The organism is Paenibacillus sp. CCS19 (assembly GCF_033239625.1).
Taxonomy (GTDB): Bacteria; Bacillota; Bacilli; order Paenibacillales; family Paenibacillaceae; genus Paenibacillus_T.
Window position 1 is genome coordinate 1 of record NZ_BTCK01000005.1, and the last position, 57,671, is coordinate 57,671.

Below are 57,671 nucleotides of genomic sequence, written 5' to 3' on the forward strand. Positions count from 1 at the left end.
GGTGTGCGAGCCATAAGGTGCAGAAATGCACCATATGAGGGCGGTCGGCGCCGGTGTGCGAGCAATAAGGTGCAGAAATGCACCATATGGAGCGATCGACGCCGGTGTGCGGGCCATAAGGTGCAGAAATGCACCATATGGAACGGTCGACTACGGTGCGCGAGCAGCGCCCGCGTCCGACAAACGGCCTCATAGGTGCATAACTGCACCTACCGCAGCGCCCGCGTCCGACATACGGCCTCATAGGTGCATAACTGCACCTACCGCAGCGCCCGCGTCCGAAAAACGGCCTCATAGGTGCATAACTGCACCTACCGCAGCGTCCGCTTCCGACAAACGGCCTCATAGGTGTATAACTGCACCTACCGCAGCGCCCGCGTCCGACAAACGGCCTCATAGGTGCATAACTGCACCTACCGCAGCGCCCGTGTCCGACAAGCGTCCCCCGTAGGTGCAGATACGCACCCTGCCTCGCGCGCAAGCTTACCGCAGCGTCGCGGTTCCGCCGTCGGTGAGACGCTGGACGGCCGCGTCCAGCATGGACAGCTCGGTTAACGCGCCGATGGCGTCCTGCCGCTGCTCTGTCGCGCGGAGGAACGATAGAATCGCCTCGCGCCTTCTACCGTTCAAGAGAAGGGCGGTACCTTGCAGCAGCTCATAGTCTGCACGGTCTCTAGCAGACAGCGACGAGCTCTGCCCGAACCATTGGTACGCCCGACGCACGCATCCGGACTGCAGCAGCGAGTCGATCAGCAGGCGCCTGGCTGAAGCTGCTGTACGGTCAGCCTGCATCGACATAAGCTGCTGATCCCTCTCAATGTGCTTTTCCTCCGTCCTCTCGCCAACGCGTCCACCTGCACCGTCCTCAGTCTGCCTACCGTCGAATGCTGATGCTTCACCGCCCGGTACAGCTTCTTCCGACTCTTCTAGCAGCTTCTCCAGCCTCACAGCCGCTTCCCGATAATCATCATTCAGCCGAAGCAGCATAACAGCGACGAGTGCATCTTCGCCCAATGAGAGTCTTCGGCGCAGTTCCTCTGCGTTGGCGCGCTCTGCTGAAGTTGAAGCGGTCGCTTCATACGCCTGAACGGCTGCCTCAAGCTTGCCCTGTGAGGCGAGCAGGGAGGAGCGAAAACGATAGATGGCGATGAGCGCACTTTCTTCGCCTTGCAGCACGGCGTGCTCGAATGCATGGAGCAGTTCGCGTTCAGCCTGCACTGCATCGCCGAGCAAATATAGATAGACCGAGCGGTAGAACATGAGCGTGGAATTCGTACCCGTTGCTGACAGTCGTTCACGGTATGCGGCTTCGCGACGTTGTCGCTGCAACCGGCACAGCGGCAGCGGATCCGTGCCATCCGCCGCCCACAGGCCGGCCTGGGAGGCGAACCAATCCGATGTCTCATCAGCGCCATCCCACACGAACACATTGTCGCGGCGGAAGGACAGATCCAAATAATAGGGCTCGGACAGTGTCATCACGAAGGAGGCTTCACCAGCCAAACGCCCCCGCCAGCTCGCTTCCAACTGATCCTCTCCGGCTGAGCCAACCGTCCATGCGCCAAGCAATCGAGGACGCAAAGGTAGTACCGTTACCGCCCAGCACGGATGAAGCACGAGCGCCGTTGTTTGGCTCCAGTCGATGTGCTGCAGCTCGTCGGTTGATAGGGCTGTTACTTGGGACGGGGCGCCTGCAAGCGAGCGCTGCGGGTTGTTCGTAACCCAGCGGATCGGGTGTTTGGCAGCAATCGAAGACAGATGTGCGGCGAATGGAGTGCTGCTCCAAGGCGCATCGGGGAAAACGACCACGCAAGGTCGTTCCGATGTTGTCGTTATTGGTTTCACGGCTGGCGCCTCCCTGACCTAGATAGATGCATTGTATGGGCGAATGCCAGGGATGGTGCGAACTGCGTCATCCGAATTGAAATGGGTATTGCTGACAACAATACAGCTATCGAGAACAGATGAGCAGGAAGAGCGAGGTGAAACAGCATGAGTAAGGAGCAGCGTCAAATTAGTAAATCGGACAAAGATATCGAATCAAGCGGAACGAAAGAACGGTTCACGCGATCGGGGTTTATTTTGGCGGCAATCGGCAGTTCGGTCGGGCTCGGCAACATGTGGAAGTTTCCGTACATAACGGGTCTATACGGCGGGGCAGCATTCTTCCTGCTGTTTACGATCTGTCTGCTGCTAATCGGTCTGCCGGTTCTTATTGCGGAGATGACGATCGGACGCGGTGGACGTGGAAGTCCAGCAACTTCACTCATTCGACTCAGCGGTCAGCGGATATGGGGTAGCTTTGGTGTGCTGTCGATTGCAGGCGCCTTCTTCATCATGTCCTTCTATGCGGTTGTTGCCGGTTGGACGCTGCATTACGCGGTTATTTCATTCGGCGGCGCCATTCGGGAGGGGGTTGATGTAGAGGCGACCTTCAACCATTTCATAGGCGGTTTTCTCCCGGTCCTATGGCAGTTTGTCGTTATGCTTGTGACCGGATGGATCGTCATTCGAGGCGCTTCAGGTATCGAAAAATTCAATAAGGTGCTCATTCCGGCGCTCGTTCTTATCCTGCTCTTCCTAATGGTGCGGGTGCTGATGCTGCCTGGGGCAGGGGCGGGCGTCGAGTTTTTCCTGCGGCCAGACTTCAGCAAGCTCTCCAATGAATCGGTGCTTGTTGCACTCGGTCACGCCTTCTTCTCGCTGTCGCTCGGGATGGGCACGATGATGACATACGGCGCGTACGTCGATCGTGAGCAATCGCTTGGCGCAGCGACGCTTGCGGTTGGCGGCGGCGATTTGTTATATGCGCTGTTGGCGGGGCTGATTATTTTTCCCACGACATTCGCGTATGGCATCGAGCCTGGACAAGGCCCGGGGCTTGCATTCGTGGCGCTGCCCGCTGCATTCTCGGCCATGCCGCTGGGTTGGCTGTTCGGGGGACTGTTCTTCATCCTCCTGGCCATCGCTGCGCTCACGTCTTGTGTTTCGCTGCTCGAGGTTCCGATCGCTTTTGCGATTGACCGTTGGGGCTGGGGGAGGAACAAAGCGACGGTCATTACGTCAGCGCTCTGTTTTCTCGTAGGCGTTCCTTCTGCAATCTCGGTAGGCGGCGCTGTGAACGGGCTTCATTGGGGGCCTCGTTCCTTCTTCGATTGGACCGATTTTATCGCGTCCAACATCATTCTCCCGCTAGGCGGGCTAGTAGTGACGATCTTTGTCGGCTATGTGTGGAAAAATGTTGCCCAGCAAGCCGGCCTGACGGCAGGCTGGTTCATGCTATGGCTGTTCATCCTCCGCTTCGTAGCGCCGATTTTGATCCTGCTGGTGTTCCTCCATTCGTCAGGGCTGCTATCGTTCGGATAACAAGGTGAAGACTGCCTGCACAGAATGGTTTAATGCGCACCCATGCAAGCTGACACCGACTGAAATCGGATCAGCTTGTTTTAAATTTAGGCAAGTTTTAAGATAGGGCATCCTTCGCCTTATGGCTGGTCGCATGGAAGCGATGGTATAATTAGTCATATTCGAACGGGCGAAGGGGCTGAGTGCGGATGGGCAGAGAACGGGACAACGATAACGGGAGCAGAAGCCGAATACCGGAGGCGGGGAGGCAGCAAACTTCGACTGGGAACGGCACCGGATCGGCTGCGCCATCTCCTGGCGCGGCGCCCGTCAGCAATCGTGCGATGGTGCAATATTTACAGTCGGTGTCTTCCCCCAATGCAAGCGGGGACGTCGGCGCGGAAGGATTGACTGCTGAGCAGGAGCTCACCGGAGGCTCCTATCACACGTCGACCGTTACGCCATACGGCCCCCCTTCCCATGCGAAGGGCTATTTGGGGGAGGTAGAGGCAACCCACATTCTAGGGCGCAAATACGGGATGGAAAACGTCATTCTCGCACCTAAAGGCGCGGTCAATCAGGGTGGAATCGATATGGTCGTGTACGATGCGGCTCGCGACAAAGTGTTGTTCGTCGACAATAAAGCGATGAAATCGGCTTATATTCATAATGCAACGGCGCTTACGGACAATTTGGCTCAAAATACAGTGAAAGCACGCGCGCAGATCGACGCCTTGACCTCCATCGATCCTGTGCTGAAGGACAAGGTGCTGTCGGCAATCGACCAGAAACGAATCGAGTTGACGGTGACGACGTCATACGGCAACGGGGCCATACTTGGCCCGAAGCTCAAGAATGCGGGAGCCGTGCTTGAGAAGCTGGCGCTCGACCCGCTTCCGGCGTCGGCGGCATCGAGCGCAGTAGTCTCATCGGCTGCTTCTGCAGGGACGGAAAGCTCGCCTGCTCCTATAACTGCTTCGGAAACACAACAGCAGCGCATGGGTGGTCCCGATTCCGAGGCGCCGGATCGCACTGCGAGCAGACGGCGGACGACCAATGCAACAACAGCCGCTCCTGAGGTATCAACGGAGGAGCCAGGAAACATGCGGAGAAAAGCATCCGCAGCAGCAGGGGAATCAGCACTCTACGACCGGCCATTCGGTAATACGAGCACGATCATCCAAGGGGCGGCGTTGGACCTGGCGTTAGGCGTTGCGCAGAACCTTTTTAACGACTGGTACAAAGGGTATATGAAGAGGCAGCTGGCGAATATGAAGATGCCTACGCTGGATCGGCGGCTGGCTTCCGGATACTTGACCGATCCGAAAACGTCGGAGTCGATGAACGTGCTTCAGCTGTTTCGCAAAGAGCTTCCGGCGTTCGGTAAGCAGCTTCAGGAGCAGCATCTGGACATCGTCTCAAGCCAGTACATGGAGACGATTCGTGCGCTGGGATCGTACTCGAAGTCGGAGGATCGGGTGTTTTCGCTCGAGGAGGCTGCGGCCCGGCTTGATGACCATGAGACAAAGCTGCGCACCGTTCGAAATAATCTAGAAGCTGCGCTGGAGTACGAGGAATCCGCGCTTGCTGCCGCTCGAGGTGCAGAGGAGCTTGTGCCATACATTAATGCTTCGCAAGGACATATGGTCACGTATCAGCTGTACACCCCTGACGATGTGCTTAAAATGATGTCCAATCTGCGCCTCTATGCCAGGACGATTCGAGAGGGCTTCGCCAATGTCCATGCGCTGCTTGCGATCATCGAGCCGCTGCTGGAGGAGTCGTACAACGTTAGTCATCAGGTGAATCAGCTCTATTGGAAAGAGGCGCTTGGCAGCGCCAAAGCGAAGTCTCGTTAAAATGAAACAGCCCGCTTCCCTTATCAAGGGATAGCGGGCTGTTTCACTTATGCATGTCGAATGCGAGCGGTTAGATCGCTTCCGGCTGCTTCTTGCTGCCTGAGAACTGGCTCTCGTACAGGTCGGCGTAGAAGCCGCGCTGCGCAAGCAGCTCCTCGTGCGAGCCTTGTTCGATGACGGCGCCTTGGTTCATCACGAGGATGCGGTCCGCATCGCGAATCGTCGAGAGACGGTGCGCGATGACGAAGCTTGTGCGGCCCTCCATCAGCGCGTTCATCGCCTGCTGGATGTGAACCTCGGTCCGTGTATCGACGCTGCTCGTCGCTTCGTCGAGAATGAGAATTTGCGGATCTGCAAGCACGGCGCGAGCGATGGTGAGCAGCTGCTTTTGACCCTGCGACAGGTTGGACGCTTCTTCGTTCAGAATGGTGTCGTAGCCGTCTGGCAGCGTACGGATGAAGTGATCCGCATAGGCAGCCCTTGCCGCGAGCACGACATCTTCTTCCGTTGCTCCGATACGACCGTACGCGATATTGTCGCGGATCGTACCGTTGAACAGCCAAGTGTCCTGGAGCACCATGCCGAACTTGCTGCGCAGCTCTCCGCGAGGCATGTCGACGATGTTCTTCCCGTCAATCGTGATCTGCCCGTCGTTCAGCTCGTAGAAGCGCATGAGCAGGTTGATCAGCGTTGTTTTGCCGGCGCCTGTCGGTCCGACAATAGCGATCGTCTGTCCTTGCTTCACGTCGATGCTTAGGTCGGTCATGAGCGGCTCATCTTCCTTGTAGCCGAACTTCACATGCTGGAAATTCACTTCTCCTGCAGCGGCTTTGTTCAACGCAACAGCTTTACTTGGAGAAGTTGCAGCTGCATCCGGCACTTCCTCTTCCTCATCCAGCAGCTCGAATACGCGCTCCGCGGAAGCGATCGTCGATTGAATGATGTTCGCGATTTGCGCGGTCTGCGTAATCGGCATCGTGAATTGGCGCGAGTAGGAGATGAACGCCTGCACGTCGCCGACTGTAATGCGCTGATGAAGAACGAAGAGACCGCCGGCGACGCTGACGAGTACGTAACCGATGTTGCCGATGAAGCCCATGAGCGGCATGATGTTGCCCGAGATAAACTGCGCGCGCCAGCCGGACTGGTACAACCGCTCATTCACTTCGTTGAACTTGCCTACCGCCGTCTCTTCACGTCCGAACGCCTTGACGATCGTATGGCCCGTGAACATTTCTTCAACGTGGCCGTTCAGCTCGCCAAGCGCTTTCTGCTGGCCGATGAAGTGCGCCTGCGACTTCGATGCGATCATTTTAATAACAACGAAACTGAGCGGCAGTGTAATGACCGTAATGAGCGTGAGCAGCGGACTGATCGTCAGCATCATGACGACAACGCCGATGAGCGTGACGATAGCGGTGATGAACTGCGTTAAGCTCTGTTGGAGCGTGCCGCTGATGTTGTCGACGTCATTGACCGCGCGGCTGAGAATCTCGCCATGCGTCCGTCCATCGAAAAATTTAAGCGGCAGCTTCGCCAGCTTCTTATTCACATCTTCGCGTATCCCGAAGACGGTACGTTGCGCGACGCCGGCCATTACGTATTGCTGGATATAGCTGAAGACCGCACTGATGACGTACAACACCGCCAGTGTAATGAGAATGCGCCCAATCGCGTCATAGTCGATGGTGGCATTCGGATCGCCGTTGATACGGCCCATCAAACCTTCGAACAGCTTGGTTGTTGCTTTACCCATAATTTTCGGTCCCAGAATGGAGAAGACCGTACTGAGTACTGCGGTGATAAGCACAATCAACAGGGAAGCACGGTGCGGGCGAAGATAGCCGACAAGCCGGCGAAGCGTGCCTTTGAAGTTCTTCGCCTTCTGGCCCTTCATCATCATGCCGCCAGGGCCGCCGCGTGGACCGAAGCCCATGGCGCCTGGTCCCATGCCGCCTCCTGGCGGTTTATTGCCGCCTCCTGGTCCACCGGCACCTTGTGGCCCGCCGCCACCGCCGCGTTCAGCTGATTGAGCAGGCATCGATCGGAATTGTCCTATGTTTCTCATGCGATCTCCTCCTCGGACAGCTGCGACATGACGATTTCACGGTAAACCTCATTGTTGTCCAGCAGCTCGCGGTGCGTGCCCATTCCTGCGATTTGACCGTCGTCGAGTACGATAATGCGATCGGCATCCATTACGGTGCTGACGCGCTGCGCGACGATAATGACGGTTGCTTCCGTCGTTTCGGGACGAAGCGCCGCACGCAGCTTGGCATCGGTCTTGAAGTCGAGCGCAGAGAAGCTGTCGTCGAACAAATAAATCTGCGGCTTGCGCACGAGCGCGCGTGCGATCGACAGCCGCTGCTTCTGGCCGCCCGATACGTTCGTGCCTCCTTGCGAGATGATCGATTGATAGCCCTCGGACATCTTCTCGATGAAATCCGATGCCTGCGCGACTGCAGCAGCATGCTTGACTTCCTCATCCGTTGCTTCTTCACGGCCGAAACGAATATTGTCCGTTACCGTGCCGGTGAACAGCATGGCTTTCTGCGGCACGAGTCCAATCGTTTCGCGCAGCGCCTGCTGGGTCATCTCTCGAACGTCGATTCCGTCGATCATAACGACGCCTTCGCTGGCATCATAGAAGCGAGGGATGAGGTTCAGCATCGTGGACTTGCCGGATCCGGTGCCGCCGATAATAGCCGTTATTTCGCCAGGAGAAGCTTTGAACGAAATGTTCGTCAGCGCCGTCATCTCCGCGCCAGGGTAACGGAACGATACATCGCGGAATTCTACGGTGCCTTTCAATTGACCTTTACTATCGGTCGCTGGTTTCGCTGGGTCTTCAATGTTCGGCTGCATGTCGAGCACCTCTTGGATGCGGGCAGCGGAAGCGGATGCACGAGGAACCATAACGAACATCATGGAAGCAAACATAAGCGCGAACATGATCTGCCATGCGTATTGGATAAACGCCATCAGGTCGCCGACTTCCATGCCGCCGTGGTCGATGCGAATGCCGCCGAACCAGATGATCGCGATGCTCGCGCAGTTGATGATCAGCATCATAACCGGCATCATCGCGGCCATCATGCGGTTGACTCGCATGGCCGTATCCGTCAATTCGCCGTTAGCCGTCGTGTAACGATCCTGCTCGTGTTTCGTGCGATTGAAGGCGCGAATAACGCGAATGCCCGTCAGATGCTCGCGAAGGACGAGATTGAGACGGTCCAGTCGTTTCTGCTGCAGGCCGAATAGAGGAATTGTCCGCTTCGAGATGAATAAGATTACTAGCGCAATGACGGGCACGATCGCAATAATGACGAACGACAGCTTCACGTCGCGCGACAACGCCATAATGATGCCGCCGAAGCACATGAGCGGTGCCATGACGAGCACGCGCATCATCATCGTCAGAACCATTTGAACCTGTGTAATATCGTTTGTTGTGCGCGTAATGAGCGAGGCTGTGCCGATTCGGTCAAACTCGTTCAACGAGAACTTCTCGACATGCGCGAACAATCGGCTGCGCAGGTCGCGCCCGAAGCCGCCAGCCGCTTTAGCAGATAAGTAGCTGGCGCCGACGGAGCAGGCTGTGCCGACGAGCGCGACGAGCAGCATGAAACCACCGATTCGCCAAATATAAGCGGTGTCTGCATACATAACGCCTTTGTCCACGATATCGGCCAGCAAAGTCGGCAAATATAAGTCGGACAACGTCTGCAGGAAGACGAAGACAAGCACACACGTAACGGCAATCCGGTACGGTTTCAAATGTCGCAAAAGCTTGATCATGTGGAGAAACGTCACCTCTTTCTATAAGTAGGCGGATTATTATTGATATTATTATTGATTCGGATCTAAGGGAGAGGGAGAGCATGTGACGGTATTGGCGTCCGCATAGAAACGGAATATTTCCTGCAACGTTTCGACCAGCTCGCGGCTTCGCGCCTCGCCAAGATGGGCAACGACGCTGCCGATCGTATTCAACATGACGGTATGGTTGCGATTCATTACGGCTTCGCCTTGTTCGGTCAACCGAATGCGAACGGCTCGCCGGTCAGCAGGGTCGCGATGCCGCTCGAGCAGTCCGCGCGCTTCCAGCACATTGACCATCTGGGTAACGGTCGGCATCGTTACGTTCAGCGAGCGTGCCAGGTCCGAAGCCTTCGGTCCTGCGGGCTCTTGCCTGGTGGCTCTGAAAATGTGAAAAAGGGTCATCACTTCTGCCTTCGTATGGCCGTCGCTTGCTTTCAGCCCCGTCCAGTTCAACTGCCGCAGCTGGCGAAAAGCAAGCATCAGTTCACGTGACAGCTGCTGATTGTCCTCCAATTGCATATCGCCTCCTTCAATCTTTTATATTATTTGATTAGCTAACCTAATTATATGCGTCTGCATGAACACTCGTCAACGTATAATGTGCTCATTAATTGAAGCGGCCAGGTCATCGCTATTATGAATTTGTTCTTTCAATGAAACTCAGAAACTTATAATATGATAGGAAATTGTGTATTATAAGAGGATAGGAATTTCCGCAGGAAGGGTTGGGCGCTATGGATAATAAAACAGTATCCTCGAACTTCATTCGTAACATCGTCGTGGAAGATTTGAGCAAAGGCGCGGTAAGCGAGATTGTTACTCGATTCCCGCCAGAGCCGAACGGCTATCTCCATATTGGCCATGCCAAGTCGATTTGCTTGAATTTCGAGCTGGCTGACGAATTCAAAGGACGTACGAATTTGCGGTTCGACGACACGAATCCGCTTAAAGAAGATACAGAGTATGTAGAGTCGATCAAGCAGGACGTGCAGTGGCTCGGCTTCGAATGGGACGAGCTTCGGTTCGCTTCCGATTATTTCGAGGAGCTGTACGATCGGGCGGTTCTGTTGATTAAGAAAGGGAAGGCCTACGTGTGCGATCTGACCGCGGAGCAAATGCGCGAGACGCGCGGTTCCCTGACGGAGCCGGGACAAGACAGTCCTTACCGCAGCCGCAGCGTAGAGGAGAGCCTTGATCTGTTCGCACGGATGCGTGCAGGCGAGTTCAAGGACGGCGAGCGCGTGCTGCGTGCGAAGATCGACATGGCTTCGCCGAATATCAGCCTTCGCGATCCGGTGCTATACCGGATTTCGCATACGCATCATCACCGGACGGGCGACGCATGGTGCATCTATCCGATGTACGACTACGCGCATCCGCTCAGCGATGCGATCGAGAGCGTCACGCACTCCATCTGTACGCTTGAATTCGAGGACCATCGTCCGCTGTACGACTGGGTCGTTGCAGAGTGCGAGATGAAAGCGACGCCTCATCAATACGAGTTCGCCCGCCTCAACATTACGAATACGATTATGAGCAAAAGATACCTGAAATCGCTCGTCGATAACGGCGTTGTCGACGGCTGGGACGATCCGCGCATGCCGACGATCAGCGGCCTGCGCCGCCGCGGCTTTACGCCGGAATCGCTGCGCGCGTTCTGCCGCGAGATCGGTGTCGCTCGTGCGAACAGCCTCGTCGACGAACGGATGCTGGAGCATTTTATCCGCGAGGATCTGAAGCTGAAGACGCTTCGTTCGATGGCTGTTGTACGTCCGCTGAAGGTCGTCATTACGAACTATCCGGAGGGGCAAGTCGAGCAGCTCGAAGCGGAGAACAACTCCGAGAACGAAGAGATGGGCTCGCGCATGATTCCGTTCTCCCGTGAAATCTATATCGAGCAAGACGATTTCATGGAAGTGCCGCCGCCGAAGTACCATCGTCTGTATCCGGGCAACGAAGTGCGTCTGAAGCATGCCTACTTCATTAAGTGCGAAGAAGTTATCAAGAACGAAGCTGGCGAAGTGATCGAGCTTCGCTGCACGTACGACCCTGAGACGAAGAGCGGTTCGGGCTTTACGGGCCGCAAGGTGAAGGGGACGATCCATTGGGTCGAAGCGACGCAGGCGAAGGCGGCTGAGTTCCGCCACTTCGAGCCGCTGCTCATCGACGACGAGGCGAATGCGGACAAGCCGTTCCTCGAACGGATCAATCCAGAATCGCTGGAAGTGCTGCAAGGCTATGTGGAGCAAGGCGTGGCAGAGTCGCAGGGCGGGGACAAGTTCCAATTCTTCCGCCACGGTTACTATAATGTCGACACGAAGCTGTCCGGTAGGGACAAGCTCGTATTCAACCGGATCGTATCGCTGAAGAGCTCGTTCGATCCGAGCAAAGGTTAACCCCAATAACGAAGCACGATTGAAGCGGCAGGACGCCGTCTCGATCGTGCTTTATTTTTTGCGAAATGTTAATTAACTGTTAGATAAATATTAGTTTGTTAGCGATTGGGGTCATTGACGCTGGAAAAATAGGAATGATAGAATAGGGAAAAATAACTATTTATTTCGTTGAATTGTGTAAGTTTTCGCGTGTTTGTGGCTAAATATGTAAGTGCAACATGTAAAACATCGTTATATTCTTCCATTGGAATGAGGGAATTTGTGTTGCAGGAGGAGCTTGAGCTACTCGATATTATAGTCATGCTGCGCCGCAGATGGTGGTTGATCGTGATCATTGTCATGCTCGGGTGCGCTGCCGCACTCGGTATAGGACGCACGCGGACCCCGATCTATGAAGCTTCTTCTAAGCTAATAATGACTAGCAAGATTGATAAGAGCGCTAAGGGCGATGAGGATTCCGCTGCTTCATCTTCAGTAGATCCCAAGGTTATTCAAGCGAATTTATTGATGCTCCAAACGTACAAGGATATCGTTCGTACGCCCAACGTCATGAAGAAAGTAGCAGCTGAGCATCCGGAACTGGGGCTTTCAGCGGGCGCAATAGCTGGTAAGCTAACGGTTTCCGCCAGCGCTACTTCACAGCTGCTGACGATATCGGCACGAGATGATAACTACAGCAGAGCGGTTCTTATCGTGAATGCGGTCTCGACGGCATTCATCGAGGAGACGGTACGATTATACGGCTCTGGTGATTTAGAAGTTTTGTATCCAGCAGAGGATCTGCCAGGTGCATGGCCTCAGCCGGTTAATATGGGATTGAAGATGCTGCTTATGGTGGCATTCGTTCTATCGGCCATGGTTAGTGCGGGTTTGTGTTTTGTACTGCAGTATTTTGATAGATGGATTCGAACGGAATGTGATGTGACGCGGACGCTTGGATTCGAGACGTTAATAGAGGTGCCATTATTTATTGAGAGCGGGAAACGCGGGCTCGGCCGCCGCTATACATCTTATGCGAAGCTCAGAGGAGCGAAGGAGAGCCATCATGTCCCGATCGAAAAATAAGCTTGTCATGCTCAGCGGGATGAGCAGCGAAGCGATGGAACGGTATCGCTCGCTGCGTGCACAGCTCGATCGGGCGAGCGGCGGTGATGCAAGAATCGTCGCTGTGGCTTCTCCGAAGGCTGGTGGAGGCGCAGCGGAGATGGCGGCCAATTTGGCGGCGGCTTATGCGCAGAGCGACCGACGGACGCTGCTTGTCGATGGCGATTTTAATGCTCCGCTCATTCATCAGTTTTTTGGTCTGTCGAATTGGACCGGATTAAGCTCCATCATAGATGCTTCCAGTGAGGCCGGCGAGGTCGATGTCGTACACCGAGACGTTATTGCTAATCTGGATGTACTGACGGCAGGACCGAGGCTGCCTTACTCGAAAGACTTCGTCGGTGCTTTCCCGTTACAGCTGCTGTTCGATAGCTGGAGGCAGCAATATGATCAGATCTGTCTTGCAGTACCGTCGTTGATGTCCTCAGCTGACGCACAGCTTATGACGGCGGCGTGTGATGGCGTGCTGCTCGTCATTCGAAGCGGACAGGTGGATGATAAAGAGGCTGTCCGTGTGAAAAGACTGCTTGCGCTGCTGGAGGTTCCGACGCTTGGCGTTGCGCTTGCGCATGGATAATCGACCGATGTAGATGACAAACGCCCTTGCCGCGATGTGCGGTAAGGGCGTTTTTGTTGATTGCAGGACTAACCAAGCGCCTGCTGCAGCCGGCTGATTGCCCAGTCCAATTCATCTTCTGTAATGGTTAAAGGCGGGGCCAGTCGAATCGTATATTCGTGGGTTTCTTTGCACAGCAGTCCAAGCGCCATCAGCTTCTCGCACAGGGGACGGGCGGGTGTCGTAAGCTCGATGCCGATAAACAGTCCGCGTCCACGAACCTCTCGAATGATCGGGTTTGTCATGCGCTCGATAGCCGCGAGCAGCCGCTTCCCAAGCGCCTCGGATCGTTCTGCCAGCCGCTCCTCTTCCATGACAGCAATGGCTTCGACCGCCACCGCGCTAGCCAGTGCATTGCCTCCGAAGGTGGAGCCGTGCGACCCTGGTTCGAATACGTCGAGGATAGCGCGATCGGCCGCAATGGCGGAGATCGGCAGGATACCGCCGCCTAGCGCCTTGCCCACGATATAAACGTCAGGGATGATGTTCTCATGATCACAGGCGAATCGGCGGCCGGTTCGGCCGAAACCGGTCTGAATTTCATCCGCAATGAAGAGAATTTGTTGAGCTTGGCATATGGAGGCCGCAGTTGCTAGGTAGCCGTCTGGCGGGAGAATGATGCCGGCCTCGCCTTGGATGGGCTCAACGAGAAAAGCGGCTGTGTACGGAGTGATGGCTTGTTCAAGCGCGTCAATGTCGCCGTAAGGAATAACGCGGAAACCAGGTGTGAACGGGCCGAAATTTTGCGTATAGGCATGGTCGGAGGAGCAGGAAATAGCGGTTATTGTCCTGCCGTGAAAATTGTTGGCGCACACGATGATTTCGGCAAGGTTCTCGGGTATGCCTTTCTTCTGATAGCCCCATCTTCTTGCGGTTTTGATCGCTGTCTCAACAGCTTCCGCTCCGCTGTTCATTGGGAGTATCGCTTCCTTGCCTGTATACCTGGTGAGGGCAGAGCATAGCCGAATATAGGGTTCGTTATAGAAGGCGCGAGAAGTGAGGGTAACATGCATCGCTTGATCGAGAAGGGCACGTATGAGCCTTGGATGGCGGTGGCCGGCGTTTAAGGCGGAATAGGCACTGAGCATGTCCATATAGCGCTCGCCATTGGCATCGGTTACCCACACGCCGGAGGCATCTACAATTACGATTGGGAGCGGATTATAATTGTGGGCTTCCAGCGGATATACAGATGCAACTAGACGGGAGTTGGCCAGTTGTGAATCCTCCACAAGACACACATCCTTTCGAAGTCAGCAGGCGCGAAGTTCAAACTATTAAATTGTATGCGAAGTGTAGCAACGGCTATGCCTCGTGGGACGAGAGGTGTGTTGGTTTACATTATTGGTGGTGTCTGGAGTAACAAAATGTATTATATAATTTCCAGTTAAAATGATACAAATTGTATTGTTGTTACGAAAAGTAATAGAAATCATAGGGTGAAACAGCGCTGTGTAATACTAAATACCTAGATACATTATGTATCTTTAGCGAATAATTAATTGACCTTGCACTTTTTTGGATGGTAGAATTATAACAATTAATTTCCGACATCTGGTGCTAACAGCTTAGAAGAGTACAAGTACATAGAAGAAATCTTAATTAGAGTATATGATTCTATTATTTTTTTTAGCTTGAATATTAAGGAATTGTGTACTCGCAAGTAGGTTGTACCATTATTTCAATGAGGTGATTAGTTGTGAGTGTCAAAGGAAAATGGTTGAAGTATACGCTGGCAGCAGCGATCGTGTCCACTAGCTTTGCGGGTATTCCGTTCAGCGAGAAAGGATTGGCTAATCATCTGGCTGCGCAAACGGCGTTCGCTGCAAGCACGAACAATCTGCAAGTTGCTATCGATCGTTTTAATGCTGTATCTGCAGCGCTGACTACAGACGGCAAAGTGAAAGTTGAAGCAGCTCGTGCGGCGATTAAGGGCCTAACGAATAACCAGCTTGAGGCGATTGCAGGGCCGATTGCAACTAAGCTCAAGATCTCTGGGGCTGACCGTGTTGTGTTTGCTCAACTGCTTGCTGAAGCGTTGTCCATTCCAACTACGTTGAATGTAAGCGCATTGGATACCATTCGCACGACGGATGCATACCGCCAAGTATTGAAACAAGCGGCGGCTAATGTGAATGTGACGGATACTTCCGCAATTACGGTTGATGCTGTGGCGACGGCTGCAGTTCAAGCGGAAGCGTACGTTGGTGATCAATTGAAATCCAAGACAATCCTCGAGTGGATTGACCTTGCTACGGATAAAGACGCAGCGAAGCAATTGGTGAATGGCGCATTGAATGCAGCACTGTCTACATCCGATGCTGCTGCGCTTAAAGAGCTTGCTGCAAACGCAGGTATTACGGGCGATGATCTTGCTACAGCGTTGGAACAACTTAAGCAAGAAATAAATCCGACAGTATTTAAGGATGCTGCCAAAGCAATTGCTAATGCGTATATTACAGTTTTGAATGCGTCAACTGTAACACAGCCGCCTGTAGTCACAGTACCTACGGTGTCGGTAGATCAACAATTCACCGATCTGATGAAGAAGCTGGAAGGCGCAACAGACGCACAGAAGCAGGAACTTGTGAAACAAGCGCTGGCTCTGTTCGCGCAAGTTGTTAAAGATGCGGGTACTATTGATGCTTCTTCGCTGGTGAAGTCAGTAGATGGCGTAGCTGTAGCAGATGTAAGTGATGCAGTAATCGCTAAGTTGGATGTTGTAATTTCGGCGTTTGCCAAGTTGCAGGAATTCCTCAAGGCGGCTGGCTCCGATGCGAAGGCGGTAGCAGGTGCGTTGGCGGTTAACCTTGGAAAGATTGTAAATGAATCAGTAGAAATCAAATTGTCCGAAGCGGCAATGAAGAAGCTGAACGCTTCGCCATTCGGCAAGCTTGATCTTGCATTCAATGGACTGACGGTGTCCGTTCCTAATAGTGCTGAGTACGGCAAATCGCTCGGCCTCAAGGTTGGGACGAAGGATAACGCAGGCGAACCGGCAGTTAAAGGCTACTCGACTGTATCCTCGGTATACGACTTCAATCTTGCAGTAGGCGGACAAGATGTTCATGAATTCGTAAACCCAATCGTACTGCGCATTCCGCTTGGTAATCTGGATGGCGTAGACAAAGAGCTACTTAGCGTAGCTAAGATTGTCGACGGCAAGCTGGTGTTCCAAGGCGGCGTGCTCGATGGCGATACGATCGTAGAATCGCGTGAAACGTTCTCCTCGTACGTTGTTGTGGAGAACAAAGTAAGCTTCTCCGATATTGCTTCGGTTAAATCGTGGGCTGGCCGTCAGATCGAGGTGCTTGCTGCTAAAGGCGCTATCTCGGGACGTTCGGAGAACGTATTTGATCCTAAGGGAAATGTAACGCGCGCTGAGTTCGCGAAGATGCTCATTCGTGCACTGAACCTTGAGAGCTCCGATCTGACGACGAGCTTCAAAGATGTGAAGTCGACGGATTGGTTCGCTCCTTACGTAGCTGCAGCGGCTAAGAAGGGCATTATTAATGGCCGCGCTGCTGATACGTTTGCTCCGAATGCGAAGATCACGCGTGCTGAGATGGCCACGATGATCGCTCGTGCACTGAGCCTGACGACGGGCGTTGAAGCAGTTAAGGATGTAGAAGGCGCTCTGAAGGCGTTCAAAGATGCTTCCGAGATCAACGCTACGCTTAAAGCCGGTGTTGCGCTTGCTGCTCAGGAAGGTATTGTGATCGGAAACAACGGCAAGTTCAATCCGAACAATAATGCATCCCGTGCTGAAGCGGCTGTCATTCTGTACCGTACGATTCAAGTGAAATAAAAGATATATAAGTAAGTTCAATTGGGTTGGCCCCCTCTCCAGAAGAATAGGGAGGGGGCCGATCTTGTTATGTGAAAAGCGACCAATGATCGTGGGGGAGAATGACGTGAAAGAACTAGAAATCAAGGATTACGTCCGAATTATTCGCAAACGTTTGTGGTGGATTGTAACCTTGGTCGTAGTAGCAACGCTGTTGTCTGGCATCGTCAGTAAGTTTGTAATCAAGCCTGAGTATGAAGCATCGACGAAGATCATTGTTAATAAAACATCTGACGTGGAAATCCAACAGCTCAACACAGATACAGTGAATACGAATATTAAGCTGATTGATACATACAAAGAAATTATTAAAACACCAGCTATTATGGATGTCGTTGCCGAGATGTACCCTGAGTTTGGGTTCGATGCAGAAGGATTAACCGAGAAGGTCAGCGTCAGCTCAGTGAACAATACGCAGGTCATGACACTGATTGTTCGGGATCGGTCATACGAGAAGGCTGCTCGTATTGTAAATGCAGTCTCGAAGGTTTTCCAGAGTGAGATACCAGCTCTGATGAACGTTCAGAACGTATCTATTCTGAACTATGCGAAGGAAGATGGCGCGAATAAAGAGCCGGTATCTCCTAATGTACTGTTGAATACTGTCGTTGCGTTAATACTGTCGCTCCTCATCGGTATTGGAGTGGCATTCCTTCTGGAGTTCATGGATGACACCCTGAAGTCAGAGGATGATGTACAGCAGATCTTGGGACTTCCAACACTGGCAATGATCAACCGAGTTAGTGCATCAGAGATGAACAGGTCCAAGGAAGCGGTTATCGTAGCGAAACAGTCAGCGCAAGCAGAAGCTAGATCGACTCCATCGAGGAAAGCGGGGGAGCTAGAACATGTCGCAATCGGGAAATAGACGTCATTTGATTACGTTAGCGAATCCTAGATCGCCAATTTCCGAAGCATATCGGACACTTCGAACGAATATCGACTTCTCAGCAATCGATTCTGCAATTCAGGTTATTGTCGTTACCTCCGCTGGCCCTGGTGAAGGCAAGTCCACGACGATTTCTAATTTAGCAATTACGTTTGCTCAATCGGAGCGTCGGGTGGTACTAATAGATGCGGATATGCGGAAACCTACGGCGCATCACACATTTCGCGCTTCGAATCGTGTAGGCCTGTCCTCCTTGCTGGCACGTAAGAGTCAGTTGGAAGATGTACTGCAGGAAACAAACGTGCCCGATCTGTTTATTATTACGGCTGGTCCAATTCCACCCAACCCTGCCGAGATGCTTGCTTCTAAACGGATGAGTGAACTGCTTGAATTGTTGAAAACTGAGTTCGATATCATCCTAATCGACACGCCGCCATTGTTAGCAGTTACGGATGCTCAACTTATCGCATCAAAGAGTGATGGCGTTGTCCTCGTTATGGAATATGGTTCCGTTAAGCGTGAAGCAGCCTTAAAGGCAAAGGCAGGATTAGATACAGTCAATGCCAAGATACTAGGTGTTGTCATGAATAATGTAAAAAGAAGTAAAGCAGAACAAAGTTATTACTATTACTATGGAAACAATGAATAATTACCGTTATTTATTAAATCTTTAGGCATTAAGTGCTGACTAGAGGTAATTTTCGTAGTATTATAGTACTACTATAGTCTCATAATACTATGAAACTTTGTCATTATTTGTGGCCGGGTTATTGAGGAGAAAGAGGTGCATTTCATGCAGTCCGTTCGGAAGGCGTTGATTCCTGCGGCAGGGCTTGGGACGAGGTTTCTGCCCGCAACCAAAGCAATGCCGAAGGAAATGCTCCCGATATTAAGCAAGCCAACGATTCAGTACATAGTGGAAGAAGCAGTGGCAGCAGGTATCGAAGATATTATTATCGTAACGGGTAAACATAAGCGGGCGATTGAAGATCACTTCGACAGCGCTTTCGAGCTGGAAGAGAACTTGCGGGTGAAAGGGAAGCTGAAGCTGCTCGAGAAAGTGCAGAAGCCATCGAAGATGGCCGATATTCACTTCATTCGTCAGCAAGAGCCGCTTGGTCTTGGACATGCGATCTGGGTTGCTAGGAAGTTTTTCAATGATGAGCCGTTTGCTGTATTGCTAGGAGACGACATCGTTAGATCGGAAGTCCCTTGCATAGGGCAATTGATACAGACCTATGAACATGTACAAAGCCCGGTTATTGCGGTGCAGCGCGTTGCAGAGCACGAGACGGATCGATATGGCATCGTGAAGCCTTCTATTAACAAGGGACCTTTATATGAGGTGGATCAGCTCGTAGAGAAGCCTCCATCAGGCCAAGCTCCATCGAATCTAGCGATTATGGGGCGATACATATTAACTCCTGAAATCTTCGATCTGTTAGGCAAGCAAGAGAGAGGCGTTGGCGGGGAAATTCAGTTGACTGACGCGATTCAAGCCCTCAACAGCATGCAGCAAGTATACGCTTACGAGTATGAAGGCAAACGGTACGATGTAGGTGATTTGCCTGGTTTTATCGACACGACGTTGGAATTTGCACTTCAGGATAGCAAGCTAAGGGAGCATACGCTGAATACAATTCAACAGCTCTTGAATACGTATGGTCCAATAGACTCGAACCTGAAGTAATGATATAGAGTTTCTAAAAAGAGTTTGGTAATGTCTACTAGACCGTTATCATCGTAGGCACTCGGATGCACCGTGGGTTATACAACCTTAGACGTACATCGTCGGTGGTGTGTTGTGAGGTGGGGTTCGATGCCCCACTTATATTTGGTTTGAAATACGAGCTATGCTTTTCTGTGTGATCAGGAAGGTATAGCTCGTGTTTTTAACGCAGCAATTCAATTTATGCTGCAATAAATTTATGAGAGGGAGGATTAGTCGATGTTATTACCTGGTCGCAATGATGTGGAGAACATCATCGTGAACGATGAGCTTGGGATGGGTCTGAGCAAGGTGTCGAATCGTGGATGGTCAGTCTATGGTGTGCTCAAGAGATTAATCGATATTGTAGGCGCTTTTGCTGGTTTAGTCGTTTTATTGCCACTTCTAATCGTTGTGTCGATATTGGTGAAGATTGATGATCCGAAAGGCTCGGTATTTTACTACCAGACAAGGGTGGGCAAAGACGAAAAGCATTTCCGAATGTATAAATTTAGATCCATGGTTAGGGATGCGGATAAACAACTGGAAAAACTGTTGGGTCAGAATGAGATCGAAGGTGCAATGTTTAAAATGAGGCATGATCCTCGTGTTACGAGAATTGGAAGGTTTATTCGTAAGACAAGCATTGATGAGCTTCCGCAACTTGTGAATGTATTACGGGGTGATATGAGTTTGGTGGGGCCGCGTCCCCCTTTGCCAAGAGAGGTAAAAGAATATACTTTGTATGATAAGCAAAGGTTGAGTGTAACACCAGGATGCACGGGGCTGTGGCAAATAAGTGGCCGTAATGAGCTAAGTTTTGGCCAAATGGTAGAGTTGGATCTAAAATACATAAATCAATGCAGCATAAGATTCGATTGTCTTATTATTTTAAAGACGATAAAGATGCTATTGGGATCTAAAAATGCTTATTAAGTGACTCTCATAATGGTTGCGGAGGAATGAAGTCGATGAAAATATGTTTCGCAGCTTCATCTGGAGGACATTTAGAGCAGATCATGATGCTTTATCCGATGATGACAAAATATACAAGCTTTATATTAACGGAAAAGACCAACTATCAACCTAGTTTGAAAGATGTAAATGTATATAGAGTAGTGCAAATTAATAGACGTGAGTTCTTGTTTCCGTTCAAAGCTATAATCTTATTCTTTCAAACTCTGCGTGTGTTTTTAAAAGAAAAGCCTGATGTGATAATATCAACCGGTGCTCTAGCGACACTGCCAATATGTTTGTTGGCCAAAATAAAAAGAAAAAAACTAATATTTATCGAATCATTTGCGAAAATAAGTTCCCCTACAATTACAGGGAAAATCGTTTACAAATTTGCTGATTTATTTTTGGTGCAGTGGGATGAAATTAAAAAGCATTACCCGGGGGCTGTTAATGGAGGTGGGATTTATTGATTTTTATTACGGTTGGTTCCCAGAAATTTCAGTTCAACAGATTGTTAGAGGAAGTAGATCGGTTAATACAAGACAATAAGATATCAACGGACGAGGTATTTGCACAAATAGGATATTCTACATATATCCCTCAATACTATCCGTATAAAAACTTTTTAGATAGGGATGCTTTTTTGGAAGCTGTCGAGAGTAGTGAAATAATTATTACACACGGTGGTACGGGATCAATTGTCAATAGTGTTAAGAAAGGCAAGAAAGTCATAACTGTGCCAAGAACGGCTAAATTCGGTGAACATGTGGACGATCATCAATTTGAAATAATCGAGGAATTTTCAAATAACAACTTGGTTTATGCAATAAAAGAGATTCATGAACTAGAAGAAGCTCTGACTCAAGTTGAAAAAATGGAATTTAGGAAATATGAATCGAATACGGAAAATATCATTGAAATATTAGAGGATTTTTTGCTTAAAATCTAATCAGCCAAATAATCATTGGTTGCTGTTAAATAACAATAAAGGGTTGTTAAAAGTGAGGATAATCGAAGATTTAAAACAACATGCTCAAGGTTCAACTTTGCGTGTGCTAAATACTTTATTTTTGAATCCGAATTTTCACTGTGTAATGTGGTTTAGGTTGGCGAATTGGTTAGGGAAATTCAAGCCCCTTGTTATATGTTCTAAGTTAATCATGTATCTAAATAGAGTAATTTACAGTGTAGATATAGATTACAGAGCTGATTTGGCAGGCGGGTTTATGCTGGTGCATGGAATTGGGACAGTTATCGGCAAAGGTGTTAAGACAGAGGGGCCCGTTAAGATATATCAAGGAGTTACTCTTGGTGGGAATAGTAATAAGAGAAGAATTGTACAAAATAAAGAATTCTCACAACCGTGGTTAAAAGATGGGGTTATTGTTTACGCCAATGCAACTGTTATTGGTCCTGTTATTATTGAATGTGGGTCTGTGGTGGGTACGAATGCGGTTATAACAAAGGATATTCCAGAGGGTTGTGTAGTTTATACAAAAGTGGAAATGGTTATAAAATGAAAAATGTTATGGAGTAAAAAAACCTTCTTGTATACTAGTGAGAGATGCTTATCTAGTATTCATGTAAAGGTTTTTTATCTATGTGAAAAAGTTCAGCTTTATTTAATATTCCTGGAGGAAATCGCATGAAGGTACTGATGGTAATGACAACAAAGTTTGAGATATCAGGTATTACAAATAACGTAATGAATTATTTTCGGTATATTGATAAATCAGACATGAGAATGGATTTTGTTGTTTTTAATAAAGTTCCAGATCGGCTAATTAATGAGATTGAAGCAAAGGGGGGGAAGGTGTTTCGGATTGCAATGCGAAATAAAAACCCCTTGGTGTATATATATAAACTGCAAAAGTTAATTCGCGAAGAGGGTTATGACATTGTTCACGCTCACGGAAATAGTTGCACTTTGGCAGTCGAGATGCTTGCAGCCAAATTGGGAGGATCGAAAGTAAGGATTGCACATAGTCGAAATACTGCTTGCAAGCATACAGTCTTTCACAAATTACTTAGACCGATATTTGATAGAACCTATACACAAGGATTTGCCTGTGGGTATGATGCAGGCAAATGGTTATTTAGAGATAAGAATTTTAAGGTAATTATTAATGGGAATGATATTGATCGATTTGTTTATAACGAGAAAGTGCGAGAAGAGATACGCCAGAGATATGATTTAGATAATAAAAAAGTGGTTGGTCATGTAGGCTTGTTCAATTACCAGAAGAACCATGAGTTCTTAATAAATGTGTTCAATGAGTTGACGAAGTTATCAGATGAATACGTTTTGATGCTGATCGGTAATGGCGAACTAAAAGTGGAAGTCGAAAGTAAAGTTCAAGAGTTAGGATTGAAGAATAAGGTTATCTTCGTGGGTCAGTCACTTGAAGTTGAAAAACTGCTGCAGGCAATGGACATTATGGTTCTTCCGTCAAGATATGAAGGGCTTCCGAATGTTGCTATTGAATGGCAGATTGCGTGCTTGCCTTCGGTAATATCAGATAAAGTGACGAATGAGGTGAAACTGACCGATCTCGTTAAATTCCTTCCACTTGAAGCTGGTGCTCAAATATGGGCAACTGAAATAAATCAAATAAGTGTTATGAATAGGGAAGAAAACAAATATGAGATTATTAAACAAATAACGGATGCGGGCTTTAATATTAAAGAAAATGCTAAGGAGTTGAAAAAGATTTATAAATCACTAATTCCTTCAAATAATAATTAGGCTATGAGAACCTTTAATATAAGTGCAAGGAGTAGGTGAAATTGAAGAGGATCGCAATTGTAACACATAACATGTATGGTGGTGGGTGCGAAAGGGTAATTGCAGAACTGGCCAATTGGTTCGTAGATAATCATAGTCATTGCACTATAATTACGGAATATGAAGGTCCTTGCTTTTATCATTTGAAGTCGGAAGTTAACCTTCTGGCATTGAGCCAAGAAAGGCAGAAATCAGGCATTGATATTGTGAAATCGTATATCAAGCTGCGAAAAATGATGATGGAACTAAAGCCAGATATTATCTTGGCTATGCCTGATAAAGTGAATATTTGGACAGCGCTTTCGTTGATTGGATCGGGAATACCTGTCGTCGTTTCTGAAAGGAATAACCCGGCAATCTATCCTATAAGTAAAATTAAACGCTTACTAAGAGAACCCGCGTATCGATTGGCAACAAAGGGAGTAATATTTCAAACAACGGATGCTAAATCATATTTCTCTGACACAATACAGAAAAAAGGAATTGTATTGATGAATCCGCTAGATATGAAACGTATTCCTGAAATCAATACTGGTATGAGAAACAAAGAAGTAGTTTCAGTCGGAAGATTAGAAAAACAAAAAAACTTCCATTTACTGATAGAGGCTTTCTCAGAATTTCAAAAGGTTCATCAAGATTATATTCTTACAATTTATGGAGAGGGGTCAATGAAGGATGAGTTGGAGCGGTACGCTCGTGAAAAGTTAATATCAAACTCCTTTTCCTTTCCTGGTAAGAGATCTGATGTTCTGAGCCTAATCCGTAATGCAGGTATATTTGTGTTGAGTTCTGATTATGAAGGTATGCCAAATGCCCTAATAGAAGCGATGGCATTGGGGTTACCTGTAATCTCAACCGATTGCCCAATTGGTGGGCCGAGAGAGTTAATCAGAGATCGAGATAACGGAATGTTAATTTCAGTTGGTGGTAAAGAGGCACTGGTTAGCGCGCTGCTCGAGATAGTGGGTAACAAAGAATTGGAACGGAAGATTAGCCGGAATGCGTTAGAGATTCGTGGCAAACTTGAAATAAATAAAATTGCTGTACAATGGATGGATTTTTTAAATAGTTTAGTAAATTGAGTTTGGTAGGAGCGTCCATTTACATGAGCTTAGTTGATAATGAATTGAAAATGAATTATACGCTAGTTAAAAATAAAGAATTGGACAAAAAAAAAATAATCTTAGAGCATTTATGTTGGTTCCTTATGGGAGCCCAAATCGTTGTGGATAATTTAGCTAGAAACAGCGTCTTTTATACAATTACAGCTATGTTGTTTATGCTGCTGTGTATATTTTACTTATTTAAGTGCAGAGGCTTTAAGTTGAATGGGTTTCATATTACTTCATTTACTTTTATTTTGTATAATATTGCACTAATCACTACAGGTGAGGCTGTAGCCCCGGGGCATTCCTACGGTATGCTCCAAACAGTTAGTATAAACTTACTTCTTTCGATAATTATATATAGCTTTATAGTCAATACGAAAAACACTGAAAAGTTGTTGAAGCTATATATATTTTCATCGTTGATAAGTAATGTTGTATTACTAATTGTATACAAAGACTCGTTATTTACAGGTAGGCTCGCATTTTCGTGGAGGGAAGCAAGTACCTATAATATATTTGGATTAAATTTAACCACTGTAGGATCGAATGCAATTGCATATTATTCATCCTTATCAATTATATTCTCAGTGTACCTTATTTTTAAGAAAAACAAGGGAAAAATATATTATTTTTATAGTTTGATATTTTTGGTGACAATTCTGGCGACTGGTTCAAGAAAAGGGTTGGTTCTCTTAGTGTTAGGGTTAATTATGACACTAACTGTATTAAATAAGGGAAGTAAGAAAGTGCTGTATGGTAGTATTGGATTGATAATTAGCGGTATATTATACTATTTAACTCAAAGTATTCCTTTATTGTATTCTGTTTTAGGCGCAAGGCTTAACGAGTTTATTAACTTAATATCCAATGAGAATGTTAATGATGCTTCAATTTATACACGATTACGATTACTTGATCAAGCAATGGATTTATTTAAAGAACGCCCTATATACGGATATGGGTTGGATGCCTTTCGTGTAATTAATTTATGGGGAATTGTTTCTGACAGTAACTACATGGAGATTCTCGTATCTGGGGGTATTATAGGATTTATTATATATTATGCGTATGTTTTAATTGTATTGTTTAAATATATGTCAATTCGAAAGAAAAGTACTATATGTAGGATGCTCTTTTGGATTTTATTAATTACTCTAATAATGGAGTATGGTCAGGTTACATATTATTGGAGAAGTTATTTATTTTTGTATTCCATGCTTTTTTATGTAATGTATACAAATAGGAAATTAATTAGAGATGATGAATAGATTGGAGTTTCATAAAACAAATTGATGTTTTGCGTGGAGTGACGTTATGTTTTTCCTGTAGAGGTTACTAAATTAAGGCCGGGAGATAGTTGTATTATGCTTAGTAAGGGGTTAGTCAGAAAATCAGGACTGTATTTTATCGGTAATTTTTCGTCGAAAATTATGACGTCTTTATTAATTCCAATTTATGCTTTTTATATAAATGCAGATGATTTGGGGTACTTCGATTCAAATCAAGCAATGATGGGGATATTATCCCCCATTATCATTCTAGCCATATGGGAAGCGGTATTAAAATATATATTAATAGAAAATGATGTAAACATTAAACGGAAAATTGTTACTTCTTCAGCCCTATTTTCTTTTGTAATTTCAATTATTCTATTATTGGGAATTGCTCTATTTGACGCTATTTATGATTTCGAAGTTAAATATTTTGGGTTGGTAGCGGCCATGATTATACTAAACTCTTGTGTGTATTTATGGCAGTATTATGCAAGGGCTTTTAAGTATAATAAATTGTTCGTTGTGTCCGGGATATTATCCACTTTGGTAAACTTCATTTTTGTAATTATTCTTGTAGTTACAATGAAAATGGGATTAATCGGACTTTTGCTTTCTTATTGCGCTGGGCAAGTTGCCACTATCATAACCATCGAGATAAAAGTTAGAGTCGTTCGGATGTTCAAGTTTTCAGATTTCGATATTAAATGGGTGAAGAGAATGATAGCATTCTCTTTGCCGTTAGTCTTGAACCTAACATCTGCTTGGTTAATATCTGGATTTGGAAGATTGATTATTACTGCAAAACTAGGAGTGTATGAAAACGGGCTATATTCGTTTGCAAATAAATTTCCATTAGTAATTACGATGATCGGCAGCGTTATTACTATGGCTATTATTGAAGAGTCTATTCTATCGGTTAAATCGAAAAAGCGAGGAGAGGACTTTGGCAGAACAATAGAGAGTTTGTTTAAAATATTTCAATCTATCGCCATAATGGCTGTGCCTGCTATCGTCGTGTTTTATTATTTTATTTCGAAAACAGAATATCATGAATCATTAATTTATGTTCCTGGGTTATTAGTATATGCTGTAGCCAATACCATGGCTTCCAATATGGGATCTATGTTTCAGGCTTTAGATAAAACAAAATATCAATTTCTTACTACTGCAATAGGTGGTTTAGTTACTGTGGTATTAGCTGTCTGCCTTATTGATAAAATCGGGATACCAGCTGTCATTGCAGGACAAGTGTCGGGAGCAATTGCGATGCTAATGTTAAGATATTTTTTAGTCCAAAGGTTTACGGTATTTAAAGTAAAATGGAGTCCAATTCTAATCATGGCTATCGTATTCTGTACGGTAGCGATGATTTGTTTAAATACAAATGTGATGATTAGTGTTTTGGTTGAAATTTTAATATTGGGTTGGATTATTTATCTTAACAGAAAATTTGTAATGCTCGGGTGGGAAACTATAAAGTCAAAGGTGATGAACAAGTGAATATTTTTAAGTTATTCATTAGATATAGGATTAAACATTCTTCTCCATCTAAGAGGGCACAAATAATAAAACGTACAAGTGAGGTAAGTTTGGGGGCAGGATGCGAAGTCTATGATAACGTTTCTTTCGGTAGTGAGCCTTATTTAATTCAAATTGGTGATAATGTAAGAATAACGAAAGGTGTCACTTTTATTACTCACGATGGCGGTGTGTGGGTATTAAGAAATAATGGAATGCTAGTAAACTCCGATAAGTTTGGAACCATAAAGGTTGGTAGTAATGTTCATATTGGTATCAATGCTACGATAATGCCTGGAGTGAATATAGGTGATAATGTGATTATTGGAGTAGGAGCGGTCGTCACAAAAGATGTTCCTTCAAATAGTATCGCTGCAGGTGTGCCGGCTAAAGTAATTAAGTCTCTTGAGGAATATTACGAAAAGTGTAAAGAAACAGCTGACTTCACGAAGGTAATGAATTATAGCGAAAAAAGAGAATATTTAATCAAAAAGTATAATTTATAAAATTGTTCTTGAGAGAAAAACAAGGTTAGCGTAGAAGGGGAAAATAATAATGACTGTATTGATTACCGGTGCAGCTGGGTTTATTGGTATGCACTTATCAAAGCGACTACTCGAAGTAGGTCATAACATAGTTGGGATTGATAATAAAAATGACTACTATGATGTTCAATTGAAAGATGATAGGTTAAGTGAGTTAATAAAGTTTGATAACTTTACTTTCCAGCAGCTTGATTTAGCGGATCGTCATGGTATTGATAATTTGTTTAAGGAACATGGATTTACTCATGTTATTAATTTAGCAGCGCAAGCTGGCGTTCGTTATAGTCTAGAAAATCCTCGCGCATATATTGATTCTAACCTTGTAGGGTTTACAAATATATTAGAAGGCTGCCGTCATTATAAAATTAAGCATTTAATATACGCTTCTTCTAGCTCGGTATATGGTGCCAATACGAAGATGCCATTCTCTACTATGGATAGCGTAGATCATCCAGTTAGTCTCTATGCTGCAACCAAAAAAGCAAATGAGTTAATGGCACACACATATAGCCATCTTTATCAGGTGCCGACTACAGGACTTCGATTCTTTACAGTGTATGGGCCATGGGGCAGACCTGATATGGCTTATTTTTCGTTCGCTAATAACATAATGAATGGGGTTCCGATTAAAGTGTTTAATCATGGGGACATGATGCGCGACTTTACATATATCGATGATATTGTAGAAGGTATCTTGCGGTTGCTGGAGAAGCCTCCGGTTGCTGATGAAAATTGGGATCGAGAAAATCCAAACCCGAGTTCTAGTTATGCACCATACAAATTGTACAATATCGGAAATAACGAACCGGTCAAACTAATGGATTTCATACATACATTAGAGAATTTGCTTGGCAAACAAGCGATCATAGAGTTCTTGCCGATGCAACCGGGGGACGTCAAGGCTACGTTTGCTGATGTGGATGATTTAAAGCGAGCGATAGGATTCAATCCTTCTACTTCAATAGGAGAAGGCCTGAGAAGGTTTGTGGAATGGTATATGCAATATTACAAATAAGTACTCAATTTAAAGCTGGAATTTTACTAATATGATGGGAAAGTGATAAATATGAAAATAACGATTGCTGGAACAGGTTATGTAGGATTATCAAATGCAATTTTGCTCGCCCAACATAACGAGGTAATAGCACTCGACATTATCCAAGAAAAAGTAGATATGATTAATAACAGAAAGTCACCTATTATCGATAACGAGATAGAGGAGTATTTAGCTAGTAAAGAGCTAAATTTAACGGCAACAACTGATAACTACAAAGCGTTTAAAGATGCACAATTCGTTATAATAGCTACGCCTACTAATTATGATCCTGAACTTAACTATTTTAATACTCGGACAGTTGAGGCTGTTATAGCCAATGTGTTATCGATCAATCCAGATGCGGTAATGGTAATTAAGTCGACAGTTCCTGTGGGATATACAGCTAAAGTAAGGGAAAAATTCGAAACGGAAAATATAATCTTTTCACCAGAGTTTCTAAGAGAGGGTAAGGCATTGTATGATAACCTGTATCCTTCGCGTATTATTGTAGGGGAGCAATCAGAGAGAGCAAATAGATTTGCGAATTTATTGGCTGCGGGTGCAGAAAAAAAGCAAATTGATATTCTGTTTACAAACTCTACTGAGGCGGAAGCGATTAAGCTTTTTGCGAATACATACCTAGCGATGCGGGTTGCCTTCTTTAACGAGCTTGATACGTATGCGGAAGTAAGACAGCTAAATACGAAGCAGATCATTGAAGGTGTGGGGCTGGATCCTAGAATTGGTGATTACTATAATAACCCTTCCTTTGGTTATGGCGGTTATTGTCTACCGAAAGACACAAAGCAGCTATTGGCAAACTATTCTGATGTCCCTAACAGTATTATGGGGGCGGTTGTGGATGCGAATAGAACGAGGAAAGATCATATTGCAGATATGATCCTGCGGAAGCAGCCTAAAGTAGTTGGTATATTCAGATTAACAATGAAGATGGACTCAGATAATTTCCGACAGTCTGCAATTCAAGGTGTTATGAAGCGAATAAAAGCCAAAGGAATTGAAGTAATCGTTTATGAGCCGTCATTAAACGAAACGGTTTTTTATAATTCTAAAGTAATTAATAATCTCGAGGAATTTAAAGCTGTTAGTGATGTTATTGTAACGAATAGGTTATCAAATGATCTAAGTGATGTAATATCGAAAGTGTATACTAGGGATTTATTTAGTAAGGACTAACGATACGGCTTATGAACAAACGCTCTAATTATTCTAAAATTATGTAAGTCTGCAAATCACTAGATACTCCTGCTATATTGAGTAAAATATTATGATTAACATGTGAGGTAATATGACTGAAACTAGAACGAGGGAAAAACGGTATCGCTCAAAGAAAAAAATGAAACGCTGGGTGAAGTGGCTCATTATCGTTGTCTTGGTACTTTTCCTACTTGTTATTGCGGTACTGGGTTACGGATATTGGTATATTAAATCCGTTAGCCTTGATGATATTAAGAGCCGTCATCAGCCTGATGAAAATGGTACAAGCGTTGTAGAACCCGTTAAGATTCCAGGTGTGCTTGAAGGCGCGGTTGACAAAGCCGCTGGTCTAGTAGGTAAGGATATCGAGGGACAGGATGCATTAGATGTTGCGTCAATATTGTTGAACTCGGGGCTGAGTCTACGAGAGATTAAATATCTCCAAGGGACTGCTGCGTATGATCTGACTACGGAAGAGAAGCAGCGTATTCGTGATTTGCTGTTAGAGAAGTTGAAGCCTGAAGAAATTGAGTTGCTGCGATCAATAACGAGCAAATATGGGAAGACGCTGAGAATACTTGATTCTGATTTTCCGATTGAATGGGTAGGCGAGAGAGATCCTGAGAAAATCAAGGAATATGATCGTAAATGGGATGAATTGAAGAAGAATAAAGCAGTGGGCACAACAACAAATAAAGATGCTGCCATTGAGGGAAAAGAAGGAAATAACAATACCGGTAAAGATAGTGTGATGGTTCCAGATAAGGGTACAGATACATCTGGGGATGCAGAGCAATTAGATGCGAAGGCGACTGAGAAGAAAACCGAAATCAACGCCAAGTACGACCAAAAGCTTGCATCTCTCAAGTCAACCTGTACGGCTAAGAGCAATACACTGCTGAATGCTATACTGGCAGACCTGGACGCGGATCCGAAAGCGTCGCTCAGCAAGCTGCAGGCAAAGTTCCTTGGTCAGCTTGCGGATGCAGAAGCCACGTGTGACAGTCAGTTCAGCCAGCTTCAAGCTCAGGCGAAGGCTGACTATAAGGCGGCCGGTATTCCGGCGACTTCGATGCCTAACTGGAAATCGGAATATGATAAGGCGAAAGTTGCTGCTCGTTCCGCCGGCATTTCTGCAATTATGAAACAGATGAACGGAAAGTAGGGATAAACGTTGGGTACAAAATTAAAATCTATTTGGGTAGCGATTATCGCACTTGCGCTAATGCTCCCATCAGTCGCGAATGCGCAAACAACAACGAGTAAACCAGTGAAAGTGCAAACGTCTGCGTTTGAGCTCGTATTCGACGGCAAGACCGTGAACCTACCGGATGGGCAGTTTATATTTGTGAATCAAGGCACGTCCTATGTGCCGGTTCGCTTTATCTCATATGCGCTTCAGAAGAAGGTAGTGTGGGATAGCGCAACGAAGAAAGTGACCGTAACGGAACCGTCTGCTAATGAGCTTACCGTCCTTCGCGAGTATTTGATGAACGCTGCAGGGGAGAAAGGGAAACAATCCTCGGTAGGCGGAACGACGGTTACAGCATCGCCGATTAGTGCTGCATTTGTCTTTGATGGTGTTGCACGCAATCTGCCAGCAGGACAATCGGCTTTCATTGTTAACAATTCAATCTATGTACCGGTTCGATTCATGAGCGAGAGCATCGGAACTCAAATTAAGTGGGACTCGGCGAACCATCGTATTTCGGGCGAATCGAAGTCGTACCGCGAGGAACAACAGTCGAACGGTGACGATGGCGGGAAGTCGGACGGATCAACTGGTGGAGAACAAGGTACGAATAACGGTACGTCGTCCGGTAATGGTACAGGTGCAGGATCTGCAGGCGGAAGTGGAGTGGTAAACAAACCGACGTATGAGCAGATCAAATCTGAAGCGGATTCGAAGCTGGAGTCACTCTATAATTCAGCCAAATCAAGCTTCCTAAGCTTAGCTCAACAATATCTAAGTGCGACGGACAAGGCTGCGAAGCAAACAATCTATGCGCAAGGTGAAGCTTACCTATCCGACATCACGTCACAGTTTAATGCTATTCTTTCAGACACTGAGGCCAAATTGACAGCAAACGGCTATAGCACAGCTATCATTCAAGAGTATCGTAATCGATTTGATTCGGAGATTGCTGCAGGCCGTCAAACACTTGCGGCTATGATGAAGTAACTCGACTTGACTTGCTGCGGTTTTCTTATTACCTATAGCTTAAATAGAAAATCTACGATCTGAGTACCATATACGTTCATACCGGCTAGCATAACTGCCCCATCGGCGGCGATGCTAGCCAGTATGAAGATGGTGAATGATAACGGATGGCGAGACATCATTTTCATTCCCGCGACATGTGATGCCGCCAGCAGGGTAGCGTAGAACGATAATATAACCGTGGAAACTGGTGAAATAGCGTTACCTCGTAAGATGAGATTGCTGATTAAGTAAATGAGTACAGGCAGCAGAAGCGATGACAATAGGAGTTGACTGAGTATTACCACGGATTGACGCTTCAGTTTAAGTGCGTACATCGTGAAGTCCCCCCCTCTTTTTCTGCTCTTTATGATACGAATTGTATCATAAATTCCCTTTCTTTCAAATCCCCCCCACCAAATAATAGACATCATATAGCCGTGTTCATCTTGGTTGCCGAGCATAAAGTAGTGTAAGATGCATGCTTTGCTTATATGCTCCCCAGTCATTCGTTATGTACAGCAACGAAAGATATAGCAACCAGAAGGGAAGAACATATGAAACGCGCACTCATTACAGGCATCACGGGGCAGGATGGCTCGTATTTGGCGGAGCTGCTGCTGGAGAAGGGCTATGAGGTCTATGGGTTGAGACGCAGAACGAGCACTCCGAATTACGAGAATGTGGCAGCGATTCAAGATCGGGTCCACTGGGTGTCCGGGGATCTGACCGATCTGTCGTCGCTTATTGAAGCGGTGCGGGTGTCAGACCCGGATGAGGTGTACAATCTGGCGGCGCAGTCGTTCGTCGCGGCGTCGTGGCCGCAGCCGATTGCGACGGGGCAGATTACGGCGCTGGCCGTTGCGAATATGCTAGAGGCGGTACGGATTGTTAAGCCGACGGCACGCTTCTATCAGGCATCAAGCAGCGAAATGTTCGGTAAGGTCGTCGAGACGCCGCAAAAGGAAACGACACCATTTTATCCGAGAAGCCCGTATGGGGTGGCCAAAGTGTACGGTCATTGGATTACGGTCAATTATCGGGAAAGCTTCAATATGTACGCATGCTCGGGCATTCTGTTCAACCATGAATCGCCGCGTCGGGGCTTGGAATTCGTGACGCGCAAAGTTACGAATGCGGCTGCACGCATTAAGCTTGGGCTGGATCATGAGCTGCGAATGGGCAATCTGGATGCGCTTCGCGACTGGGGTTATGCAGGTGACTACGTGAAGGCGATGTGGCTTATGCTGCAGCAGGATGAACCGGACGATTATGTTATTGCAACGGGAGAAACGCACTCGGTTCGAGAGTTGTTGGAAGTCGCATTCGGTTATGTAGGCTTGGATTACCGGCAATATGTCGTGATTGATCCGGCATTCGTACGTCCGGCTGAGGTGGATTTGCTGTTAGGCGATAGCTCGAAAGCAGGAAGTAAGCTTGGATGGAAGCGGGAAGTGGATTTCAAGCAGTTGATCGAGATGATGGTAGATCGTGATCTGGAGCGTAATCAAAAATAAGACGTGGAGCGTCGGTTGGTGTCAGCGAGAAGCGGGCGTTACATTCGGATAAGCAGGTCGATGACCGTCGTACCATACCAGTTCATACCGACCAGCATAGCGGCGGCATCGGCAACTAGCACAGTAGGGATAATCATCGCGAGCGCGTGCGCATTGCGTTTCATGACGCGAATGCCGATGGCGTGGGATAGGATAAGCAGCGATGCATAAACAGCGATAACCGAGGCCGAGATGGTCGATAACGAGCCCGTCATCATGACGGGGGCACACAAGTAAACGATTACAGGCATAAGAATCGATGAGAGCACCAGCTGGCACATGACGGCCATAGCATGGTGCAAAGGAAAGGACATGACATAACCTCCTATTTTTTTAGACTGTATGATACATATTGTATCATACTTTGTTGTCGTTTCAATCCTGAAATTATCGATTTTCCATATATCAACCGTCAAATTCGCCTATAATTCTTCGCGCCTGCCAACATATGCTGTAGAAGGACGACGACGGGCCGGGAGCACGGTGCGTGTTTCTTCGAGGTGTCCGGCTGCAATATAGTTAGTGTTCAAAAAGTCGGGTTTTCAGCACCGAGAAGATTGCGAGAACCTGAAGAAGGAGGAACGGAGTGTAGGCAACACCTACATGAGTACCGGACTTCGAAGGTGAACGCAAGCTTCGATGCCGAACAGGCTTCTGGATTCGCTTCGTGATCAAAAGACGACTTTTTGAACTACCTCTAATAAGGAATCGGGCGGTGAACGATACATTGAATATCCGACCAACGGGGCTGTCGGGGGCGAAGCTGATCGAGCCGGCTGTATTCGGCGATCATCGAGGCTTCTTCATGGAGAGCTATCAGGAACGGCTGTGGGATGAACGCGGCTTGGCCTATCGATTCGTGCAGGACAATCATTCTTTGTCGCGGGAGGCAGGCGTGCTGCGTGGGCTTCACTATCAGCTGAATCCGCAGGCGCAGACGAAGCTGGTGCGTGTGACGAAGGGTGCGATCTATGACGTCATTGTCGATATTCGGCGCGGTTCTCCGACTTATGGCAAGTGGGAAGGATTCATTTTATCGGCGGATAACAAAAGACAGCTGCTCGTGCCGCGCGGCTTCGCGCATGGTTTCTGTACGCTTGTTCAAGACTGCGAGGTACAATATAAGGTGGATCAATATTACTCGCAGGCGCATGACCGAGGCATCGCATGGAATGACCCTGCGCTTGCCATTGATTGGCCGACGAACGCTCCTGTGCTGTCGGATAAGGATGGCCGGCATCCGCTGCTGGCGGACGCGGACAACAATTTTGACTATGAAGGATGAAACGAATGAAGCTGCTTGTGACCGGCGGAGCCGGGTTTATCGGAAGCAATTATATTCATTATATGCTTGGCCGTTATGACGACGTGTCGATCATCAATGTCGACCTGCTGACCTACGCGGGCAATCTGTACAACCTGCAGGCCGTAGACCAATCCGAACGCTATCGGTTCGTGCGGGCGGATATCTCCAATCGCCAGTCACTGGAGCCTTTGTTTGAGGAAGGGCTGGACGCGGTTGTGCATTTTGCGGCGGAATCGCATGTTGATCGAAGCATCGAGCGGCCGGATGTGTTCGTACGGACGAACGTTCTCGGTACGCAGACGCTATTGGACCTCGCTAGACAATATGAAGTAGGTAAGTTCGTGCATGTATCGACCGATGAGGTGTACGGCACACTTGGTGCGGAAGGGTTGTTCACGGAGACGACGCCGCTGGCACCGAACAGCCCTTATTCGGCTAGCAAAGCGGGCTCGGACCTGCTTGTGCGTGCTTATCACGAGACCTATGGGCTGCCGGTCAACATCACGCGATGCTCGAACAACTACGGGCCTTATCAATTCCCGGAGAAGCTCATTCCGCTGATGCTGCAGCAGGCGATGGATGACAAGCCGCTTCCGGTTTATGGCGATGGGCTGAACGTGCGCGACTGGCTGTATGTCGAAGATCATTGCAGTGCGATCGACCTGGTGCTGCGCGGCGGCAAGAGCGGAGAGGTGTACAACATCGGCGGACGTAATGAGCGGACGAATCTGCAGGTCGTACGTACGATACTGGCGGAGCTGGGCAAACCGGAGTCGCTCATTACGTATGTCGAGGATCGGCTGGGGCACGACCGCAGATATGCGATTGACGCCGACAAAATCCGTAACGAGCTCGGCTGGACGCCGAAGCACGACTACGAGAGCGGCATACGGGAGACGATTCGGTGGTACCAAGCGAATAGGCAATGGATGGACGACGTGCGAAGCGGCAGCTACCGCGCTTACTACGATATCCGTTATGGCAGCAACGACGGCGATAAGCCATGACGATCGAGCCGAGCGAATCTCCAGCAGCCGAGGTCGCGACACCAACGGTTGGCAAAATAGCTCCGCTGCGCATCGTCGTAACCGGCGCGAACGGCCAACTGGGCCGCGAGCTTATGCTGCGAAGCGATCCAGCTTATGAGCTGTTCGGCTTCGGCCGCGCCGAGCTGGACATTACCGACCTCGCGCAGTGCCGCGCAGCGCTCGAACGGATAAAGCCGGACGCAGTCATTCACTGCGCCGCTTATACCGCAGTCGACCGTGCGGAGACGGACTCCGACGCTGCTTACCAAGTCAATGCCGCTGGCTCTCGCAACATCGCGATCGCAGCGCGCGAAGCAGGGGCTAAGCTGGCCTTCGTCAGCACCGACTACGTCTTCGACGGCCGCTCAACTACGCCTTACAACGAGTATGATAGGACGAATCCGCTGACGGTGTACGGCAAGTCGAAGCTGGCCGGCGAGCAGCTTGTTCAATCGCTGCATGATCGATACTTTGTCGTGCGGACAGCTTGGGTATACGGAGCGCATGGGGCGAACTTCGTGCGGACGATGCTTCGGCTCGGCGAAGCGGGCGGTACCTTGAAGGTCGTCAGCGATCAGCTTGGTTCGCCGACCTACACGGCGGATCTGGCGCAGATGCTGCTGACGCTCGTGACGACCGAAGCTTACGGCATCTACCATGCAACGAACAGCGGCAGCTGCTCATGGTATGAATTCGCCGCCGCGATCTTCGAGGAGGGCGGCCTCGCGGCTCAAGCGGTGCCTTGCACGACGGCGGAATTCCCGCGTCCTGCGCCGCGCCCCGCGTATTCGGTGCTCGACCACAGCGCCCTCCGCGCCAATGGTCTCCCGCCGATGCGCCACTGGCGCGAAGCGCTGCGAGACTTCATGCAGCAGCTGCAGCACAACGAAAAAGGTTGAGCCCATATGCGGCTCAACCTTTCTTTATCCATCCAACCTAATTAGTAGAACTGAGATTTTAGTTTTTGCTAATGTGAAACGAGCAACGGAGCAGACGAATGATTCTGAAGAAGCAGTGGATGCTTACGATGCTGCTTTCCTCCGGAAAGCTTCAAGCGTTCGCCTTTGTGTCCGGATTGTTTCCTTTTCTGATCTTACATAATCAGAACAATCTGGACACAACAGCGATCGTAAGAACATTCGGCTGAGAAGTTGTATCTGTAAACATTAAGCAACATAAAACTCAGCTCTACTCAAACATCTCGAACAAATCCGCAGAATCCAGCCAATCTCCGAAGTCAGCCATTTCCCAAGGCGAGTCCTCATAGGATGAGGCGTTAGAGCTTGCGGCGAAGGACTCTCCTTCATTCGTTGCATACCGACGTTCATGCTTATTCATATTGAATCAGCTTCCTTTCGCGATGAGATTGGTGGAACACGGTTTCCGGTTTATCTCTTCCGTTCTATCTGTTCATTAAGAGGATACGATTGCGCCTTGATCCGCACGCGCTTTGCCGCCTGTGCCGATCCAGGTGCGCTTCCAGCTGCCTTGAACGATCAGAATCGTGAACACGCAGAGCAGCGAGATGCCGCAGATGATTAGGAAGCCTGTCGAATACGAACCAGTAGCTTGCTTAATGTTGCCGAGAATCTTAGGCAGGAAGTAGCCGCCAAGTCCGCCTGCTGCGCCGACGATGCCGGTAATAAGACCGATCTCGTCACGGAACCGCTGCGGGACAAGCTGGAACACGGCGCCGTTGCCCATGCCAAGCGACATCATCATAATGAAGAGCAGGACGACGATGAGTCCGAAAGGCGGCAGAGTGGAGATGCAGGCAAGCATAATCGCGACGACGCCGTACAGGCCGAGCAGCATGTTGATGCCTCCAATGCGGTCGGACAACCAGCCGCCTACCGGACGGAAGAAGCTGCCGGCGATTACGCACAACGTAGCGAAGTCCGCGGCTCTTACTGCACTCAGTTCATATTGTGTATTGAAGAAAATCGTTAAATAGTTCGCCATGCCGACGAAGCCGCCGAACGTAACGCCGTACAGCAGACAGAACAACCAAGTATCGCGAAGCTTCAGCACCTTCGCATAGTCCGCCAGCTTCTTCGGTGCAGGCTGATTAGGGCTATCCTTAGCAAAGATGGTGAAAATGATGAACACGAGCGCGATCGGGATGATCGCCAGACCGAACACGACATGCCACGAATCATAGTGTGTGGCGATCCGGTTAGCGAACAACGTGGAGAATACGGTACCGCTGTTGCCGGCCCCGGCGATGCCCATTGCCAGACCTTGATACTGCGGCGGATACCAGCGGCTTGCGAGCGGAAGCGCCGCGGCGAACGATGCGCCAGCGAATCCGAGCAGCAGGGCGACGATGTATAAGGAATCAAGCGAGTCAACGAACTGCCAGCCAAGCACGAGCGGGACGATCGTGATTAACATGCCGAGCTGTCCCGTCCGCTTCGGTCCGATATAATCGGTCAAGAAGCCGAATACGAGCCGAAGGATGGAGCCGCCGAGTACAGGAAGCGCGACGAGATTCGCCTTCTGCGCTGCGTCCATCGGGTAGTCGTTCATAATGACAACTGCGAGCGGTCCGAGCATGCTCCAGACCATGAAGCTAATGTCGAAGTAAGCGAAAGCGCTAAACAACGATGGGGTATGACCGCTTTTCAAGAAACCTTTTCCTGCCATTGAACCATTCTCCTCTCCATGTGACCAAGCTTTCTCTCTTTTTTCTTTCTCTGTTCTTTCTCTGTTGTGTTTCTCTCTCTTGAACCGTTCGTTCTCTCCGTACTCCTTGAAACACGCTTTCCTCATGGCGTCTATGCCAAAAAGGGGCCAAATCGCTCCCCTCCCATAAGGAAGGTTTGCAATTTGGCCCCATTGCCCACGACAGGTACAGCATTGTACCGGCCGGTATCGATTCACCGCATTGTGAATGTAATTGGATTATATGCGACATGTTATTTGCATGTCAATATACCTTACACAAACAAATTTGAATGCTGGAAATCGATATGGAAATGCTGTCTTTCTGCATGAAAACCCGCATCAGCCGTGAATAAGCTGATACACCTTTACGATCGAAGCGGCGACATCGCCCATTCGTTTCCGTTCATTCATCGCCTGCTTGCGTAGAAAATCGTAAGCCTCGCTTTCGCTTATGCCACGAATCTCACATAGAACAGCTTTGGCTTGATCGATCCACTTGCGCTCCTCAATCCGCTGCATCAGCTGCTCGCGTTCCTCGCTCCAGCGCCTGCGTTGCTGGTGGATGCGAGCACCCCACATGACCGCATGTTTCAACTCTGACGCAGTCATGGAAGGAAACAGTACACCATCTAATGCGAAACCCCAGTCCATCTGAGCTGGCAGCTTCTGTTCCGTACAGTGCCATAACAGCGGGACGCGCCGCATTGCGGTGAGCGCCGCCTGCCAATGATGCAGCCGTACATATGGAACGGCTATAACGACACCGTCGACGACTGCAATGAGGCCGCACGCCTCCTGCTCTGAACGCGCACGATGGATCGTTCGGCAGCAATCTTGGAGCCGATCTCGTAATCCACTCATCTCGTCATCTTCAATGAGCAGAATCGTTTTCATATCGATGACTCATCCCTCCGATTTCTGGCAAATCAATTGTTATAAAATATAACATAGAGCCTGAAAGCTGTCGACGGCTAAAAGTACTGATTCTCTATATAAAGGGAATTTTAAGAGATGATTGATATTTTTGTGTAAGGTTAGTTGACATCAATTCATGAGCTCGGTATACTGAGGCTATTAAGTCCAATAGAAGTCGGCACAATGGCGTGCCGCAAACGATGGCAATGGAGCCTATCTCACTCGTACGGCATGCGTAATCAAGCATGGTCTGCGGGAGGGATAGGCTTTTTATGTCTCTAAGATGTAGTTCAAAAAGTCGTCTTCTGAAATTTTGAACATGCAATCTAAGGAGACGGCGGCTGCCAGTAACGTGCGAATATAAAGAGAAATGGGCTTCGACAGGAGGAGAGACGATGAAGAAACTAGTAATGATCGGCAACGGCATGGCTGGCGTATCGTTTGTAGAGCAGCTGCTTAAGCTGAACCCTCATCGGTACGACATTACGATTATTGGATCGGAACCTCATCCGAACTACAACCGGATTATGCTTTCCTCAGTGCTGGCCGGTGAAGCGACGATGGAAGATATCGTATTGAACAGCTGGGAATGGTATAAAGAGAACAATATTCAGCTGCATGCCGGACAGACGGTGACGGCAGTGGATACGGAAGCGCGGACGGTAACGACGAATCTCGGACTTCAATTGGAATATGACGAGCTGGTGTTCGCGACGGGCTCGCTGCCATTCATGCTGCCGCTGCCAGGCGCAGACAAAGAAGGCGTTATCGCCTTCCGCGACATTAAAGACTGTGAGACGATGCTCTCCGCATCGCAGCAATATAAGAAGGCAGTCGTTATCGGCGGCGGTCTGCTCGGACTTGAAGCGGCTCGCGGCTTGGTCAATCTGAACATGGAAGTTCACGTTGTCCATATTCACCACTACCTCATGGAGCGTCAGCTGGATGAGACGGCGGCGAAGTTGCTGCAGGCGGAGCTGGAGCGTCAAGGGATGAAGTTCCTGCTCGCGAAGAACTCCGACACGATCATCGGCGGCGACCGCGTCGAAGGACTCACCTTCAAGGACGGCACATCCGTCGAGGCGGATCTGATCGTCATGGCAGTCGGCATTAAGGCGAACTCGCTACTTGCGAAGGACGCGGGCATTACGGTTAACCGCGGCATCGTCGTAGATGATTATATGCAGACGAATATCCCGAACGTGTATGCAGTCGGCGAATGCGCCGAGCATCGCGGTATCGTATACGGACTCGTCGCTCCGCTCTATGAGCAAGGCGCCGTATTGGCGAAGAAGCTTGCGGGTATTGAAGCGGATGGTTATCAGGGTTCGGTTCTGTCGACGAAGCTGAAGATCTCCGGCGTCAACGTATTCTCCGCAGGCGACTTCTCCGACGGACCGGATACGAGAGCGCTGCGAGTGCAAGACGATCTGGACGGAATTTATAAGAAGGTTGTGTTCAAGGACGGCAAGATTTCTGGTGCTGTACTGTTCGGCGATACGTCGGAAGGCTCCAAGCTGTTCTCTTATATACGCAAAGGCGAGAGCTTCGCGGGCCGCGAGAAGGAAGTATTGTTCGGCTCGGGTGGCGGCGGCGGTAAAGCGAGCGGTCCCGATGATCAAGTGAAAGCGATGAGCGGCGACGAAATCGTCTGCGGCTGTAATGGGGTAACGAAGGATACGATCGTTGAAGCCATTACGGAAAAAGGCTGCGTAAGCGTCGGCGAGATCAAGGCGTGCACGAAGGCGTCTGGCTCCTGCGGCGGCTGTAAGCCGCTGGTTGAAGCGATCCTGCTGGCGACGGTTGGTGCGGATAATGTCACGGCCGTGAAGGAAGGCATCTGCAGCTGTACGACACACTCGCGCGATGAAGTTGTAGAAGCGATCAAAGGGATGCGCTTGACGACCTCCCGTGAAGTAATGGCAGTGCTCGAGTGGAAAAATCCGGAGGGCTGCTCCAAATGCCGTCCAGCGCTCAACTACTACCTCGGCATGGTATGGCCGGCGGAGCATGAAGATGAGCTGGAATCGCGTTTCGTCAACGAACGGAACCACGCGAACATTCAGAAGGACGGCACATACTCCGTTGTGCCTCGTATCTACGGCGGCGTTACGACGCCGGAGGATCTGAAGCGGATTGCGGAAGTAGCGGAGAAATACGAAGTGCCGCTTGTGAAGATTACCGGCGGTCAGCGGATCGACCTGCTCGGCGTGAAGAAAGAGGATCTTCCGAAGATGTGGAAGGATCTCGACATGCCGTCGGGCTACGCTTACGGCAAGACGCTTCGTACCGTTAAGACGTGCGTCGGCAAGACGTTCTGCCGCTTCGGCACGCAGGATTCGATCCAAATGGGCATCGATATGGAGAAGAAATTCGAGCGTCTCAATACGCCGCATAAAGTGAAGCTGGCCGTGTCGGGCTGCCCGCGGAACTGCGCGGAATCGACGATCAAGGACCTTGGCGTTATCGCGATCGACGGCGGCTGGGAGATCTATGTCGGCGGCAACGGCGGTACGAAGGTCCGCGCAGCGGAGCTTCTCGTCAAAGTGAAGACCGAAGAAGAAGTGCTGGAATGGACGGGTGCATACCTGCAGTACTACCGTGAGGATGCGACCTACCTGGAGCGCACGAGCGAGTGGGCGGCGCGCGTTGGTCTGGATGCGATCAAGAAAGCGCTGGAGAAGAAGGAAGACCGTGATGCGCTGAACTCGCGGATCGATCATACGCTCGGTCTGACGCAAGACCCATGGAAACAAATCATCGAGAATGACGAGCTTCGCAGCGCTTTCGATGCATTGACGGCACCGGTTCATGCAGAAGCTGCAGCAACGGTAACGAACAACGGAGCGGCCGATCTAGGGAATAGCCCGGCTTAGTATAGAGAGAGAGCGATTCGAGAGGAGAGAGCGGCATGGAGCAATATTTGATCGGACATATTACAGAGTTTCCGGAGCGCCGGGGTAAGGTGTTTCGAATGGGAGAGCTGGAGCTTGCGCTGTTCAAGCTGAGCGACGGCACCGTGAAGGCGGTCGAGAACAGCTGCCCGCATAAGCAGGGGAAGCTGTCCGAAGGGATGGTATGCGACGGTCATGTCTACTGTCCGCTTCATGACTGGAAGATCAACTTGACCAATGGCATCGTGCAGGACCCGGACGAGGGCTGTGTCCGCACGTTCGAGATTAGCGTAGACGGAAGCGGCAATGTGCTGCTCCATCTCGACGGCGTGAAGTCTAAGGTTTCTTAAAACGTTTCTGTAAGAAACGTACATCGGAAGCATACGCTTAACGTTTCCTAACGGAAACGTGCTTCGAAAGCATACGCTCAACGTTTCCGTTAGGAAACATACATCGGAAGCATACGTTTCATGGTTCTGTAAGAACTATACTCGCAAGCAACAACTACTGCGTTTCCTCCGGAAACGTTAAGAGGAGCTGGTAGGAATGCGACTGGAAGGCAAAACAATCGCAGTGACGGGACCGCGCAAAGCAGACGAAATGGCGCGCATGATCGGCAAGTTCGGCGGAACGGCGGTCATCCGTCCGGCACAGGGAACCGTGTTCCTTGATGACTCGCAATTTGCTGAGCAGCTGCAATCATTGATCGAGAAACCTGTAGATTGGCTCGTGCTGACGACTGGCGTTGGAACCGAGGCGCTGCTTGCAACGGCCGAGAAGCTGGGGCAGCTGGACCGCTTCATTGAGACGCTGCGCGGCGTGCATATCGCGGCGCGGGGTTACAAGACCGTCAACGTGCTGCGCAAGGTAGGGCTGACGCCGGAAGTGCGCGACGAGGATGGGACGACGGCGGGGCTTCTGCAGCTGCTGAATGCGTACAATCTAGCGGGCAAACGAGTCGGACTGCAGTTGTATGGCGACCCTGCGCCTAAGCTGAATGCTGTGCTGGAAGCAAGGGGAGCGATCTGCGAGGAAATTCTGCCTTACCGTCACATCCTGCCGGAGGGCGATGCGATTGCACTGCTTATCGGCGAGATTATCGCAGAGCAAGTAGACGCCGTTGCTTTCACCAGCACCGTGCAAGTTCGAAGCTTGATGAGCGAAGCGGCGGCCGCAGGTGTTCGCGAACAGGTGCTGCGTGCCTTCGAAGGCAGCGTGCTCGCTGTTGCGGTAGGCAAAGTGACAGCCGAAGCGGTGCGGGAGGAAGGGGTAACGCGAGTGCTGTTCCCCGAGGAAGAGCGGATGGGCAGCATGGTTGTCGCGCTGTCGCGCTACTACGATGCCGCTGCTCTTGCTTCAAGAGTGACTGCGGCGATATCCAGAGAGCAGGCAGGCCGCGATCACCTTAGCGCAGCTGCCCCTTCAGCAGCTGTTAAGAAGCTGCGCGCTGTCAGCAAGGATGCCGCAGCGGAAACGGCTCCGCCAAGAAGCGGCGGGATCCTGTCCTCGGCGGTCGCGCTTGTCGGACTGTCGAAGCTCTCGGATACAGCGGTATTCAGCGGTCTTTCCGCAGATCAAGCGGCTGCCGTAGAGGCGGCCAACGTCTCTGGCGAATGCTCTAAAGGAACGGTCGTATAACGACAACAGATAAGCCTGCGGCACTCGCGAATTGCGATGCAGCAGGCTTTTTGTTAACACATAAGAGCTTATAAGTTATCGAGTCCTCAATGGCACCGATCAACGTCAATCATCCGCATCCGCATCGGAATCGATCAATGCGCTCGACTCTCCGATTCGTACGCCCCGATACATGCCTGCCTTGGAAGGCGGATACCCCTTAATCGCCCGGAATACGTTGCTGAAATAGCTGATGTCATTGTAGCCGCAGCGCTGCGCTGCATCGGAGACGGAGAAGCCGCCGCCCGACAGCATCATTTCGGCATTGTTCACGCGAATGAGATTGATGAAATGACGGATGCTGTAGCCGGTGCTGGATTTGAATAGCTTGCCCAGATAGACGGGGTGCAGATTGACTACCTTCGATAAACTCGCCATATCCAGCTCGTCCGGGAAATGGTCGATAATGTGCTCTTTTACTTTGTTTATTCGAACATCGGCATTGGAGACCGGTGAATGCTGGAGAGCGTTCGACAGCAGCCGATGGAGCAGAAGAAGCAGAATTCCCTTGGCAGCTATTCGATAGCCGGGCTGCATGCCGCTCCATACCCGATTGAATTCGAGAAGGTATTTCAGTATTTCATCCGTCATTTGATTTTTGGTAACGGTCGCGAACGGAAAACGGAGCCCGTCTTCAGGCATCGTCAGCAGAAAGTTAAACGCATACGAATGCATCGGATCGTCCTTGAATGTATGAGCCTCTCGCTCGCTTCCGGATTGAATGAACAGCATATCCCCCGCTTCCACCGTAATTTTCTCGCCGTCCACATAGTAGTTGGCCTTGCCTCCCACGACGAACGTCAAATCGTAGAAATCGATTTTCTTGCGGATAATTTCCCAATCAGGAAAACAGCGGCGATCCACGAACAGGAACACTTCGGGGTTTATCGACTCGAACGGACTGAACTCCATCGCATCTATCACTCCACAATACTTCGAATGGCTGCCTATCTACGGAACAGATGGGCTGGACAACCATCATAACATGATCGTGATTCCGTTCAAGACTACGCCGTAAAGATGTTTAATAATTACAAACGGATCTTGTTTTCCTCTATGTAAAATAAACGGTTCGTTCTATAGAATACTAATCAGCAGCAGCAATGACAGCGGATACAAACCCAAATGCGTATCTATTATTCCCGTTTTCAATATTTAATTATTATACATGGGGTTCATGACGCTCCCCGCACATCTTTAATTATTCATGTCCATAACACTCGGAATGTACGCGTGTACATTGGTCGAACGAATTCGGGTTAATTCAATCATGAAAGTGGTGGATGTATGTCGAATGCGAAACATGTAATGTTGAAGCCTTCTCTTGTAGGGCATGTCCGCAAAGAGTGGAAGCTGTACTCATTTCTCCTCATTCCGATCGCGTACTTCGTTATCTTCAAGTACTTGCCCATGCTTGGAAATGTAATCGCTTTCCGTAAGTATCGGGGCGGTCCGAACATCTTCGGTACCGAGTGGGTAGGCCTGCGCTACTTCCATATGTTCTTGAAGGACCCGACTTTCTGGCGGGCGTTCTACAATAACATTTTCCTCAGCGTCACGTACTTGGCCTTCCGCTTCCCGATCACCTTGATATTCGCACTGCTGCTCAATGAGCTGCGGAATATGCGAGTGAAGAAGCTTGTTCAGACCGTGTCCTATCTGCCGCACTTTATATCGATGGTCATCGTGGCAGGGATGATCAAAGAAATCGTCTCCGAGAAGGGTCCTATCAATACGCTGCTGAGTCACCTTGGGATGGAGACGATACAATTCATCTCGCTGCCCGAATGGTTCCCGACGATCTACATCACGTCCGGTATCTGGCAGGGACTAGGCTGGGGTACGATTCTGTATCTTGCGGCAATGACAAGCATCAATACCGAATTGTACGAAGCAGCCAGCATAGATGGCGCCAGCCGGTTCCGCAAGGCATGGCATGTTACAATCCCAGGCATCTTGCCTACCATCATGACGCTTCTGATTCTCGATATCGGCGGCATCATGGGTTCCAACTTCGAGAAAGTGCTGCTTCTCTATAATCCGCTTACGTACGAGACGGCAGACGTTATTTCGACTTACGTGTACCGGATGGGTATCGGCGGCAAAGAAGGCATCGGCGGCAACTTCAGCTTTGCTACCGCGGTTGGCTTGTTCGATGGCGTAATCGGTTTGATTCTGGTGAGCTTGGCGAACTTCGTTTCTAAGAAGACGACCAAGACAAGCTTGTGGTAGAAGGGAGTATCCTGCATGAAGGTTTCAGCCTCATATCGTACATTCCAAGGGCTTAACGCGTTGGTCATGTTGTTCGTAGTCGTCTTTACGCTCTACCCTTTCGTTTATTTGGTCGCGCAGTCCTTCAGTTCGGAGGCTGCCATTTACGCAGGGAAGGTCACCTTATTTCCGGTCGACTTCACGGCGAATACGTATAAGCTCCTTTTGCAGAAACCGGAGTTTTACAAATATTACAGCAACACGATCCTATACGCCGTGCTCGGCACTCTTATCTCCGTATCTTTGACGGCTATGCTGGCTTATCCGTTGTCGAAGGAGAAGCTTCGCTTGAACAAGTTCTTCATCCCGTTCGTCCTGTTCACGATGTACTTCGGGGGCGGTTTGATTCCGAACTACGTGCTTGTCGCACAGATGATGCATATGCGGGATACGATCTGGGCGATCATCATTCCCGGCGCGATCAGCGCATTCAATGTCATCTTAGTGAAGACGTTCTTCGCCGGTTTACCGAATGAAGTCGACGAAGCCGCGAGAGTGGATGGCCTAGGCACGTACGGCATTTTCGCAAGAATCACGCTGCCGCTCTCCAAGCCGATTCTAGCGACGATGGTGTTGTTCAGCATGGTCGCAATCTGGAACGATTGGTTCCAAGCCTCGCTCTATTTGCAGACGAAGGACCATTGGCCGGTTGCCCTCTACTTGCGGCAAATCGTCGACAGCGCGATCGGCACGAACGAATTCAGCTCGTCCGACTCGGCTGCCACGCAGATTGCTGCAACGATCAAATCGACAGCCATGATCTTAACTTCATTGCCGATTATCTGTATCTACCCGTTCGTGCAGAAATATTTCGTGCAGGGTATGCTGATCGGTTCCGTCAAAGGGTAACGAACCAACTTTCAACGCTTTGGTTTCACAGAAAGACCGCAGCTTACTGCAGTCATTTCTATCATTCATAAAAACGATGATGGGTTGAGGAGGCGTAGTATGAACAGATTTATGAAGGCAACTGGCGTAGCGCTTGCAGCGTCGATGGTTCTCGGTCTCGCAGCATGCGGCAGTGACAACGACAGCGACAAGAACGGGGAGTCTAGCGCTACAGAGAAAACAAGTGCGACAGAAACGGCTGGCAGCACAGAAACGAAAGCGCTCGGTTACACATTCGGCGAAGATCAAACGTTCCACTCTGACGAGCCGGTGAGCTACTCCATGATGTTCAGCGATAACGAAGGTTATCCGTACAAGGAAGACTGGAGACTGTGGAGCGCGATCAAGGAGAAAACGAACGTATCCTTCGATCTGACGGTCACGGCGAGAACGGAGTACGAGAACCAGAAGACGCTGCTCGTGAACAGCGGCGACGCTCCTTACATCATTCCTAAGACATACGACGAGAGTCCATTCGTTGCCGGCGGACAGATCGTTCCGATCAGCGACTATGTCCAGTACATGCCGAATTACCAGAAGCAAGTGAAGGAATGGGGCATGGAAGAAGATCTGAAGGCGAAGCTGAAGGATGACGGCAAATATTACGTGCTTCCGGGACTGTGGGAAGTAGCGGGCGGCGGTTATTCGTACATCATTCGCAAAGACGTCTTCGAGAAAGCTGGCGTCGATGTCAAAGCGAACGAAGGCAACTGGACGTATGAAGATTTCTACGAGGCGATGAAGAAGGTTAAAGATTTCACGGGCGCTAAGTATGTGATGTCGGACCGCTTCAAAGGCGAATCGACGCTTAACATCGCAGCTGTCGAGTATGGCGTAACAGGCGGCTGGGGATTGTCCAACGGCTTGGTATTCGACCAAGACCAGAAGAAGTTCAATTTTGCCGATACGACGGAAGATTTCAAGAACTATGTGACGTACTTCAACAAGCTGTATAAAGAAGGCATTCTGGATCCGGAATCGTTCACGCAGGAAGACGATGCGGCGCTTGCGAAGTTCTACAAAGGCGACACGTTCGTAATCAACGGAAACTATCAGAACCTGGCGGATATGATGGCGAAGATGCAAGTGGCTGACGCGGATCTGTACATGATCGTACAGCCGGGCGGTCCTAAAGGTCAGCTGCAGATCGAAGCATCGCGTCTGGAGAACGGCGTCATGATCAGTCAGAACGCGCTCAAGGATCTGGGCGAAGAGAAGTTCATCCAGATGCTGCGTTTTGTGGACTGGCTGTGGTACTCCGAAGAAGGGCACACGCTGAGCCTGTGGGGCGTTGAAGGCGAGACGTATTCCAAAGATGCAGAAGGCAACATCAAGCTTAACGCCGATATTACGTATAACGGTCTGAACCCAACGGCGGAGAAGAAACTGAACGTCGACTATGGCTTCGGCGGCGGCGTATTCGCTTACGGCGGTTCGGCTAAGCTGAAGCTGTCGAAGATGTCCGATGGCGAGAAAGATTACAACGACCGCATTCTGTCGCTGCGCCAACCGCGTAAAGTCGCTCCTCCGATCATGGGATCCGCTGACGACAGCGAAGAGATGAACCTGATCTCCAAGCCGCTGATGGATTTCGTGAAGACGATGACGCTGAAGTTCATTACCGGCCAAGCCGATATCGGCAAAGAGTGGGACACTTACGTCAAACAAGCGGAAGCGAACGGAAGCACTCGTTACACCGATATGGCGAACGAGATCTTCGAGAAAACGAAGAGCAAGCTCGGCTATTAATTGAGCATTCAAGTTGTGCTGAACGCACGGCTTGAACCCGCGCTATTCTTAGAAAAGACCCGTAAGGATCGCCTGTGAAGGCTGATCGCTTAGGGGTCTTTTTTCTGGTTTTCAATTAAAAATTTTGAACCTAAGCAACAAAATATTCGTTCAATGCAACAATAATCGTGCAGCATCACACCTTCGTCCGCCTCTTGACTTCCCAGTCCCCCTCGGCTACAATGATCCACAGAAACGACTAACTAACGTTCGTTAGGCAAATCGAAACGAGGTCCATACGATGAACGATACGGCATATCGCATTCAACAAACGGCGCTCAAGCTGTTTACCGAATATGGATTTGAAGGAACATCGCTGTCCGATATTGCGAAGGAAGTCGGCATCAAGACGCCGTCTATTTATGCGCACTATACATCGAAGGAGCAGCTGTTTCTGACGCTTGTCGAAGACGTCATCGTCGAGGAGCGGGAGAAGTGGACGACGAAGATGAACGAGGAGTTGATTCATCGGCTGTCCGCGAAGGATCGTCTGCGGCTGCTGTTTGATTTTTATACGGATTTTGCAGGGATGTCGATTGGGCAGGCGTTCTTGAAACGCGTGATGCTTGCGCCGCCGCGAGGACTGGAGGAACGGCTGCGACAGCATATATTGGATTATGAGGACAAGATTACGGACGATCTTCATCGTCTGCTGCGCGCCGCAGGGGAAGAGGCGGGCGCTCCGCCAGTGGATTTGAACCGGCAGGTTGCCGTCGTATATGCGTTGATCGACGGTTTGCTCGTGGAATTCAAATTATACGATGCGAAGACGCATCGCCAGCGGGTTGAGGCGGTGTGGGTGTGGCTGTGGAACGGCATCATGAGAGGAGATTAATGCAATGGCTTGGTTATTTCTTATATTAGGCGGTTTTCTGGAGATCGCATGGGCGTTCGGCCTGCAGGAATCGCATGGGTTCACGCGGATCGTGCCGAGCGTATTGACGGTTGCGGCGCTTATTGCGAGCTTCGCGTTGTTCGCCAGGGCGATGCGCGTCATTGAGATCGGTACGGCGTATGCGATTTTCACAGGCATTGGTACGGCGGGTACGGCGCTAGTGGGCATCCTGTTTCTTGACGAGCCGGTGGAAATCGGCAAGCTCGTTTTCATTACGATTCTCATATGCGGCATAATTGGTTTGAAGGTCATCTCGGGCGATAAGAAGCCGGCTGTCGGGCAGGCCGAGACGGATGAAGGCGCAGCCGTCATCACGGACAGCGTCGACAATAGCGGGGCTGCGGCGTCCGAACGTCAGGAGGTGCGGTAATCATGGCTTGGTTGTTTTTATTGTTGTCAGGACTCGGCGAAGTGAGCGGGGTAACGTTCACGAAGCTGTCCGACGGGTTCCGCAAGTGGAAGGGTACCGTCGGCGCTGTGATCTCGGGTATCCTAAGCTTCTACTGCTTGTCGATGGCGCTGCGGGATATCCCGATCAGCACGGCGTACGGCATCTGGACGGGCATCGGCTCTGCGGGCAGCGTCCTGCTTGGCATGTTCCTGTTCGGCGAATCGAAGGATTGGCGCAAGCTGTTGTTCATCGGCATGATTATCATCGGCGTCATCGGACTGAAAATAAGCGGCGGGGCCGCACATTAGAACAAGCATCACCGGCATTTATTCTATAAAGCATAAACAAGCTCTTCCTGCAGCGTGTCGATAACGAGGCCGCAGGGAGAGCTTATTTTATTAGCGGCGCTCTGCGATGGCTGTCCATCTGCAAGAAAAGAGCGGTCGCCGTAGGAGGCGACCGCTCGAAGTAGGCGGGTGGGGCTTATCGGATCAGATGCCAAACATTCGGCAGGCAGGTCGGGGGAAACCATTGATGCTTTAAGTCTTGGATTGAAACGATTCCGCGAGTCCTCGTGCGCGTTCTTCATCCTGCTTGCGAACTTGCAGGGTGCGAACTCTGTCATCGCCGGTAAGCCTGGATTTGATGCCCTGTGACTTCAAGTACGCGTACAAGCGGTCAACGAGATCAATGCGTGTGTCGCTTTCGGTCTGAAGAATCGTCCAGCGTGTGCGGGATACGGAGACCAGGACGATAACAGCTGCCAGAACGATTACAACCAGCGCACTCCACAGCCATACCATGGGAAAGCACCACCTTCGGACAATAGTAGGATCACGTTCTGCTTCATTCTATTCGGTAAATTGGGCTCACATGACATGTAAATCCCGCACAGTTTCCTTGGCGAGCTTGAAAGGCCGCAATCGGTTCGAGTATATTCATGGAAGGAATTCATTCATGAAAAAGTCGGTGAGTCAGCGGTGAGGGAGGAAGGCGAAGGATGATCCAGATCGGACTAGCGGGCTGGGGCGATCATGATAAGCTGTATGCCGCACCTGGCGCTGCGAAGAACAAGCTGGCCGTCTACAGCAGCCTGTTCCCGGCCGTTGAGGTGGACAGCACGTTCTATGCTGTACAGCCGCAGCGTACGCTCTCGAAGTGGACGAGCGATACGCCGGCCGATTTTCAGTTCGTCGTTAAAGCCTACCAGGGCATGACCGGTCATACGCGCGGCCGTATTCCTTTCCCAAGCGAAGGCGTTATGTTTCGAGCATTTCGTGAATCGCTGCAGCCGATGATCGAGACCGGCAAGCTGGCAGCGGCGTTGTTCCAATACCCGCCGTGGTTCGATTGCACGCGCGACAATGTGAGAGTCGTTCGTGAGGCGCGAGCGCGAATGGCAGGCATCCCGTGCATGCTCGAGTTCAGACATCGGAGCTGGTTCGAACCGGATATGACGGAACGGACGCTCGATTATATGAGGCGGGACGAATGGATTCACAGCGTCTGCGACGAGCCGCAGGTCGGAGCGGGCTGTGTGCCGATTGTAGAAGCAGCGACCGACGAGAAGCTGACGCTCGTTCGATTTCACGGCAGGCACGTGGAAGGCTGGCTGTCGGGAAGTGCGCCGAATTGGCGCGATGTCCGTTACTTATACCGATATAGCGAAGCTGAGCTCGCGGAATGGGCGGAGAGGCTAATACGGCTGGAGCGGCTCTCGGAGCGGGTTATCGTTATTTTCAACAACAACTCGGGCGGGGATGCGGCGGACAATGCGCGTCAGTTGATGGCGATGCTGGGTCAACCCGTGCCGCCGCTGCCGAAGCCGGAGGAGCCGGATGCAGAGCAGCTAAGTTTGTTCTAGCTGTGAGGCTGGATTGTAGGACTACAACATATCAAAGCGTACTTTTTGAACTACTGCTAAAGGAAGAGGAGATCCCACGATGAGCATTCCGAAACATATCGCAGATACCGTAACATTGAACAATGGCGTTCGCATGCCTTGGCTTGGACTTGGCGTCTGGCAGGCGAAAGATGGGGAGCAAGTGGTCAATGCGATTCGTTCAGCGGTCGAGATCGGCTATCGCAGCATCGACACCGCCTCCTTCTACCATAATGAAGAGGGCGTAGGCCGTGCGATTCGGGAGTGCGGCGTGAACCGAGACGAGCTGTTCGTCACGACGAAGGTGTGGAACGACGATCAGGGTTATGAATCGACGCTTAAGGCGTTCGAGTCGAGCCGCCGCAAGCTGGGGCTAGATGTGATTGACCTGTATCTGGTCCACTGGCCGGTGAAGGGCAAATTCGTGGATACTTACCGGGCGCTGGAGAAGCTGTATCGCGAGGGCAGCGTTCGTGCCATCGGCGTCAGCAACTTCTTGGAGCCGCAGCTTCACGAGCTGCTCGCTCAGTGCGAAGTGATTCCGGCGGTCAATCAGATCGAGTTCCACCCGCTGCTGACGCAGCCGTCGCTTCGGTCGTTGTGCCGCGAGAAGGGCATTCAGCTCGAGGCGTGGAGCTCGCTCATGCAGGGTAATCTCGATCTGCCGCTGCTGAAGGAGCTGGCTGCGAAGTACGGCAAGTCGCCGGCCCAAATTATTCTCCGCTGGGATCTGCAGCGCGGCGTCGTGACGATTCCGAAGACGGTTACGCCTTCGCGTCTTGCAGAGAACGCGGCGCTGTTCGATTTTGAACTGTCCGAAGAAGATGCAGCCGCGATTGATGCGCTTAATAAAGGACGCCGTTTCGGCCCGGATCCGCTCACGTTCGTATAGCGATTGGCGTTGCGGCAAATCTGCATATTACGGCCGTTCGGAGAGCACCATATAGGTTGCCGCCGGCTTGACAGGGATAACTGTAACTGATATGATTACAGTATGAAGCGGGGTGGCAACCAGTAAATGAACAGTGAATTTACGATAGCCGTACACAGTTTGGTTTATTTGGCTTATTTGCCTGACGGTATGGCTTCGAGCGAGATGCTGGCTGACAATGTCAACACGAATTCCGCCCGAATCCGCAAGGTGATGAGCACGCTGCGCAAGTCGGGTTACGTTGCGACGCGCGAAGGCGCGGGCGGCGGGTACAGGCTTACAGCAGAGCCCGACAAGGTGACGCTTGGCGATATTTATCGCGTTATGGCGCAAGGGTCGCTCATGCCAAGCTGGTGCTCGGGCAACCCGGATATGGATTGCGTTGTCGGGTCGAACATGAACGAAGTGATGTTCGGCATTTTCTGCACAGCCGAGAAGCATCTGGAGTCTCATTTCAATGCCATTACGATTCGTGATGTGCTTGGACAGATTCGGGAATGCAGCGACTGCGAGTAGACAACCAACTGGCAGTCGGCGGTTAAGTTTAGCGGTATGACGGGTACCCCCCATTCCATACAAGATAACAAGGAGAGGAATGATACAATATGGCAGTTACACTGACGAAAGACAACTTCACGCAAAGCATCGAGAGCGGCGTTTCCCTCGTGGACTTCTGGGCGCCATGGTGCGGCCCTTGCAAAATGCAGCTTCCAATCGTTGAGGAGCTTGCGACGGAGCTTGAAGGTCAAGCTACGATCGGCAAAATCAACGTTGACGAACAGCCTGAACTGGCTTCCCAGTTCGGCGTCATGAGCATTCCTACGCTGATCCTGTTCAAGGACGGCCAGCCAGTCGACAAACTCGTTGGTCTGCAATCGAAGGATTCGCTCAAAGCAAGAATCGCGAACAACCTGTAAGGTTGACGTAATCGTGTAATCTTGAATCGTATCAGCAACAGCCTTCATTTTGCTCGCAAGAGCAGAGTGGAGGCTTTTTGTTTTACCACATAAGAATGTATAAGTTTTCGCGTCACTCGAAAAAACAAATTCTTATTGGCGTTAAAACCTACCTCTAAACGCGGTCGCTCATCTTCGAAAGGCTGCGATAGAGGCTTTATCATAAAAAATCCGCGATTTCCAGCAACTATTTCCACCCTTTCAGCGTTGAATTAATCAGATTGGAACGTAAAGCGATCATTTCCAGCTGTACCGAATATAACGGGAGGGATTCATGGAATGTCCACGAAGTCCAATAAGAACAAGAAACGCGCGAAGCTGCACACGCGCAAGCTTGTAGCGCTGGCAACCGCAACAGCGCTTACTCTTTCGCTGCCGGCAGGCGCTTTCGCAGCAACGAACGCCGCAGTTCCGGTCTCGACGCCTGCAGCAAGTGATTCATCGACAGGCGCGGGAGCGACCTCGTCATCGGCAGAAGGGCTGCCAACGACGGATCCGACGAATCTTGATACGGAGATCACCAAGTCAGAAGCGATTGCACTCGCTCAGAAATATGTAAGCATCCCGGAAACGTTCAAGCTGCAAAGCGCGAGTCTGTCCTCGTCCTTCCGCTCCAGCGGTCTGTACAGCGTATGGAGCTTGAGCTACACGTACCAAGTGAAGGAGCGCACGCTCGGTACGATCAATGTAACGATTGACGCTGACAATGGCGAGTTGATCGGCTACAACAGCTATACCGACACTTCCAACGTGAAGCCTGTCTATCCGCCGAAGGTGGATCGCGAACAAGCGGCGAAAGTCGCGCAATCGTTCATTGCCAAGGTGGCTGCGGCTTACAAAGATCAGATTCAGATTAACGCGTACGTCGGCGTCGACGAGAAGCCGCCGCTTACAGGCCAGGTTGTCCATTCGATCCGGTTCGACCGACTCGTGAATGGTATTCCTTTTGTAGAGAACTACATCGAAATGCAAATCGATGGCGAAGGCCATGTGCTAAGCTACAACCGCTATTGGGACGACACCGTCAAATTCGACAAAGCTGCCCCTGCCCTCACAGGCGACGAAGCGGCGGCGAAGCTGCAACAAGCTTTGAAGCCGACATTAGCGTACATCGTTCCTTATCAAATGAAGCCGCGCAAGCCGCTGCTCGTCTATAATACGGGGGCTGTTGCAATATCGGCGATTACAGGCGAGACGGTTGGCTCGCAGAGCAAACCTGGCAAGGAGACGCAGATCAGCTCGAAGCCGCTTGGCAGCAAACCGGCTGACGATGGCTCGCTGACGAAGGATCAGGCGGCCGCTAAGGTCGACGCCGCATTCGGCATTCCGAAAGATGCGAAGCTTACAAGTTCGCAATACGGGGAGTATGCGGATGATGTTACCGGCAAGAACAGAGCCTACTGGCAGCTCTCCTATTCGGTAGGGGATAACGATGAGAAGCGCGGCGGCAGCTCGATCTATGCGCAGGTAGACGCGCAGACGGGAGAGGTTCGCAGTTACTCGGCATACAAGTCTTCCAATGAGGGGACGGGTGTTACGTATGCGGCAGCACGGACGAAAGCGATTGAAGTATTGGGCAAGCAGCTGGGCTGGCTGGCCGACCAGTATTATTTGATGGAATACGATACGTCTAATTACGAGGATAAGAAGCCGGAACAAATCGGCAGCTACTACTTTAATGCGATCCGCAAAGTGGGTGGCGTGCCTGTCGATATGGAATCGGTTCAAGTATCGATCAATGCCTATGACGGCTCGGTGGAGAGCTACTGGTCCAACACGTCTGAACTAGAGTATCCGTCTAAGGCGCCGTCCGTTATCGGCGATGCGAAGGCTGCGGACGCTTGGATGGATTACTATCGCGTACAACTGACGTATCAGTCCGATTACAACTACTACTGGGATGGACAGCCGATTCCGATTGAGAAATACAAGGTTATGGTTGCAGCCGGGGAGATCAAACCGGATGAAGTGAAGTCGCAGGGCGAAGCGAAACTTGTGTATCAGCTCGTACCGCGCTATAACCTCGATCAGAACGTAACGCTCGACGCGCAAACTGGCCATTGGATCAACGCGGATGATGGTACGAACGCGACGCTGGAACGCCAGAGCGCAAGCGATATCGAAGGTCACTGGGCACAACGCGAGCTGGAGCTGATGGTCGCTTACAAAGCGCTTGATCTGAAGGACGGCAAGGTGAATCCGAATGCCGTCATAACGCGCGGCGAGATGATCAAGATGCTCGTGCTGGCGATGAACCAAGGGACGCCGATTTATTATGCTTCGGATGCGAAGGCTGAGGCAGCAGCTTCGTTCAACGACGTATCTGCGGATTCGGGCTACTTCGCTTATGTAGAGACTGCGCTGCAGCAGCAGTTGATCGATGTCGGTGACGGCACGTTCAATCCGGAGGGCAAGGTGGACCGCGAGGAATTGGCGGAGCTGATCGTGCGTGCGCTTGGCTATAACCCGCTTGCCGAGCATAACAATCTGTTCAACATCACGTTCTCGGATAGCGATAAGGTGGAACAGAAAGGGCAGGCGGCGATTGCTGTTGGCCTAGGCATTATGACGCTGCAGAACGGCAAGTTCCTGCCGGAGCGACAGGTGACGCGGGCGGAAGCGGCAACGGCATTCTTCCGTTTCCTGCAGTCGAAGGCGGATCTGAAGGAAGCGCCGCTGCGCGATAAGTAAAATCAGTAACGGGAAAGCTACGGCAATAGTAATCCCCGCTTGCGGCATTGCCGCGGCGGGGATTTTTTGTACGCATGCGTATGCTTCACAGGATGAAACTAAATGCTTTGCCTAGTTCGATAAGGTGCAGAAATGCACCATATAGGGCCATCCCGCCCACCGCGAGCGCGATAAGGTGCAGAAATGCACCATATGGGGCCATGCCACTCATCACGAACGTGATAAGGTGCAGAAATGCACCATATGGGGGTCGTCTCGCCCACCACGAACGCAATAAGGTGCAGAAATGCACCAAATGGTGCCATCCCGCCTTACCACGAACGCAATAAGGTGCAGAAATGCACCATATAGGGCCATCCCGCCTACCACGAACGCGATAAGGTGCAGAAATGCACCATATGGTGCCATCCCGTCCACCACGGACGCAATAAGGTGCAGAAATGCACCAAATGGTGCCGACCCGCCCGCCGCGAACGCAATAAGGTGCAGAAATGCACCAAATGGTGCCATCCGCCTTACCACGAACGCAATAAGGTGCAGAAATGCACCTTATCAAAAGACGAGCACGGCAATGATCCATGCAGTCGTTTCATCGGATGGAAATAACTGCGCTGCCTAGCTCACGCAGTCGGTTCATCCTACTTAATCCGATTTTTTCTTTTTACCCGAGAAGTTGGTGACGGATTTCGCGTCTTCGATCGTATCGT

The 57,671-nt window shown here is 49.8% G+C and carries 53 protein-coding genes and 1 pseudogene (1 of these 54 running past the window's edge); 41 read left to right on the plus strand and 13 right to left on the minus strand.

The window, feature by feature from the left end; translation table 11 throughout:
* Positions 1-483 precede the first annotated feature (483 nt).
* Positions 484-1,845 (minus strand): hypothetical protein, encoded by a 1,362-nt coding sequence (locus SBI19_RS05790; RefSeq protein WP_317965884.1) that lies wholly within the window; start codon positions 1,843-1,845, stop codon positions 484-486.
* A 147-nt stretch (positions 1,846-1,992) separates the two neighbouring features.
* Here SBI19_RS05790 and SBI19_RS05795 point away from each other — a divergent pair, with 147 nt between their 5' ends.
* Complete coding sequence (locus tag SBI19_RS05795) at positions 1,993-3,366, plus strand: sodium-dependent transporter (protein ID WP_317965886.1); 1,374 nt, start codon at positions 1,993-1,995, stop codon at positions 3,364-3,366.
* 188 nt (positions 3,367-3,554) lie between these two features.
* Positions 3,555-5,204: a hypothetical protein gene (locus SBI19_RS05800; RefSeq protein WP_317965888.1), complete on the plus strand. Its 1,650-nt coding sequence runs from the start codon at positions 3,555-3,557 to the stop codon at positions 5,202-5,204.
* Positions 5,205-5,274: 70 nt separating this feature from the next.
* Here SBI19_RS05800 and SBI19_RS05805 read toward each other — a convergent pair whose 3' ends face one another.
* From SBI19_RS05805 to SBI19_RS05815, 3 genes are read right to left on the minus strand one after another with little or no spacing between them, the layout of a single operon-like run.
* Complete coding sequence (locus SBI19_RS05805; RefSeq protein ID WP_317965890.1) at positions 5,275-7,272, minus strand: ABC transporter ATP-binding protein; 1,998 nt, start codon at positions 7,270-7,272, stop codon at positions 5,275-5,277.
* The gene (locus tag SBI19_RS05810; protein WP_317965892.1) at positions 7,269-9,002 is read right to left on the minus strand and encodes an ABC transporter ATP-binding protein; all 1,734 of its coding nucleotides are present in this window, start codon (positions 9,000-9,002) and stop codon (positions 7,269-7,271) included. Before SBI19_RS05810 ends, SBI19_RS05805 begins: the two co-directional genes overlap by 4 nt.
* Positions 9,003-9,053: 51 nt before the next feature.
* A complete protein-coding gene (locus SBI19_RS05815; RefSeq protein WP_317965894.1) occupies positions 9,054-9,539 on the minus strand; it encodes a MarR family winged helix-turn-helix transcriptional regulator in 486 nt (161 codons plus the stop codon).
* 221 nt (positions 9,540-9,760) lie between these two features.
* Between SBI19_RS05815 and SBI19_RS05820 the strand changes: the two genes are divergently transcribed.
* The 3 genes from SBI19_RS05820 (at position 9,761) to SBI19_RS05830 (ending at position 13,103) form a co-directional block, all read left to right on the plus strand.
* Positions 9,761-11,422 (plus strand): glutamine--tRNA ligase/YqeY domain fusion protein, encoded by a 1,662-nt coding sequence (locus SBI19_RS05820; protein WP_317965896.1) that lies wholly within the window; start codon positions 9,761-9,763, stop codon positions 11,420-11,422.
* Between the two features lie 264 nt (positions 11,423-11,686).
* Positions 11,687-12,487, plus strand: coding sequence for a YveK family protein (locus SBI19_RS05825; protein WP_317965898.1), 801 nt, complete (start codon positions 11,687-11,689; stop codon positions 12,485-12,487).
* The gene (locus SBI19_RS05830) at positions 12,468-13,103 is read left to right on the plus strand and encodes a CpsD/CapB family tyrosine-protein kinase (RefSeq protein WP_317965900.1); all 636 of its coding nucleotides are present in this window, start codon (positions 12,468-12,470) and stop codon (positions 13,101-13,103) included. Before SBI19_RS05825 ends, SBI19_RS05830 begins: the two co-directional genes overlap by 20 nt.
* 68 nt (positions 13,104-13,171) lie before the next feature.
* Here the strand turns inward: SBI19_RS05830 and rocD are convergent, their stop codons facing one another.
* The gene (gene rocD, locus SBI19_RS05835) at positions 13,172-14,374 is read right to left on the minus strand and encodes an ornithine--oxo-acid transaminase (RefSeq protein WP_317965902.1); all 1,203 of its coding nucleotides are present in this window, start codon (positions 14,372-14,374) and stop codon (positions 13,172-13,174) included.
* Between the two features lie 467 nt (positions 14,375-14,841).
* On the opposite strand from rocD, the gene SBI19_RS05840 reads away from it, so the two are divergent.
* From SBI19_RS05840 to SBI19_RS05920, 17 genes are all read left to right on the plus strand, one after another.
* Positions 14,842-16,950, plus strand: coding sequence for an S-layer homology domain-containing protein (locus tag SBI19_RS05840; protein WP_317965904.1), 2,109 nt, complete (start codon positions 14,842-14,844; stop codon positions 16,948-16,950).
* A gap of 106 nt (positions 16,951-17,056) precedes the next feature.
* Positions 17,057-17,857, plus strand: a complete 801-nt coding sequence (locus tag SBI19_RS05845; protein ID WP_317965906.1) for a YveK family protein — start codon at positions 17,057-17,059, stop codon at positions 17,855-17,857.
* Complete coding sequence (locus SBI19_RS05850; protein ID WP_317965908.1) at positions 17,838-18,527, plus strand: CpsD/CapB family tyrosine-protein kinase; 690 nt, start codon at positions 17,838-17,840, stop codon at positions 18,525-18,527. Before SBI19_RS05845 ends, SBI19_RS05850 begins: the two co-directional genes overlap by 20 nt.
* A gap of 144 nt (positions 18,528-18,671) precedes the next feature.
* Positions 18,672-19,568, plus strand: a complete 897-nt coding sequence (galU, locus tag SBI19_RS05855) for a UTP--glucose-1-phosphate uridylyltransferase GalU (protein WP_317965910.1) — start codon at positions 18,672-18,674, stop codon at positions 19,566-19,568.
* Between the two features lie 315 nt (positions 19,569-19,883).
* The gene (locus SBI19_RS05860) at positions 19,884-20,522 is read left to right on the plus strand and encodes a sugar transferase (protein WP_317966248.1); all 639 of its coding nucleotides are present in this window, start codon (positions 19,884-19,886) and stop codon (positions 20,520-20,522) included.
* 35 nt (positions 20,523-20,557) lie between these two features.
* Positions 20,558-21,013 carry a PssD/Cps14F family polysaccharide biosynthesis glycosyltransferase gene (gene pssD, locus SBI19_RS05865; protein ID WP_317965912.1) on the plus strand — a complete coding sequence of 152 codons (456 nt, stop codon included), beginning with the start codon at positions 20,558-20,560 and terminating at the stop codon, positions 21,011-21,013.
* Positions 21,010-21,492, plus strand: coding sequence for a PssE/Cps14G family polysaccharide biosynthesis glycosyltransferase (pssE, locus tag SBI19_RS05870; RefSeq protein ID WP_317965914.1), 483 nt, complete (start codon positions 21,010-21,012; stop codon positions 21,490-21,492). Before pssD ends, pssE begins: the two co-directional genes overlap by 4 nt.
* A 52-nt stretch (positions 21,493-21,544) precedes the next feature.
* A complete protein-coding gene (locus SBI19_RS05875; RefSeq protein ID WP_317965916.1) occupies positions 21,545-22,063 on the plus strand; it encodes a serine O-acetyltransferase in 519 nt (172 codons plus the stop codon).
* Positions 22,064-22,188: 125 nt separating this feature from the next.
* The gene (locus SBI19_RS05880; RefSeq protein WP_317965918.1) at positions 22,189-23,289 is read left to right on the plus strand and encodes a glycosyltransferase family 1 protein; all 1,101 of its coding nucleotides are present in this window, start codon (positions 22,189-22,191) and stop codon (positions 23,287-23,289) included.
* Positions 23,290-23,330: 41 nt separating this feature from the next.
* Positions 23,331-24,410 carry a glycosyltransferase gene (locus SBI19_RS05885; protein WP_317965920.1) on the plus strand — a complete coding sequence of 360 codons (1,080 nt, stop codon included), beginning with the start codon at positions 23,331-23,333 and terminating at the stop codon, positions 24,408-24,410.
* Positions 24,411-24,433: 23 nt separating this feature from the next.
* Positions 24,434-25,705 carry an O-antigen ligase family protein gene (locus SBI19_RS05890; RefSeq protein ID WP_317965922.1) on the plus strand — a complete coding sequence of 424 codons (1,272 nt, stop codon included), beginning with the start codon at positions 24,434-24,436 and terminating at the stop codon, positions 25,703-25,705.
* A 96-nt stretch (positions 25,706-25,801) separates the two neighbouring features.
* Entirely contained in the window at positions 25,802-27,211 is a 1,410-nt protein-coding gene (locus SBI19_RS05895; protein WP_317965924.1) for an oligosaccharide flippase family protein, read from the plus strand.
* Positions 27,208-27,735, plus strand: coding sequence for an acyltransferase (locus SBI19_RS05900; RefSeq protein WP_317965926.1), 528 nt, complete (start codon positions 27,208-27,210; stop codon positions 27,733-27,735). The genes SBI19_RS05895 and SBI19_RS05900 overlap by 4 nt, the downstream gene beginning before the upstream one ends.
* A gap of 49 nt (positions 27,736-27,784) precedes the next feature.
* Positions 27,785-28,789 carry an NAD-dependent epimerase gene (locus tag SBI19_RS05905; RefSeq protein ID WP_317965928.1) on the plus strand — a complete coding sequence of 335 codons (1,005 nt, stop codon included), beginning with the start codon at positions 27,785-27,787 and terminating at the stop codon, positions 28,787-28,789.
* Between the two features lie 51 nt (positions 28,790-28,840).
* Positions 28,841-30,007 carry a nucleotide sugar dehydrogenase gene (locus tag SBI19_RS05910; RefSeq protein WP_317965930.1) on the plus strand — a complete coding sequence of 389 codons (1,167 nt, stop codon included), beginning with the start codon at positions 28,841-28,843 and terminating at the stop codon, positions 30,005-30,007.
* A gap of 112 nt (positions 30,008-30,119) precedes the next feature.
* Entirely contained in the window at positions 30,120-31,193 is a 1,074-nt protein-coding gene (locus tag SBI19_RS05915; RefSeq protein ID WP_317965932.1) for a hypothetical protein, read from the plus strand.
* A 105-nt stretch (positions 31,194-31,298) separates the two neighbouring features.
* Positions 31,299-32,210 (plus strand): copper amine oxidase N-terminal domain-containing protein, encoded by a 912-nt coding sequence (locus tag SBI19_RS05920; RefSeq protein ID WP_348538010.1) that lies wholly within the window; start codon positions 31,299-31,301, stop codon positions 32,208-32,210.
* Positions 32,211-32,242: 32 nt separating this feature from the next.
* Here SBI19_RS05920 and SBI19_RS05925 read toward each other — a convergent pair whose 3' ends face one another.
* Positions 32,243-32,566 carry a hypothetical protein gene (locus SBI19_RS05925; RefSeq protein ID WP_317965934.1) on the minus strand — a complete coding sequence of 108 codons (324 nt, stop codon included), beginning with the start codon at positions 32,564-32,566 and terminating at the stop codon, positions 32,243-32,245.
* A gap of 219 nt (positions 32,567-32,785) precedes the next feature.
* On the opposite strand from SBI19_RS05925, the gene gmd reads away from it, so the two are divergent.
* The gene (gene gmd / locus SBI19_RS05930; protein WP_317965936.1) at positions 32,786-33,745 is read left to right on the plus strand and encodes a GDP-mannose 4,6-dehydratase; all 960 of its coding nucleotides are present in this window, start codon (positions 32,786-32,788) and stop codon (positions 33,743-33,745) included.
* Positions 33,746-33,783: 38 nt separating this feature from the next.
* Here the strand turns inward: gmd and SBI19_RS05935 are convergent, their stop codons facing one another.
* Positions 33,784-34,098: a hypothetical protein gene (locus tag SBI19_RS05935; protein WP_317965938.1), complete on the minus strand. Its 315-nt coding sequence runs from the start codon at positions 34,096-34,098 to the stop codon at positions 33,784-33,786.
* A gap of 413 nt (positions 34,099-34,511) precedes the next feature.
* Here SBI19_RS05935 and rfbC point away from each other — a divergent pair, with 413 nt between their 5' ends.
* From rfbC to SBI19_RS05955, 4 genes are all read left to right on the plus strand, one after another.
* Positions 34,512-35,069: a dTDP-4-dehydrorhamnose 3,5-epimerase gene (rfbC, locus tag SBI19_RS05940; protein WP_317966252.1), complete on the plus strand. Its 558-nt coding sequence runs from the start codon at positions 34,512-34,514 to the stop codon at positions 35,067-35,069.
* Positions 35,070-35,074: 5 nt separating this feature from the next.
* Complete coding sequence (gene rfbB / locus SBI19_RS05945) at positions 35,075-36,097, plus strand: dTDP-glucose 4,6-dehydratase (protein ID WP_317965940.1); 1,023 nt, start codon at positions 35,075-35,077, stop codon at positions 36,095-36,097.
* Between the two features lie 65 nt (positions 36,098-36,162).
* Positions 36,163-37,017 carry a dTDP-4-dehydrorhamnose reductase gene (gene rfbD, locus SBI19_RS05950; RefSeq protein ID WP_317966254.1) on the plus strand — a complete coding sequence of 285 codons (855 nt, stop codon included), beginning with the start codon at positions 36,163-36,165 and terminating at the stop codon, positions 37,015-37,017.
* A 98-nt stretch (positions 37,018-37,115) separates the two neighbouring features.
* Positions 37,116-37,265, plus strand: coding sequence for a hypothetical protein (locus tag SBI19_RS05955; protein WP_317965942.1), 150 nt, complete (start codon positions 37,116-37,118; stop codon positions 37,263-37,265).
* A gap of 41 nt (positions 37,266-37,306) precedes the next feature.
* On the opposite strand, the gene SBI19_RS05960 is transcribed toward SBI19_RS05955, so the two are convergent.
* The 3 genes from SBI19_RS05960 to SBI19_RS05970 all read right to left on the minus strand — a co-directional run bounded on the left by SBI19_RS05960 (position 37,307) and on the right by SBI19_RS05970 (position 39,679).
* Entirely contained in the window at positions 37,307-37,456 is a 150-nt protein-coding gene (locus tag SBI19_RS05960; RefSeq protein WP_317965944.1) for a hypothetical protein, read from the minus strand.
* 75 nt (positions 37,457-37,531) lie between these two features.
* Complete coding sequence (locus SBI19_RS05965; RefSeq protein ID WP_317965946.1) at positions 37,532-38,764, minus strand: nitrate/nitrite transporter; 1,233 nt, start codon at positions 38,762-38,764, stop codon at positions 37,532-37,534.
* 360 nt (positions 38,765-39,124) lie between these two features.
* Positions 39,125-39,679 carry an ANTAR domain-containing response regulator gene (locus tag SBI19_RS05970; RefSeq protein WP_317965948.1) on the minus strand — a complete coding sequence of 185 codons (555 nt, stop codon included), beginning with the start codon at positions 39,677-39,679 and terminating at the stop codon, positions 39,125-39,127.
* Positions 39,680-40,095: 416 nt separating this feature from the next.
* On the opposite strand from SBI19_RS05970, the gene nirB reads away from it, so the two are divergent.
* From nirB to SBI19_RS05985, 3 genes are all read left to right on the plus strand, one after another.
* The gene (gene nirB, locus SBI19_RS05975) at positions 40,096-42,576 is read left to right on the plus strand and encodes a nitrite reductase large subunit NirB (protein ID WP_317965950.1); all 2,481 of its coding nucleotides are present in this window, start codon (positions 40,096-40,098) and stop codon (positions 42,574-42,576) included.
* Positions 42,577-42,611: 35 nt separating this feature from the next.
* Entirely contained in the window at positions 42,612-42,944 is a 333-nt protein-coding gene (gene nirD / locus SBI19_RS05980) for a nitrite reductase small subunit NirD (protein WP_317965952.1), read from the plus strand.
* A 196-nt stretch (positions 42,945-43,140) separates the two neighbouring features.
* Positions 43,141-44,232 (plus strand): uroporphyrinogen-III synthase, encoded by a 1,092-nt coding sequence (locus SBI19_RS05985; protein WP_317965954.1) that lies wholly within the window; start codon positions 43,141-43,143, stop codon positions 44,230-44,232.
* A gap of 105 nt (positions 44,233-44,337) precedes the next feature.
* Here the strand turns inward: SBI19_RS05985 and SBI19_RS05990 are convergent, their stop codons facing one another.
* Complete coding sequence (locus SBI19_RS05990; RefSeq protein ID WP_317965956.1) at positions 44,338-45,183, minus strand: AraC family transcriptional regulator; 846 nt, start codon at positions 45,181-45,183, stop codon at positions 44,338-44,340.
* 375 nt (positions 45,184-45,558) lie between these two features.
* Between SBI19_RS05990 and SBI19_RS05995 the strand changes: the two genes are divergently transcribed.
* The 6 genes and pseudogenes from SBI19_RS05995 (at position 45,559) to SBI19_RS06020 (ending at position 50,812) form a co-directional block, all read left to right on the plus strand.
* Positions 45,559-46,503 (plus strand): ABC transporter permease, encoded by a 945-nt coding sequence (locus SBI19_RS05995; protein WP_317965958.1) that lies wholly within the window; start codon positions 45,559-45,561, stop codon positions 46,501-46,503.
* A 15-nt stretch (positions 46,504-46,518) separates the two neighbouring features.
* On the plus strand, positions 46,519-47,391 hold the full coding sequence (locus SBI19_RS06000; RefSeq protein ID WP_317965960.1) for a carbohydrate ABC transporter permease: 873 nt from the start codon (positions 46,519-46,521) through the stop codon (positions 47,389-47,391).
* Positions 47,392-47,490: 99 nt separating this feature from the next.
* On the plus strand, positions 47,491-49,179 hold the full coding sequence (locus tag SBI19_RS06005; protein WP_317965962.1) for an ABC transporter substrate-binding protein: 1,689 nt from the start codon (positions 47,491-47,493) through the stop codon (positions 49,177-49,179).
* A 280-nt stretch (positions 49,180-49,459) separates the two neighbouring features.
* Positions 49,460-50,053: a TetR/AcrR family transcriptional regulator gene (locus SBI19_RS06010; RefSeq protein ID WP_317965964.1), complete on the plus strand. Its 594-nt coding sequence runs from the start codon at positions 49,460-49,462 to the stop codon at positions 50,051-50,053.
* A 4-nt stretch (positions 50,054-50,057) separates the two neighbouring features.
* Positions 50,058-50,375: pseudogene (locus SBI19_RS06015) on the plus strand (DMT family transporter); the annotation flags it as partial.
* Positions 50,376-50,485: 110 nt separating this feature from the next.
* On the plus strand, positions 50,486-50,812 hold the full coding sequence (locus SBI19_RS06020) for a DMT family transporter (RefSeq protein WP_317965966.1): 327 nt from the start codon (positions 50,486-50,488) through the stop codon (positions 50,810-50,812).
* Positions 50,813-51,043: 231 nt separating this feature from the next.
* On the opposite strand, the gene SBI19_RS06025 is transcribed toward SBI19_RS06020, so the two are convergent.
* Positions 51,044-51,307 (minus strand): hypothetical protein, encoded by a 264-nt coding sequence (locus SBI19_RS06025; protein WP_317965968.1) that lies wholly within the window; start codon positions 51,305-51,307, stop codon positions 51,044-51,046.
* A 197-nt stretch (positions 51,308-51,504) separates the two neighbouring features.
* Here SBI19_RS06025 and SBI19_RS06030 point away from each other — a divergent pair, with 197 nt between their 5' ends.
* The 5 genes from SBI19_RS06030 to SBI19_RS06050 all read left to right on the plus strand — a co-directional run bounded on the left by SBI19_RS06030 (position 51,505) and on the right by SBI19_RS06050 (position 56,964).
* Positions 51,505-52,368, plus strand: coding sequence for a DUF72 domain-containing protein (locus SBI19_RS06030; protein WP_317965970.1), 864 nt, complete (start codon positions 51,505-51,507; stop codon positions 52,366-52,368).
* Positions 52,369-52,447: 79 nt separating this feature from the next.
* Positions 52,448-53,278, plus strand: a complete 831-nt coding sequence (locus SBI19_RS06035) for an aldo/keto reductase (protein ID WP_317965972.1) — start codon at positions 52,448-52,450, stop codon at positions 53,276-53,278.
* Positions 53,279-53,404: 126 nt separating this feature from the next.
* Positions 53,405-53,833 carry an RrF2 family transcriptional regulator gene (locus SBI19_RS06040; protein WP_317965974.1) on the plus strand — a complete coding sequence of 143 codons (429 nt, stop codon included), beginning with the start codon at positions 53,405-53,407 and terminating at the stop codon, positions 53,831-53,833.
* A gap of 89 nt (positions 53,834-53,922) precedes the next feature.
* On the plus strand, positions 53,923-54,234 hold the full coding sequence (gene trxA / locus SBI19_RS06045; protein ID WP_317965976.1) for a thioredoxin: 312 nt from the start codon (positions 53,923-53,925) through the stop codon (positions 54,232-54,234).
* Between the two features lie 318 nt (positions 54,235-54,552).
* Positions 54,553-56,964 carry a YcdB/YcdC domain-containing protein gene (locus tag SBI19_RS06050; protein WP_317965978.1) on the plus strand — a complete coding sequence of 804 codons (2,412 nt, stop codon included), beginning with the start codon at positions 54,553-54,555 and terminating at the stop codon, positions 56,962-56,964.
* 642 nt (positions 56,965-57,606) lie between these two features.
* On the opposite strand, the gene SBI19_RS06055 is transcribed toward SBI19_RS06050, so the two are convergent.
* Positions 57,607-57,671, minus strand: partial view of a hypothetical protein gene (locus SBI19_RS06055; RefSeq protein ID WP_174812874.1) — the final stretch only. The gene runs 79 nt beyond the window's last position; 65 of the gene's 144 nt are visible here — the last part of the coding sequence; its start codon lies beyond the right edge, outside the window; it ends in the stop codon at positions 57,607-57,609.

What these genes read in the sequence shown, in the direction of transcription:
- SBI19_RS05795 (WP_317965886.1), top strand. Translation starts at nt 1,993, where the DNA reads ATGAGTAAGGAGCAGCGTCAAATTAGTAAATCGGACAAAGATATCGAA.
- SBI19_RS05800 (WP_317965888.1), top strand. Translation starts at nt 3,555, where the DNA reads ATGGGCAGAGAACGGGACAACGATAACGGGAGCAGAAGCCGAATACCG.
- SBI19_RS05805 (WP_317965890.1), bottom strand. Translation starts at nt 7,272, where the DNA reads ATGAGAAACATAGGACAATTCCGATCGATGCCTGCTCAATCAGCTGAA.
- SBI19_RS05810 (WP_317965892.1), bottom strand. Translation starts at nt 9,002, where the DNA reads ATGATCAAGCTTTTGCGACATTTGAAACCGTACCGGATTGCCGTTACG.
- SBI19_RS05820 (WP_317965896.1), top strand. Translation starts at nt 9,761, where the DNA reads ATGGATAATAAAACAGTATCCTCGAACTTCATTCGTAACATCGTCGTG.
- SBI19_RS05830 (WP_317965900.1), top strand. Translation starts at nt 12,468, where the DNA reads ATGTCCCGATCGAAAAATAAGCTTGTCATGCTCAGCGGGATGAGCAGC.
- SBI19_RS05850 (WP_317965908.1), top strand. Translation starts at nt 17,838, where the DNA reads ATGTCGCAATCGGGAAATAGACGTCATTTGATTACGTTAGCGAATCCT.
- galU (WP_317965910.1), top strand. Translation starts at nt 18,672, where the DNA reads ATGCAGTCCGTTCGGAAGGCGTTGATTCCTGCGGCAGGGCTTGGGACG.
- SBI19_RS05860 (WP_317966248.1), top strand. Translation starts at nt 19,884, where the DNA reads ATGGGTCTGAGCAAGGTGTCGAATCGTGGATGGTCAGTCTATGGTGTG.
- pssD (WP_317965912.1), top strand. Translation starts at nt 20,558, where the DNA reads ATGAAAATATGTTTCGCAGCTTCATCTGGAGGACATTTAGAGCAGATC.
- SBI19_RS05880 (WP_317965918.1), top strand. Translation starts at nt 22,189, where the DNA reads ATGAAGGTACTGATGGTAATGACAACAAAGTTTGAGATATCAGGTATT.
- SBI19_RS05890 (WP_317965922.1), top strand. Translation starts at nt 24,434, where the DNA reads ATGAGCTTAGTTGATAATGAATTGAAAATGAATTATACGCTAGTTAAA.
- SBI19_RS05895 (WP_317965924.1), top strand. Translation starts at nt 25,802, where the DNA reads ATGCTTAGTAAGGGGTTAGTCAGAAAATCAGGACTGTATTTTATCGGT.
- SBI19_RS05905 (WP_317965928.1), top strand. Translation starts at nt 27,785, where the DNA reads ATGACTGTATTGATTACCGGTGCAGCTGGGTTTATTGGTATGCACTTA.
- SBI19_RS05910 (WP_317965930.1), top strand. Translation starts at nt 28,841, where the DNA reads ATGAAAATAACGATTGCTGGAACAGGTTATGTAGGATTATCAAATGCA.
- SBI19_RS05915 (WP_317965932.1), top strand. Translation starts at nt 30,120, where the DNA reads ATGACTGAAACTAGAACGAGGGAAAAACGGTATCGCTCAAAGAAAAAA.
- SBI19_RS05925 (WP_317965934.1), bottom strand. Translation starts at nt 32,566, where the DNA reads ATGTACGCACTTAAACTGAAGCGTCAATCCGTGGTAATACTCAGTCAA.
- gmd (WP_317965936.1), top strand. Translation starts at nt 32,786, where the DNA reads ATGAAACGCGCACTCATTACAGGCATCACGGGGCAGGATGGCTCGTAT.
- SBI19_RS05935 (WP_317965938.1), bottom strand. Translation starts at nt 34,098, where the DNA reads ATGTCCTTTCCTTTGCACCATGCTATGGCCGTCATGTGCCAGCTGGTG.
- rfbB (WP_317965940.1), top strand. Translation starts at nt 35,075, where the DNA reads ATGAAGCTGCTTGTGACCGGCGGAGCCGGGTTTATCGGAAGCAATTAT.
- SBI19_RS05955 (WP_317965942.1), top strand. Translation starts at nt 37,116, where the DNA reads ATGATTCTGAAGAAGCAGTGGATGCTTACGATGCTGCTTTCCTCCGGA.
- SBI19_RS05960 (WP_317965944.1), bottom strand. Translation starts at nt 37,456, where the DNA reads ATGAATAAGCATGAACGTCGGTATGCAACGAATGAAGGAGAGTCCTTC.
- SBI19_RS05965 (WP_317965946.1), bottom strand. Translation starts at nt 38,764, where the DNA reads ATGGCAGGAAAAGGTTTCTTGAAAAGCGGTCATACCCCATCGTTGTTT.
- SBI19_RS05970 (WP_317965948.1), bottom strand. Translation starts at nt 39,679, where the DNA reads ATGAAAACGATTCTGCTCATTGAAGATGACGAGATGAGTGGATTACGA.
- nirB (WP_317965950.1), top strand. Translation starts at nt 40,096, where the DNA reads ATGAAGAAACTAGTAATGATCGGCAACGGCATGGCTGGCGTATCGTTT.
- nirD (WP_317965952.1), top strand. Translation starts at nt 42,612, where the DNA reads ATGGAGCAATATTTGATCGGACATATTACAGAGTTTCCGGAGCGCCGG.
- SBI19_RS05985 (WP_317965954.1), top strand. Translation starts at nt 43,141, where the DNA reads ATGCGACTGGAAGGCAAAACAATCGCAGTGACGGGACCGCGCAAAGCA.
- SBI19_RS05990 (WP_317965956.1), bottom strand. Translation starts at nt 45,183, where the DNA reads ATGGAGTTCAGTCCGTTCGAGTCGATAAACCCCGAAGTGTTCCTGTTC.
- SBI19_RS05995 (WP_317965958.1), top strand. Translation starts at nt 45,559, where the DNA reads ATGTCGAATGCGAAACATGTAATGTTGAAGCCTTCTCTTGTAGGGCAT.
- SBI19_RS06000 (WP_317965960.1), top strand. Translation starts at nt 46,519, where the DNA reads ATGAAGGTTTCAGCCTCATATCGTACATTCCAAGGGCTTAACGCGTTG.
- SBI19_RS06005 (WP_317965962.1), top strand. Translation starts at nt 47,491, where the DNA reads ATGAACAGATTTATGAAGGCAACTGGCGTAGCGCTTGCAGCGTCGATG.
- SBI19_RS06010 (WP_317965964.1), top strand. Translation starts at nt 49,460, where the DNA reads ATGAACGATACGGCATATCGCATTCAACAAACGGCGCTCAAGCTGTTT.
- SBI19_RS06020 (WP_317965966.1), top strand. Translation starts at nt 50,486, where the DNA reads ATGGCTTGGTTGTTTTTATTGTTGTCAGGACTCGGCGAAGTGAGCGGG.
- SBI19_RS06025 (WP_317965968.1), bottom strand. Translation starts at nt 51,307, where the DNA reads ATGGTATGGCTGTGGAGTGCGCTGGTTGTAATCGTTCTGGCAGCTGTT.
- SBI19_RS06030 (WP_317965970.1), top strand. Translation starts at nt 51,505, where the DNA reads ATGATCCAGATCGGACTAGCGGGCTGGGGCGATCATGATAAGCTGTAT.
- SBI19_RS06035 (WP_317965972.1), top strand. Translation starts at nt 52,448, where the DNA reads ATGAGCATTCCGAAACATATCGCAGATACCGTAACATTGAACAATGGC.
- SBI19_RS06040 (WP_317965974.1), top strand. Translation starts at nt 53,405, where the DNA reads ATGAACAGTGAATTTACGATAGCCGTACACAGTTTGGTTTATTTGGCT.
- trxA (WP_317965976.1), top strand. Translation starts at nt 53,923, where the DNA reads ATGGCAGTTACACTGACGAAAGACAACTTCACGCAAAGCATCGAGAGC.
- SBI19_RS06050 (WP_317965978.1), top strand. Translation starts at nt 54,553, where the DNA reads ATGTCCACGAAGTCCAATAAGAACAAGAAACGCGCGAAGCTGCACACG.